This is a genomic window from Campylobacter sp. CFSAN093233, from assembly GCF_011068165.1.
GTDB classification, from domain to species: Bacteria; Campylobacterota; Campylobacteria; order Campylobacterales; family Campylobacteraceae; genus Campylobacter_D; species Campylobacter_D jejuni.
This window is the reverse complement of sequence record NZ_JAAMWY010000004.1, coordinates 57,672-115,342: the sequence shown is the minus strand read 5'-3', so window position 1 is coordinate 115,342 and position 57,671 is coordinate 57,672. Positions and strand designations below refer to the sequence as shown.

Genomic DNA, 57,671 nt, shown 5'->3' with positions numbered 1-57,671 from the left:
GCAGTAGAAAATATTGATGAGATTATTAAATCTAGCGATGGTATAATGGTTGCAAGAGGAGACTTAGGTATTGAGGTACCTTATTATAAAGTTCCTAATATCCAAAAAGAAATTATACAAAAAGCAAACAATGCCTCTAAGCCTGTTATTACTGCGACTCAGATGCTTTTTTCATTAGCCAAAAGCAAAACCGCCACAAGAGCTGAAATTTCAGATGTTGCAAATGCTGTTTTAGATGGAACAGATGCAGTAATGCTAAGTGAAGAAAGCGCCGTTGGTATAGATCCTGCAAACGCTGTTGATATAATGTGCCAAACTATAATAGAAACAGAAAAACGCTATCCATATAACAAATTTAATGATTTTAATGATTTAGACAATACAGATAAAATCATGCGTTCTTCAGCTCATCTTGCAACAGATCTTAACGCTGATGCTATTTTTTCTTTAACAAGTAGCGGAAAATCTGCTATTAAGATTGCAAGATATCGTCCAAATATAGAAATCATAGCAGTAGGGCATTCTGAAAAAACCTTAAACTCTTTAAGTATAGTTTGGGGAGTTAATCCTGCAATCTTGGTTAACAAAAGTAATGAACTTACAGAATTATTAAAAGACTCTGTAAGATCAAGTGTTGAAAAAGGTTTTATGGATGAAGACAAATGCTATCTTCTAACTGCAGGCTTTCCAACAGGAGTAGAAGGTACTAGCAATCTTATCCGCATTCTCAATAAAGAGCAAATTGCTTATTATCTACAATAAAACATTAAATTCCTTTGAAAATAAGGAATTTAATGTCCTTATAAATTTTTTAAGCCAAAAGTCGATATAAATTAAAGCCTCACACAAAGGAGCAAATATGCAAGTGAATACTTTTTCAAATATCGCTAGCATGGCACAAACACAAGTTAGCAATAAGAAGGCAGATGATGCTAAGGAAAACACAAAAGACAAAAATGTTCAAAGTGCTAATTCTAGCAAGGATGTAGATAAAAATACCCTTGAAAAATTAAATGCACTTGGTGGAAAAGGCATTACACAAATTTACCTAGTTCAGTTTCAACAGCAAACAATGAATGCTGTAATAGATTCGAGCAATGCCCAAACTGGACTAGATAGTCTTTTAAATGGTGCCAATTTAGATACTGCGAAATCTATACTTACAAATATTGATTTTGCATCCTTAGGCTACAGTGGCAAAAATCCACTTGATATGAATACAGATGAACTTCAACAACTTGTAAGTGAAGATGGTTTTTTTGGAGTGGAAAATACAGTCAATCGCATCGCGGATTTTGTTATTAAAGGCGGTGGCGATGATGTTGAAAAATTAAAAAAAGGTCTTGAAGGTATGAAAAAAGGATTTGAGCAAGCAGAAAAAATGTGGGGTGGAGAACTTCCTCAAATCAGTCAAGATACAATAGATGCGGCACTTAAAAAAGTTAGCGATCGCATCGATGAACTAGGCGGAAAAACTCTAGATCTTCAAGCTTAACTAAAAATGCTTAGAAATTTCTAAGCATTTTTAGTTGTTATTAATATCAAAAGTAAAAAATTCACTCTTAAAATTATTAGGTAAAGTTTTATACTGAGATATCGCAGCTTCATAGTTCTTTACTTCTTGATACAACATACCAAGAGCTGCTTTACTCTCTTTGTTATTTTTATCTGTAAGTTTAGAAAGCTGCAAAAGCGCTATAGCTGAATTTGGATTATTTGCACCTACGGCTGCTACGGCTGCTAAAAATAAAGTTTTAGTATCTTTAGCTCCATAATCATCAATCAAAGAATTATAAAGCGCATAAGCCTCCTCGTATTGCTGTGCAAAAATATCCAAATAAGCTAAAGTTTGTAAAATACCCTCATCTTTTGCTCCTGAAACATTAATCAACTCTTTAAATTTCTGTCTTTCTAAATTTAAAAGCCCTGCAATATGCATTAAATTAACATAAAATTCCCTAGCTATATTTGGCCCACCAAAAACACTACGATAATCAAGTTTTAAATTTTTAAAATGAATTTGAGCATTTTGAGCATATTCTTTAATATTTAAATTTGAATTTAAAGAATTAAAATACAAAATATTTGCCAAAATATCTTCAGGCAACTCTGAACGCAATTTAGCAATTTTCACATCTACTTGATTATTAAGGTTATTATTTTTAGCAACAATAGCTTCAAAAATCAAACTCAAAGGCGTATCTTTTTTTGTTTCATCTAAATAAGGAAGCATAGAAATATAATTATTATTAACTAAAAATAACATACTTTTTTGCATATTAGCTTTAAAATTAGAATCAGCAGCTATATTATCAAGAATTTCATTGTAAAGTTTAGTTATATCAATATCAATTAATTTTGCACAAAACATAGCAAAAGCACCTGCTAAGTAATTTTTAGGATTAAGATGATATGAACTTGAAAAATGCTTATAAGCAAGTTCATAATTTTGCATTTGGGCATAAGTTAAAGCCAAATTATAATGTAAAATACTATGTTCTGGATAATCCTTGATAAGTTTTTGAAATTCTTGGTTAGCAAGGCGTAACTTCTGATTTAATGCATAGTTAATAATATTGGCAATTTTTACATTGGTAGATGAAAGAGCTTTGCTTATATTAAGATAAATTCCCGCATCAGTACTATCATCTACGAAATCTGTAACATTAGCTTTTTTAATATATAAAGCAGCCTGCTTACTATCAAAAACCTGATAAGGTGCAAAATAAAAAAGCAAATCGAATTGATCTTTTTGTTTTTTTAACAAATCTTTTGAAAAAGAATTTTGAGCAACTGCTATATTAAAAAGATCCTTATTTAAACGAACTTGAATTTTATAAGTATCTAAAATCTTATATCTATCTTTATCGTTATCATAAGAATTTTGCAAGCGCACTAACATATCTTGATAATTTCCTGTTTTAATATCAACCAATGTTAAAGCCGCTAAACTCTGATTAAAATCTCTTTCAATTTTCATCGCTGTGCTTAAAGCGACTTTAGCTTTAGCATATTCTCCTATTCTAGCGTATAAAAGACCTAAAGATAAACTAGATTCAAAATTGCCTTGAGAATTTAATTGCTGTATAGCCTTGGAATCAAAGTCCATTTTTGCATAAATTTTAGCAGACAAATACTTTGCAACATCAGAATACGGCTCCACATCTGTTCTTTGCAACATTTGTAAGGCCTCAGGGTAATATCCTTTGTAATAATTAATCAAGCTTAAATAATAATCATATAATTTTGATTTTCCTTCTTTTGGAAGATACACTTGAGCTAAATCAATATAATATCTAAATTTTTCCTTATCATTAAGCTTTAAAGCACAAACAGCAGCATTGATAGCAGCTACACTTTGATTTTCTCCATTGGCTATAGCTTTCTTGAAGCTTTCAAAAGCTTCTTGGAATTTATTCTCATTCATTTGAGAAACGCCTAAATTATAATTAGATAAAGATTCGTTATATACGGCAACTTGCTCATAAACTTTTAAAGCCTGTTCAACCTCACCCTTTAAATATAAAGCATTTGCTTTTTGGATCATACCATCAATTCTTTGCATATCATTGTATTTATATGATTCATCAGGCATAACAACAGGTTGTTCTAAAGGCTTAGAAGCTATAATATCTGGTTTAATTTTTCCTTCACTAAAAGTTAAATAAAAAAGTGTAAAAACTAAAATGCAAATAATCCCCAAAGATAAACCCACAAGAGACATAAACTTACGATCTTTATACCAAGGCGTAGGCTCTTGACTTTCAACTTCTTCAAAAGTTGATACATCTTCAGGCGCACTTTCTCTTGTAAATTTAAAACCACTATCACTATTTTCTTGAGGTAATTCTTCTGGCAATGATGCAAATTCTTCATCTTCTGGAGCTTGCCCCTCTTGCCCCTTAAATCCCTCTAAACTCTCATCAAGTCTTGGTTGATTTAAGCCATCTTCGGGTTTTTCTAGTATTATATCTTCTTGTTCAGCCATCTATACTCTTTAAAAATATTTTTTCAAAGCATCAGGAATATGAATTTTTCCTTCTTTATCTTGATAATTTTCCATAATCGCTACCAAGGTTCTTCCTACTGCCAAAGATGAGCCATTAAGAGTGTGAACGAGTTCATTTTTTCCTTGTTCGTTTTTATAGCGAATTTTAGCGCGTCTTGCTTGAAAATCACGACAATTTGAAACCGAGCTGATCTCACGATATTTATTTTGTCCTGGAAGCCACACTTCAAGATCTACAGTTTTTGCCGCACTAAAACCCAAATCTCCGGTGCAAAGCATCAAATGTCTATGCGCTAAACCTAAAGAACTCAGCAAATCACTTGCACACTCAAGCATTTCATTAAACACGCTATCACTTTGCTCAGGTTTAGTGATACTTACAAGCTCTACTTTTTCAAACTGGTGTTGTCTTATAATACCTCTTGTATCACGCCCTGCACTGCCTGCTTCTTTTCTAAAACAAGCACTATAACAAGTCATTTTTATCGGTAAAGTTTCACTAGCTAAAATTTCTCCGCTGTAAAGATTGGTTACTGGAATTTCAGAAGTTGAGATCAAATACAAATCCTCATCATCTACCTTATACATATCTTCTTTAAATTTTGGCAACTGACCTGTCCCAAACATAGTAGCACCATTTACCAAAAAAGGTACATTAACAAATTCAAATCCACGACTTCTATTAAAATCTATCATATAATTTACCAAAGCACGACTTAATAAAGCTCCTTCGTTCTTAAGCACACAAAAACGGCTTTGTGAAATTTTTACCCCGCGCACAAAATCAAGCCAATTTAAACTCTCACCTAATTCAAAATGTTCTTTTGGAGTAAAATCAAAGCTAGGCGGATTTAATACTTTTTTAAGCTCTACATTTTCATCTTCATCTTCACCCACAGGCACACATTCATCAGGGATATTTGGGATGGCATGAGCGATTTCTTCAAGCTCATTTTCTAAAACATTTACTTTAGCGCTTTGCTCATTAATTTTGCTTTTATTTTCACTTAATTTTGCTTTTAAACTTTCTTTATCTTCGGCTGTAGCAAGCTCTTTACTGAATTTATTTTGAAAAGCTTGAAATTCTTCTAAAGTTGTTTTTTCTTTTTTTAAACTTGCAAAAAGTTCAGCAAGTTTTTTTAAGATATTTTCATCAACTTTTTTATTTTTTAACTTTTTAGCCACTTCATCAAAATTATTTTGCAAATTTTTTAAATCTAGCATTTTCTACTCCTTAAAGTCCGATTTTTTCATAAATTTTTTGCATTTTTTCTTGGGCGATTTTTCTTGCTTTTGTCGCACCAAAATCCAAAATTTCTTTCAAATGCGAAGGCTTTTCTAAAAGCTCATTATATTTTTCTCTTGCTTCTTTAAAATAAGCATTTACAAGCTCGTTTAAATACATTTTAAAATGTCCATAACCCTCACCACCTTTTTCATAGCGTATTTGTAATTCTTTTTGCCCTGATTCATCTAAAAAAAGCTTTGCGATTTTAAAAATATTGCAGTTTTCATGATCTTTTGGATCTTCTAAAGCGGTGCTATCTGTAACTATGGAAGAAATTTGTTTTTTTAAGGTTTTTTCACTGCTAAAAATATCTATAGTATTTTGATAAGATTTACTCATTTTTGCCCCATCAGTGCCTACAACTACAGCTACTTCTTCATTAACTTTAGCCTTTGGAAGGGTAAAAATTTCACCCCATTCATTATTAACTTTTAAAGCAATATCACGTGCGATTTCAACATGTTGGATTTGATCTTTTCCCACAGGAACAATTTGTGTATCAAAAAGTAAAATATCAGCTGCCATTAAAACAGGATAAGAAAAAAGCCCATGTGAAGCACTAAGCCCCTTAGCAACTTTATCCTTGTAACTATGCGCACGCTCTAATAAACCCATAGGAGTAAATTGCGATAAAATCCAATAAAGCTCCATAACTTCCTTAACATCACTTTGCAACCAAAAAACGCTTTTTTGAGGATCTATACCAAGGCTTAAAAAAGCCGCAGCAGCTTTTAAGGAATTTTGTTTAAGTTTTTCTCCATCTTGAGAAGAAGTCATGGCATGATAATTAGCAATAAACATAAACATTTGGCTTTTTTCTTGTGCATCTACCATTTGCTTAATCGCACCAAAATAATTACCTATATGCAAATCGCCACTTGGCTGAAGGCCTGTTAATACTCTCATTTTATCACCTTTTTAATCTCGCTTAAAAGCTCATCTATATTTTTATTTTCTATATTTAAAATAAAATTTGCCTTTTGTTCATACTTGCTTAAACGCTCATTATATAATTTTTTTGCTTTAATTTCATCATAAAATAAAGGTCTTTTAGAAATTTCATCTTTGTCTAAACGCTTTTTTAAATATTCAAAATCTGCTTTTAAATAAATACAAAAACCTGCTTTTTCTAAATTTGAAACATTAACAAAACCCCCGCCTGTAGCAATACAAGCTTTCTCACAAGAACTAAAAAAATCAGCCATTTTTTGCTCTTGTTCTCTAAAAAAATTTTCCCCTTTTTGTTCAAAAATTTCACTGACTTTTTGATTAAATTTTTGTTCTATTAAAAAATCACTATCTAAAAAAACAAGATCTAAATCCTTAGCTAAAGCTCTTGCTAAAGTGCTTTTTCCAGAACCCATAAATCCTATAAAAACGATATTTTTAGCTTTCATCATTTTCTTTACTGCCCTTTTTACGCGAAGCAATCACTAAAGGCACACCTTCAAAATTAAATTCTTTTCTGATTTGATTTTGTAAATAACGCTTATAGCTAAAATGCAAGGCCTTAGGACGATTCATAATAAGTGCAATTTTTGGCGGTGCTAAGTCATATTGTACTGCATAATAAATTTTAACCAATTTCCCATAATCATGCGGCAAAGGATGTGCTCTTGTGGCATTTTCTATCAAGGTATTAAGCTTAGAAGTTTGGATTTTTTGAGTGAAATTTTCAAAAATTTGCAAAATTTTATCGAGTAAAACATGCACCCTTTTTCCACTTAAAGCTGATACGCTAATCACGGGTGCGTAAGCTAGAAATTTAAAACGATCAAGACGCAATTCTTTTACAGTCTTATCAAAATCCATCTCACTTTTATCCCATTTATTTAAAACAATAATCACACCTAAATAATGCTTAGCCACAAGCCCAGCAATGCGTTCATCAAGCTCGTTAAAGCCCTCATGCGCATCTAAAACCAAAAGTGCTATTTGAGAATGAGATAAAATTTTTTCCGTGCGATTTAGGGCAAAGCGTTCGAGTCCTTGAATTTTACCCCTTTTTCTAATACCTGCAGTATCAACAAATTCTATCACTTTATCTTTATGAACTACACTTTCATTAACAGGATCTATAGTAGTTCCTGCAATAGAACTTACAACACTGCGTTCTTGTTTAACCAAAGCATTTAAAAGACTTGATTTTCCAACATTTACACGCCCTACAATACCCACTCTGATATGATTTTGATCGACTTCTTTAAATTGAAATTCTTTTCCTTCTTCATAATGCTCTAAAAAATCTTCTAAATTTTCTTCTTCATCGGGGATTAAAAACTCTTCATGTAAAAATTTTTCAAGCCATTCATAAAGTTCATCTAAGCCTACATTATGGGTTACTGAAAGATTAAAGATTTCCTTTACGCCAAAATTTGCAAACTCCCAAGCCCTTTCTTCATCTTTTTTATTATCTACTTTATTAATCACTAAGGCTATAGGTTTTCCAAGTTTTTTTAAAGAATAAAAAAACTGTCTATCCTCATCATCAGGCGCTAATTTCCCATCAACTAGATAAAGTATGATATCGCTTTCTTTAGCTACTTTTAAAGTGTTTTTTTTCACATTTTTAAAAAGTTCATCACTTTCATCAAGCCCCCCACTATCAATAAGCATGGCTTTTTTTGAATGAATATGAATTTGCGTTTTATTTGTATCTCTAGTTGTGCCTGAAATATCACTTGTAATAGCTATTCTTTGTCTTGCCATTCTATTAAAAAGGCTTGATTTTCCCACATTTGGCTTACCTATAAGTATAATGCTTTGCATTTTTTTCCTAGAAAATTATATTTTTAAAATTATATAAAATTTGGCTTAATATTAAGCAAAAAAAGACTAGAATTAACCCAGATTTTAGTCAAGGAAAAAAAATGCTAAAAGTAATCAAGCATAATTTAGGAATTTATTTCATGATTTTAGCATGTTTGGATTTTGCACTTATGGGAGCTTGTGCAAAAATTCTTAGCAAGGAAATGAGTTCTATAGAAATTATGTTTTTTAGAAATATCATAGGAATTTTTTTCATAGCCTATCTTTTAAAACGATCTAAGGCACATAAAGAAGGGGGATATTTTTGGCTCTTGGTATTTCGTGGAGTAGTAGGCACGCTTTCACTATATATGTTTTTCTATAATGTTTCAAATATTACACTAGGTGGAGCTTTTGCTTTTCAAAAAACTGCTCCTATTTTTATTACTTTAATAGCTTTTGTTGTTTTTAAAGAAAATATTGGCATCAAAGGCTGGATAGGAATTTTAATAGCATTTGATGGAGTGCTTTTAATCGCTCAGCCTTGGGCTCATAATTTAAATCATTCAGGCTTTGATTTAAAAAATTCAGTTATAGGTATCACGAGTGGATTTTTAGCCGCTTTAGCTCTTACAAGTGTAAGAGAACTTAGAAAATCTTACACTACAGAACAAATTGCCTTTTCTTTTATCCTTTTAGGAACCTTAATGCCTTTAATTTCTATGATCAGTGCTGAATTTTTTGAACCACAGCATCTTGATTCTTTACATTTAGATTTCATTCTAGCACCTTTTGTGATGCCAAGTCTTACAGCTTGGCTTATCATTGCCATTATGGGAACTTTAGGCACCATTTATCAAATTCATGTCACTAAAGCTTATGGTATCGCTAAACAAGCAGGAGTGGTTGCCGGAGTTAGTTATCTTGATGTAGTATTTAGTATGATAGTTGGGATAATTTTGGGAGATAATTTACCAAGTACTATGGTTTTTTTAGGTATAATAGGCATTATTTTTGGTGGATTAATTTTAGTTAAGAACAAAGGAAAAAAATGAAAAAAATGATACTCATTGCTGGTCCTTGCGTGATAGAAAGCAAAGATTTGATTTTTAAAGTTGCTGAACAGTTAAAAAATTTTAATGAAAATCCAAATATAGAATTTTATTTCAAATCAAGTTTTGATAAGGCCAATCGCACAAGTATTAATTCTTTTAGAGGTCCTGGTCTTGAAGAAGGATTAAAAATTTTACAAAGCGTAAAAGATGAATTTGGTATGAAAATCTTAACCGATATACACGAAAGCAATCAAGCAAACCCTGTAAGTGAAGTAGCTGATGTCTTGCAAATTCCTGCTTTTTTATGTCGTCAAACTGATTTACTTGTAGCCGCAGCAAAAACTAAGGCAAAAGTTAATATCAAAAAAGGACAATTTTTAAACCCAAGCGATATCAAATACAGCGTTAAAAAAGTTCTACAAACCCGTGGCATAGAAGATGAAGGCTATGAAGCTGCTCAAAAAAATGGTGTTTTTGTAGCTGAAAGAGGAGCTAGCTTTGGCTATGGAAATCTAGTAGTAGATATGCGTTCTTTAGTTATCATGTGTGAATTTGCTCCAGTTATTTTTGATGCTACCCATAGTGTACAAATGCCAGGGGCTGCAGGTGGAAGTAGCGGAGGGAAAAGCGAATTTGTAGAACCTTTAGCAAGAGCGGCAGCAGCCGTAGGCATAGATGGCTTTTTCTTTGAAACACATATTAATCCTTGCGAGGCTTTATGCGATGGATCTAATATGCTTAATCTTACACGCCTTAAAAATTGCGTTAATACATTACTAGAAATACAAAATATCATAAAGGAAAACAAATGAATATTATTGAAGGAAAATTAAATTTAGACTCAAATACAAAAATTGCTATCATTAATGCAAGATTTAATCATATCATCACAGATCGCCTTGTAGAAGGAGCAAAAGATGCTTTTTTAAGACACGGAGGCAAAGAGGAAAATCTAAGCCTTATACTTGTTCCTGGTGCTTTTGAACTTCCGTATGCGTTAAAAAAAGCTATAGAAAGCAAAAAATTTGATGCAATTTGTTGCGTAGGTGCAGTAATTCGTGGCTCAACTCCGCATTTTGACTATGTTTCAGCAGAAACCACCAAAGGCATAGCCAATGTGAGTTTAAATCATAATATCCCTGTAAGCTTTGGTGTTTTAACTACAGATACAATAGAACAAGCCATAGAAAGAGCTGGAAGCAAAGCAGGCAATAAAGGCTTTGAAGCTATGACAACTGTAATCGAGATGTTAAATTTAAGCAAGGAGCTTTAATGGCAACGCGTCATCAAGTTCGCCAAAGCGTCATCTCCTTGCTTTATGCTTTTGAGTTAAATTCTCAAAACAACGTTTTTGTAGATGAAATTTTAGATGAAAAAAAAATACGCAATGAACAAAAAAATTTTACTTTAAATTTATATAATGGAATTTTAGATAATTTAAACAATATTGATGAAACCTTAAATTCATTTCTAAATGATAATCAAATTACAGCTTTAGGACATGTAGAAAGAGCTATACTAAGACTTGGAGCTTATGAGTTACTTTTTACCGATACTCCTAGCGCCATTGTCATCAATGAGGCTATAGAACTTGCTAAAGAACTTGCTAATGACAATTCTCCAAAATTTATAAATGGAGTTTTAGATGCCTTAATAAAGGCTAAAAAATGAAGCTTTGTGTCGCACTTGATCTTTCTACAAAAGAAGAATGCTTACAACTTGCCAAAGAATTAAAAAATTTAGACATATGGTTAAAAGTAGGTTTAAGAGCATATTTAAGAGATGGTTTTAAATTCATAGAAGAACTTAAAAAAGTTGATGATTTTAAAATATTTCTTGATCTTAAAATTCATGATATTCCCAACACTATGGCAGATGCTTGCGAAGAAGTATCAAAACTTGGTGTTGATATGATCAATATCCACGCAAGTGCTGGAAAAATAGCCATACAAGAAGTTATGACACGGCTTAGCAAATTTTCAAAAAGACCTTTAGTTTTAGCAGTTTCTGCTCTTACGAGTTTTGATGAAGAAAATTTCTTTAGTATTTATAGACAAAAAATTGAAGAAGCTGTAATTAATTTTTCAAAAATATCCTATGAAAATGGACTTGATGGTATGGTATGCTCTGTTTTTGAAAGCAAAAAAATTAAAGAGCACACAAGTTCAAATTTCTTAACCCTTACTCCTGGAATTCGTGCTTTTGGAGAAACAAGTGATGATCAAAAACGTGTTGCTAATCTTGCAATGGCTAGAGAAAATTTGAGTGATTATATCGTTGTGGGAAGGCCTATATATAAAAATGAAAATCCTAGGGCTGTATGTGAAAAAATTTTAAACAAAATACACAGAAAAAATATAAGCGAAAACGATATAGAGCAAAATTATGAAGTAATTCAGCAAAAAGAATGGGATATGTGTAATCACTTTGAAGAATGGATTAAAACTCAGCCTGATAAAGAACATGCTTTAAAAGAATTTTATGCTAAGTGTGGGATAAAATATTGAATTATCAACAATTAGAATGCGATTACTTTAATCTTTACAATCAGTTTCTTAGCGTGGATTTTCAAATTTCATTATTTGAAAAAGATCATAAAGGTTTAATTAAAGATTTTATATTTTTTTATTATCAAATTTTAAAACAAAAAGACTTGAGCTACTTGCTTGAGGTAAGAAATAAAATTTCCCTGAAAGTTTATAATTATATGCAAGAGCACTCCACTTCTCCAAAAGATTTAAGTCTTATTTGTCTAAGAGAAAATAAACATATTAAATTTTTTCAAATATTTTACAAGGCTCTCGCTTATTTTGTAGCCTTTAGAAAAAAACTTGATGGAGAACAAAAAATTAAAAATTTGATTTCAAATATCAATGACTGTTTTGGCTATCATTTCTTGAATTCTGACTTTAACAATCTTCAAAATTTTCAAAAAAGCGATTTGTTCACCTTACCTGAAAAACATCTTAAATATTTTCACTTCGCCATGATTCATCTTTGTTTCATGGTTTTAAATCCTTTAAATTTTAAAGACTCTAATCGGCATCTTGATAAAGCGATTAATTATCTTGTCGATGGAACTTTTGAAATTTATGAGCTCATCTTTAAAGAATATTTTTTATTGTTTTCAAAAGATAAAGAGCTCAAGGATGAATTTAGAAAATTAAAAAAATTAGAATTTAAAATTCTAATGCAAGAAACTTCAAAAATTAAACTACTTAATCACTATAAAGAATTTTGCGAAGAAATATTCTACAATATAGAACTTGAAAAAATCACACAAAATTAATCCTGTATTAACATTGTTATAGTTTAATAATAAAAATTTTTAATAAGGAAAAATTATGCTTATAACACCTGAAAAACTTTATAAACAAAGGAGAAATTTTTTAAAACTTGGAGCGGGTGCTTTAATAAGTTCAAGCGTGCTTGCTTCTAAACTATCTGCTTTAAATTTCGCAAGCGATACTAATCCAAACAAACTTGAAATCAGCGATGAAGAACTGGCTACAAATTATGTCAATTTTTATGAATTTTCAACAGATAAAAGAAAGGCTGTATCATTGGCACAAAATTTCAATACTCAAAATTGGAAAATCGATATCAGTGGAGAAATAGAAAAACCTTTAACTTTAAGCATGGAAGATATTTTAAAATTTCCACTAGAAGAAAGAATTTATCGTTTTCGCTGTGTTGAAACTTGGTCTATGGTGGTACCTTGGGTAGGCTTTGAATTGCGTCGTTTGATTGAAATGGCAAAACCTACAAGCGAGGCAAAATTTGTTAAATTTACCACTCTTTTAGATAAGAGCCAATTTCCCGATCAAGACGCTTTATTTCCAACTATAGACTATCCTTATGTAGAAGGACTTCGCATGGATGAAGCTATGCATCCTCTTACCTTGCTTGCAGTAGGAATGTATAAAAAAGCCTTAAAGCCTCAAAATGGCGCTCCAATACGCCTTGTTGTTCCTTGGAAATATGGCTTTAAAAGTATTAAATCCATAGTTAAAATAGAATTTACCAAAGAACAGCCTAAATCCACTTGGGAAAGTTACGCTCCAAGTGAATATGGTTTTTATGCTAATGTCAATCCTAATGTTTCTCATCCTAGATGGTCTCAAGCTAACGAGAGGGCTTTAGGAGACTTCTTTACCAAACCTACTTTAATGTTTAATGGATATGAAAAAGAAGTGGCAAGTTTATATAAAAACATGGACTTGAAAGTGAATTTTTAATGCAGACAAAATACTTTAAATTTCTTGCTTATTTTAGCTTTATCATAAGTTTAATCTATGGCTTTTATCATATCATAAAAGCCTTTGATTTTGTAAAAGAAGCCTATATTTACACTGGAATATTTGCTTTAATCTTTTTAAATTTAAGTCTTTTATTTTCTTTACTTAAATTTAAAAAAACAAAAAATTATCCTAAAATTTTAGGTATTTTTGCAGCTTTTTGGGCGATTTTGCACTTTTTAAATTATTTTATTTTTGATAGAAATGCTCAAATTTTAAGGCTTTTCAATGATATTTCACATCGTTTATTAGAAGCAAGTGGATTTATCGCATTTTTAATCATATTTTTAATGCTTTTAAGTTCTTTTAAAATCTTTAAAAAACTTATTAAAATCAGAAAACTAGGATATTTATGCTTAGTTTTGGCAAGTTATCATTATTTTTTAACCCCAAAAATTCCTATGTTTTGGGAATGGAGTGCTTTAATTATAGCTTTGTTTTATTTTATAGTTCGCTATACAAAAACATTAAAAAAGTTAAAATCCAACAATCTTACTTTTATCAAAACTTGAATTTAATTCTTTTTGTATGCTTTCTATAAAATCTTGCATTTTAAAAACCCCATCTTTTGATACAGCTACTTTCAAAGCTGTATTCTTCACCACCATTAAAATTTGTGCTCCACTTAATTCATAATTTGATAAAATATTTATATCAAAATCTTTTTCAAATAATGCTTTTTTAGGTAGAAATTTTTCCCAAATTTTAAGCCTATCTTTAAAATCAGGTTTTTTAAATTCTATCTTATAATCAAATCTTCTTGAAAATGCACTATCTAAGCTTTCTAAAAAATTTGTCGTAGCGATAATCACACCACTAAAACGCTCAATTTGCTCTAAGAATATATTTTGCATTTGATTATGCATTTTATCACTACCACTACTTCCATCTACACGCGTACTTAAAAACTGATCAGCTTCATTGAGAAGTAAAATAGGACTTTGTTTACAAGTTTGCACGATATTTTTATAAGTATCAAAAATTTTTCTTACATTTTGCTCACTCTCTCCAACCCATTTGCTCAAAATTTTAGAACAGTCAAAACTAAGAACAGATTTTTTCATTGATTTAGCCATAGCTAAAGCTGACATAGTTTTTCCAGTACCAGCAGGACCATAAAAAATAATTTTAGCTTCTATATTTTTATTACTCTTTATACCCCAAGAATGAAGTCTTTCTAGGACTTTTTTATCTTGTTGTTTTAAAATATTTTCTAAAAGCTCTTTTGTATTTTCAGGCATAATAATATCATTGATGTCAGTGCTTGGTTCTATAAGCTCGAAAATATCTTGATCTTTTAAAACACTTTCAATTTTGATTTTTTTACTTTGTTTTGGTTCAAAATTTATAATTCTTTGTAAAATTTCATCGATAATAAAAAAACTTTTAGAAATATCTCCAAAAGCATTTAAATATTCATCATACTCGATTAAGTTTAAAAGAGGAGCATTTTCTTGTAATAGTTTTTTATTTTTATGCCTTTCTAAATCATTTTCACTGATTAAAGAAAGTAAAGAATTCATTTCTCTAGAAATCGAACTTTCATTACTTAAGGCGTATTCTTCTTTTAAAAGTGCTAGAAAAATAATTTGTTCTTTATGTTCAAGATTGTATTCTTTAAAAATATCAGCCAATACATTATAAAATTTACTTTTTTTTAGTCTTTCTTTGATATGTTTTTCATAAAGTTTAATTTGATTTTTTATTTCACTATTATAAGCACTTTTTTGTATAAAACTTAATCTTTCGTATAATTGAATACGCGCAAATTCATCTTTTAAATATTCTAAATAATCTGCATAAGCCTCTTGTTTCTCAAAATTTAAACGAGGTTTTGCTTCTAAAAATTCTAAAAAATATTCACTTAGACTAAGCTCACTTTGCAATAAGGCAAGAGTTAATGTTTGAGTTTTATTATTTTCTAAACTTTTAAAAAAACTCGAATTTTGATTTACAAAACCTCTTTCGATAAGTTTTTTTAAATCCTCCAAAGCATCAAGATAAAGATACTTATCATTTCCAAAAATTGTCGATAATAAAGTAAAGGCATTGATAGAAGAAATAGAAACGACATAATTTCTACAAAGTTCTCTAAGAATCAAAGCCTCATTTTTAGCACACTTAAGCTCTTTATAAATTTGAGTATCTTCTATATTTTTCAAACTTAAAAAATTTTTTAATTTTTCCATTATTTTTTAAATTCCTTAAGCTCATCTTCGTTAAATTCTACGCAAATATTTTCATCTAAAAAATGACCTTCAAAAGGTAGATAACAAATTTTTAGTTTTCCATTATTAAGCAAAAAATTATTATTAAATTGTAAATTTTGCAGATCTTCAAAACACTCATCACATGTATTTTTAAGCTTCTCATGTAAAAGATTTTGAAATTTTTGATTTTTAGTATTATACAAATCATTTAGTTTTACAAATGCGTGAGCATTAATATCATAAACAAAATTATTTAACTCTAAAATAGCACGGCTCATACCATCTTCATAAAAATAATACCATTCTTCAAAACTAATTTTTCCATCTTGTAAAAAAATAGGCTTTTGGCGAATTTGTTCAAAACTAAATACACTCTTATGAACAGGATGAAATTCTTTAAAATCATCATTAAAACCTATAAAATCAAGACTACGCTTTATACGAATGCCATCTTGCGTTTCAACAAGTTCTAAAGTAGTTGTTCCTAAATTTTCTCCTTGAAAATTTTTATTATCATATGTAAGCATTTTAGAAGAATTGATTTTATATTTTTTACGCTCATCCTGCCAAAAATCATTTGTCTTAACGAGCGGAATCTCTAAATTTCCATTTATATCATCAATAATTAAAAAACTAGAACTTGTTTGATTTTTATCCCTGTCAAAAAGTGGAGTCATAGGCGCATTATCATAAACTATGGCAAAAATTTCTTTATCCTGCAAATGATAAAAATACAATTCACCTTTATAAACTTGCGCTAAAGCTAGATTTACAAAGCAAAATACCAGTAAAAAAAATTTCAAACTCTATCCTTTAATTTTGAATATGCGTTAAGATAATTTTAGTATGTGAAATTTTATCAAAAAAACTTACTTTATTATCACAAACTTGATAAAAAATTTCATAATTTTTTGCTTTTAAATTTTGTTCAAAACCACAATCAGTTTTTTCTAAATTTTTACCCTGCCATAAAGCATTTGCCTTTAAAATATCACTTAAAATATCATCATAATATACATTTTTAAAAAATTTTTGATTAAACACTTTTTTATCATAACACACTGCATTGATACAAATTTTATCTTTGATTTTGAGTTCAAAAAAAGCTTGCCCTAGTTTATAAACTTCTAAATTTAAAGCATTATTTTCTTTTTTTAAAAAAGCTGCGTCATTGATTTTTATCATAGGAGAAGCAATCAAAACCATCAAGCTTTGACTCGAAAAATTTTGATTTTTCACACTACAAGCACAAAGAAAAAAAATAAAACACAGAGCTAAACAATGCTTCAAATTTGACCTTATTTAAGATTTTTAAAACTGATATTTAACTCTAAATCAAGCTCTTTTACAAGCTTCATCACAGCTTGTAAATCATCAATTTGTTTTGCTACAACACGAATTTCTTCACCACGAATCGAAGAATTAACTTTAAGTTTGCTATCTTTGATAGCTTTATTGATTTTTTTGGCATTTTCACTATCAATAGCATCGTTTGCTTTCAAATTTAAACGAAACATTGCTCCACTTTCACGAGAAAGCTCTTTAATAGCATTAGGATTAATTCCTCTTTTGATAAGTTTAGAAATCACTATATCTTTTAAAACATCAAGCTTTCCTTCACTAGAAGAACTGAGTTTAAAAATACTCTCTTTTTCGCTTAAATCAATCTCACACTTAATTCCTTTTAAGTCATAACGACTATCAAGTTCTTTTTTAGCTTGTTCAAAAGCATTTTTTAACTCTTGTTTATCTAAAGCTGCTGAAATATCAAAACTATGTTCACTTGCCATTTTCTATCCATTCTTTTAAATTATTATAAACTATATCCATTAAAGCATTTAAAGCCTCCTTGCTCGCCCACGCAACATGAGGAGTGATAATAAGATTTTCTTTATTTTTAATGCTTAAAAGTGGATGATTTTTCATCATAGGTTCAATTTCTAAAACATCAAGCCCTACACGAATATTTTTTTCATCTATGATTTTAGCTAAATCATTTTCATTGACAATCCCACCTCTTCCTACATTAATCAAAATCGCATTATCTTTTAAAAGCTTTAATTCTTCAAAGGCGAGTAAATTTTTGGTTTTTTCATTTAAAGGTGCGTGGATACTTATAATATCGCAAGTTTTTAATAAATCTTTTAATTCCAAATGTACAAAATCTGCGTTTTTATTAGCTCCACTCGTAGAATAATAATAAATTTCGGCTCCAAAAGCCTTTGAAATTTTTGCCACTTCTTTACCTATGGTTCCTAAACCTATAATACCATGTTTTTTGCCACTTAAGGTGTTTAAAATTCTACTATAATCTGTAAAAATAGGACTTTCACACCATTTACCCTCTTTGCTCCATTTGTCATAATAAAGCACTTGATTTAAAAAAGCAAACATAAACGCAAAAGTATGTTGCACCACACTCATAGTAGAATACCCAGCAGCATTTTTTACAATAATACCTTTTTCTTTAGCATACTCAATATCGATATTATTAACCCCTGTAGCAGTTTCCAAAATGAGTTTTAAATTTTTACAAGCATCAATCACATCTTTATCAATTACAACCTTGTTTGTCATGGCGACATTAGCATCTTTTAAACGCTCTATGGTTTGCTCTTTATTTGTTGTGGTATAAATTTGCAAAGAACCAAATTTTTCAAAAACACTTAAATCATAATCCCCTAAAGTTGCCGCATCTAAACAAACAATTTTCATTTCTAATCCTTTATAATATGTCCTACAAATTTAGAATAATTATCAAGCACAAGTCCTCCTTTTCTAAATCCTAAGCCACACCCTTCATAAGCAAAGAAAACACCTGCTTGATAGTATTCGTTTTCACATGAATTAAACTCTACATATTCTTGATAAATAGCCTTATTATTCCCATAAGGACCTACATTCTCATGCAAAGTTTTTCCATCTTTAATTATACTGATATTTGCACCTTCTCTACCAAAAACAGGTTTTTTAACATAGTTTTTACCTTCCAAAGGAGTATCTTTTGTTTCTAAAAGTAATGGATGATTTGGATAAAGTTCCCATAGAATTTTTAAAATTCCCTTAGATTGAAATAAAAGCGTATAAGCAGGATTTAAAATAATTGCTCTTTGATTACGCATGATTTGAGTTAAAAGCATAGCAAGTTCACCCTCTTCTATGGCTATATCTTCCCAAGGAATAAGCTTAAACCAATACTCATAATTTTCACCCTCTTTAAAAATTCCTTCTTCACTAAATTCTACCTCATCTACAAAGGAAAAATTAGTTTGAAAACCTGCTTCATTGGCTATATGTGCAAGCAATTTTGTAGTGATTTCCTCTTCTTTACTTCCTGCAACACTTGAAAAAAGAATTTTCCATCCTTGATAATGCTCTTCAAACCCTTCAACACTTTCATCAAGGGTAATAAGTCTTTTAAAATTATCCATCAAACTTTCATAAATGCTGTTAAATTGTGCGCTTTCATCCATTCCATTTTGTTTTAAAAGTGCCCATTGTAAAATCGCACTTTCAAAAAGAGCAGTAGGGGTATCAGCATTAAATTCTATAAGTTTTATAGGCTTGCCATCAAGTCCACCCGCTAAATCAAAACGCCCATATAAATGCCAATGAACCTCATTTTCCCAACTCATCTTAATCGCATCAATAAGATTAAAAGGAATTCCAAGCTCATCAAAACGATCATTATTAATCACTTCTTGCGCTGCAGCAATAAACATATCATAAAGCTCATTTACCGCTTCATAATAAGCATTAGCTTCACTTTCCTTAACACAAACTAACTTATTGCTAATATAATCACTTCCATCTTCATCTGTATGCCAAGAAAAACCTATATTTTCTAAATAATCTTTTTGAAGTTTGTCTACTTGTAATAATTGCATTATTTATCCTTAAGAGCCAAAAGAAGAACTAGAACTTGTGGCTTTAGAGCCTCCACCAAAAAAACCTGATTTTTTAGCACTTGAAGCAGAGCTTGTTGTGCCTGCTTTATTAAAACTATTAACACTCCTTTGATAAGCACTTTGATTTGAAAAAGCACCGCGTTGTTGGTTGGCAAAATTTTGATTATTGAAAAGTTTTGAACCTATCCAACTTCCTAAAATAGCACCTGCAGCACTTGCGAGTAAAGTTTCCCCTAAACTCAATCCCCCACTACTGATTTGTCCATTGTCTTTAGTTAAATTTGAAGTTCCATTATCAATTTTAGCTGCTTCTTCTTTAATCAAAGCATCCATTTCTTCTTTGGATAAAATTCTTTCTGTACCATTAAGATCTTTTAAAACTACCCTTGTTTCATCACTTGGATATTGATCTTTGATTTTATACTGCCCTGGAGCTGTTTCTTCGATAATTACAAAAGCTCCTTGAGCATTAGCTGCTTGATTTAAAGTATCTGCATTGTCATTATTACTTCCACAACCTGCTAAAGCACCTCCAGCAACAGCTGCTAAACCACCTATCATACCAATTTGAATGATTTTTTTGATTTTTTTCATAAGTTTATCCTAAAAACAGAAAATTTAAATTAGAAATTTTAACAAAAAATAATAAATACTTTTTAATTTAATACCAAATGAAGTTTGTAGATATAAAAAAGCCCTTTCGGGCTTTTGGGTTAGAGTCTTGACTCGTAGCGTCTAAGCATATAAAGTCTTTTAAGCATTTTTTTGCGTGCTGAAATTTTTTGTTTTTTGCGAATTTCAGTCATAGGCTCAAAAAATCTTCTTGCTCTTACTTCAGTCACAACTAGATTTCTATCTACTTGTTTTTTGAATTTACGATACGCTTCATCAAAAGACTCGTTAGGATGCACCTTGATTCCTGGCACAGTCCTCACCACCTTTCTGTGTAAATTTTTGTTGTGAAATATAATTATAAAACACTTCTTATTAATTCTAACTTAGAAAGCATTTAAAAATTGTTTTAGTTTTTATCGGTTATAATCCTTAATTACAAAGTGCTAAAAAATTATAATTAAGGTCTAAAAATGCAAGGACACATTACAAACTATACAAAAAAACGATATTTTGTATATTTAATTGCAAGTATTATCATATTTTCCCTACCTTTCATAAGAATTAATGAGAATCATTTTTTTCTTTTAAGTTTTGATCATTCTAAATTAAACCTATTTTTTATTTCTTTTTCAACACAAGAATTTTATCTCATGCCTTTTGTTCTTATATTTCTTTTTTTATTTATTTTTTTTATTACAACTTTAGGTGGAAGAATTTGGTGTGCTTGGAGTTGTCCACAAACGATTTTTAGAGTTATATATAGAGATATCATACAAACTAAATTTCTTAAAATTCGCAAAAATATCAATAACAAACAAAAAGAATATGAGAGGCAATATTTTAAAAAATTTCTTGGAGTGATAATTTTTTATTTTATATCTTTAGTTGCTGTTAGTAATTTACTTTGGTACTTTATTCCTCCTGAAGATTTTTTCAATTATATTCAAAATCCTGGCGAGCATCTACTTTTACTTGGAATTTTATTTTGTGCTAGCTTACTTTTTACTTTGGATATTACCTATTTACAAGAAAAATTTTGTGTTTATGTCTGTCCTTATGCAAGAATACAATCTGTAATGTTCGATCATGATACAATGCAAGTGATCTACGATGAAAAACGCGGGGGCTTGATCTATGATGGACACACCAAACTTCATAAAAAACCGCCTGAGGGAGAATGCATAGGTTGCGAAGCCTGTGTTAGTATCTGTCCAACTCATATTGACATACGCAAAGGAATGCAACTTGAATGTATTAATTGTCTTGAATGTGCCGATGCTTGCTCTAAGGTTCAAAGCAAATTTAATCGTCCAAGTTTGATCAATTGGACAAGTGCAAAAGCTATTGAAACGCGTTCTAAGGTTCATTATTTAAGATTTAGAACGATAGCATATTTTATAGTTCTTTTAATTGCTTTACTGGCTTTAATCATCATGGGAAGCAAAAAAGAAAGCATGCTTTTAAATATCAATCGTAGTAGTGAATTATATAATATTTCAAATGTTAAAGGTGAATTAGTCATTTCAAATGCTTATACCTTTTTGTTTCAAAATACAGATTCTAAACCTCATGAATATTATTTTACAGCAAATTTAGAAGGAATAAATGATGGAATTGAAATCATAAGACCAAACAAACCTTTTAAATTAAAAGCAGGAGAACAAGTCAAAAAAATAGTTGTTATCAGGGCTACAAAAAATTTAGCAAATAATGATAAAAAAGACGTAATCTTTCCTTTACATATAAAAGCTTACGCAAAGGATAATGAAAAAATTTCGGTTTTTAGAAAAAGTATATTTGTATACCCTAAAAGCACTCTTATAAAGGATAAAAATGAACTCAAATAGAACACCATCACAAAAAGTTTTAGCCAGACAAGAAAAAATCAAAGCAGTGGCCTTAGAGCTTTTTTTAACAAAAGGATACCAAGAAACAAGTTTGAGTGATATTATTAAATTATCTGGAGGATCTTATTCTAATATTTATGATGGTTTTAAAAGTAAAGAAGGGCTATTCTTTGAAATTTTAGATGACATATGTAAAAAACACTTTCATCTTATTTATTCCAAAACACAAGAAATTGAAAATGGCACTTTAAAAGAAATTTTAACTTCTTTTGGTTTAGCTTTTATAGAAATTTTCAATCAACCAGAAGCTGTAGCTTTTGGTAAAATTATCTATTCTCAAGTTTATGACAAAGATAGACATCTTGCCAATTGGATAGAAAATAATCAACAAAATTTTTCCTATAACATACTTATGGGTTTTTTCAAGCAACAAAATAATTCTTATATGAAAAAAAATGCAGAAAAACTTGCTGTTCTTTTTTGCACTATGTTAAAAGAACCTTATCATCATCTTAATGTTTTAATTAATGCTCGTTTAAAAAATAAAAAAGAACAAAAAGAACATGTTGAATTTGTTGTAAATGTTTTTCTAAATGGAATCAATAGCTCCAAAGCTTAAAAAATAATTTTATTAACCAAAATTAAGATATAATTAGCCAAAAATTTTTGTAATAAAAATTACAATTTTTAATTTAATTTTTCAAGGCAAAACCATGAAATTATTTCAAAAAAATACTATTTTAGCTTTAGGTGTTGTGCTTTTACTCACTGCTTGCAGCAAAGAAGAAGCACCAAAAATACAAATGCCGCCTCAACCTGTAACAACCATGAGTGCTAAATCTGAAGATTTACCACTTAGTTTTACTTACCCTGCTAAACTTGTCAGTGATTATGATGTCATTATAAAACCTCAAGTTAGTGGCGTAATAGAAAATAAACTTTTTAAAGCTGGAGATAAAGTAAAAAAAGGACAAACATTATTTATTATAGAACAAGACAAATTTAAAGCTAGTGTTGATTCGGCTTACGGACAAGCTTTGATGGCTAAGGCAACTTTCGAAAATGCAAGCAAGGATTTTAATCGTTCTAAAGCTCTTTTTAGTAAAAGTGCAATCTCTCAAAAGGAATACGACTCTTCTCTTGCTACATTTAACAATTCAAAAGCTAGTCTAGCAAGTGCTAGAGCACAGCTTGCAAATGCAAGAATTGATCTAGATCATACCGAAATAAAAGCTCCTTTTGATGGTACTATAGGAGATGCTTTAGTTAATATAGGAGATTATGTAAGTGCTTCAACAACTGAACTAGTTAGAGTTACAAATTTAAATCCTATTTACGCAGATTTCTTTATTTCAGATACAGATAAACTAAATTTAGTCCGTAATACTCAAAATGGAAAATGGGATTTAGACAGCATTCATGCAAATTTAAATCTTAATGGAGAAACCGTTCAAGGCAAACTTTATTTTATTGATTCTGTTATAGATGCTAATAGTGGAACAGTAAAAGCCAAAGCTATATTTGACAACAACAACTCAACACTTTTACCAGGTGCTTTTGCAACAATTACTTCAGAAGGTTTTATACAAAAAAATGGCTTTAAAGTGCCTCAAATAGCTGTTAAACAAAATCAAAATGATGTTTATGTTCTTCTTGTTAAAAATGGAAAAGTAGAAAAATCTTCTGTACATATAAGCTACCAAAACAATGAATATGCCATTATTGACAAAGGATTACAAAATGGCGATAAAATCATTTTAGATAACTTTAAAAAAATTCAAGTTGGTAGCGAAGTTAAAGAAATTGGAGCACAATAATGTTTTCTAAATTTTTTATCGAAAGACCTGTTTTTGCTTCAGTTGTTGCAATTATCATTTCTTTAGCTGGAGCTATAGGTCTTACAAATTTACCTATAGAACAATATCCTTCTTTAACCCCTCCTACAGTTAAAGTAAGTGCAACTTACACAGGAGCTGATGCACAAACCATTGCTTCAACAGTTGCAAGTCCTATCGAAGATGCAATCAATGGCGCAGATAATATGATTTACATGGATTCAACTTCAAGTTCTTCAGGAACTATGAGTTTGACTGTTTATTTTGATATCGGTACAGATCCTGATCAAGCCACCATAGATGTTAATAATAGAATTTCAGCCGCAACTGCAAAAATGCCAGATGCAGTTAAAAAACTTGGAGTAACAGTTAGAAAAACTTCCTCAACAACACTTGCTGCAATTTCTATGTATTCAAGTGATGGCTCAATGAGTGCAGTAGATGTATATAACTATATCACTTTAAATGTTTTAGATGAGTTAAAAAGGGTTCCAGGAGTTGGAGATGCAAACGCTATAGGAAATCGTAATTATTCTTTAAGAATTTGGCTCAAGCCTGATTTATTAAATAAATTTGGAATCACAGCTACTGATGTAATTTCTGCGGTTAATGACCAAAATGCCCAATACGCAACTGGTAAAATTGGCGAAGAACCTGTAACCCAAAAATCCCCTTATGTTTATTCAATCACTATGCAAGGAAGACTACAAAATCCTAGTGAATTTGAAAACATTATTTTAAGAACAAATAATGATGGATCATTTTTAAGACTTAAAGATGTAGCTGATGTGGAAATAGGATCACAACAATACAGCTCACAAGGACGATTAAATGGCAATGATGCAGTTCCAATTATGATCAATCTTCAATCAGGGGCAAACGCATTGCATACAGCAGAACTTGTTCAAGCTAAAATGCAAGAACTTTCAAAAAATTTTCCAAAAGGTTTAACATATAAAATTCCTTACGATACAACAAAATTTGTAATAGAATCAATCAAAGAAGTTGTTAAAACTTTTGTTGAAGCTCTAATTTTAGTTATCATTGTTATGTATATGTTCTTAAAGAATTTCCGTGCAACACTTATTCCTATGATAGCTGTACCTGTTTCATTGTTAGGAACTTTTGCTGGACTTTATGTTTTAGGTTTTAGTATTAACTTGCTTACGCTTTTTGCTTTAATTTTAGCCATAGGGATCGTTGTAGATGATGCGATTATAGTTGTAGAAAATATTGATAGGATTTTACATGAAAATGAGCAAATAAGCGTAAAAGATGCTGCTATCCAAGCGATGCAAGAAGTTAGCTCTCCGGTTATTTCAATTGTTCTTGTGCTTTGTGCTGTTTTTGTACCAGTTTCTTTTATATCAGGTTTTGTTGGAGAAATTCAAAGACAATTTGCTCTTACCTTAGCTATATCTGTAACCATATCAGGTTTTGTTGCTCTTACCTTAACACCTTCTTTATGTGCACTCTTTTTGCGACGCAATGAAGGAGAGCCATTTAAATTTGTAAAGAAATTTAATGATTTTTTTGATTGGAGTACCTCTGTATTTAGCGCAGGAGTAGCATATATCCTAAAAAGAACCATTCGTTTTGTTTTAATTTTTTGTATTATGCTTGGAGCAATTTTTTATCTCTATAAAGCAGTACCAAATTCTTTAGTTCCTGAAGAAGATCAAGGTTTGATGATTAGCATTATTAATCTTCCTTCAGCTTCAGCACTCCATAGAACAATTTCAGAGGTTGATCACATAAGCCAAGAAGTTTTAAAAACTAATGGAGTTAAAGATGCAATGGCTATGATAGGATTTGATCTTTTTACAAGTTCACTCAAAGAAAATGCCGCTGCAATGTTTATAGGTTTGCAAGATTGGAAAGATAGAAATATAAGCGCTGATCAAATTATAGCCGAACTTAATAAAAAATTTGCTTTTGATCGCAATGCTTCAAGTGTATTTATAGGCTTACCTCCTATACCTGGATTAAGTATCACAGGCGGTTTTGAAATGTATGTTCAAAACAAAAGCGGAAAAAGCTATGATGAAATACAAAAAGATGTAAATAAACTTGTTGCTGTGGCCAACCAAAGAAAAGAGCTATCAAGAGTAAGAACAACCCTTGATACAACTTTCCCTCAATACAAGCTTATAATTGATAGAGATAAATTAAAACACTACAATCTTAACATGCAAGATGTTTTTAACACGATGAATGCAACTATAGGCACTTATTATGTTAATGATTTTTCTATGCTAGGTAAAAACTTCCAAGTAAATATCCGCGCAAAAGGTGATTTTAGAAATACACAAGATGCATTAAAAAATATTTTTGTAAGATCAAATGATGGAAAAATGATACCACTTGATTCTTTCTTAACTTTACAAAGAAGTTCAGGGCCTGATGATGTAAAACGATTCAACCTTTTCCCAGCAGCACAAGTTCAAGGTCAACCCGCACCAGGTTATACTTCAGGCCAAGCTATAGAAGCGATTGCTCAAGTAGCAAAAGAAACTTTAGGGGATGATTATTCCATAGCTTGGAGTGGATCAGCTTATCAAGAAGTTTCTAGCAAAGGAACAGCAAGCTATGCTTTTGCTTTAGGCATGGTATTTGTCTTTTTAATCCTAGCTGCCCAATATGAAAGATGGCTTATACCTTTAGCAGTTGTAACAGCTGTGCCTTTTGCGGTATTTGGATCATTTTTATTGGTATATTTAAGAGGATTTAGCAATGATATATATTTTCAAACAGGACTTTTGCTCTTGATTGGACTTTCAGCTAAAAATGCTATCTTAATCGTAGAATTTGCAATGGAAGAGCGCTTTAAAAAAGGTAAAGGAGTTTTTGAAGCAGCTGTTGCAGCAGCAAAACTTCGTTTTCGTCCTATCATAATGACTTCTTTGGCATTTACTTTTGGGGTCTTGCCAATGATTTTCGCAACAGGAGCAGGAAGTGCTTCAAGACACTCTTTAGGAACAGGGCTTATTGGTGGAATGATCGCAGCATCAACTTTAGCGATATTCTTTGTGCCTTTATTTTTCTATCTTTTAGAAAATTTTAATGAATGGCTAGATAAAAAAAGAGGTAAGGTTCATGAATAAAATAATTTCAATTAGCGCTATAGCAAGTTTTACTCTTTTGATTTCAGCTTGCTCTTTAAGTCCAAATTTAAATATTCCCGAAGCAAACTATAGCATTGATAATAAGCTTGGAGCCTTATCCTGGGAAAAAGAAAACAATAGCTCTATCACAAAAAATTGGTGGAAAGACTTTGATGATGAAAATTTAAATAAAGTGGTTGATTTAGCACTTAAAAATAATAATGATTTAAAACTTGCTTTCATACACATGGAACAAGCTGCTGCTCAATTAGGTATAGATTTTAGCAGTTTGTTGCCAAAATTTGATGGTAGCGCAAGCGGAAGTCGTGCAAAAACAGCTATAAATGCTCCAAGCAATCGAACTGGGGAAGTAAGTTACGGTAATGATTTTAAAATGGGACTTAATTTAAGCTATGAAATCGATCTTTGGGGAAAATATCGCGATACATATCGCGCCTCAAAATCAGGCTTTAAAGCAAGTGAGTATGATTATGAAGCTGCAAGACTTTCTGTTATTTCAAATACAGTTCAAACTTATTTTAATCTTGTAAATGCTTATGAAAATGAAAATGCTCTTAAAGAAGCCTATGAATCTGCAAAAGAAATTTATAGGATTAATGATGAAAAATTTCAAGTTGGTGCTGTAGGTGAATATGAACTTGCTCAAGCAAGAGCCAACTTAGAAAGTATGGCTTTGCAATATAATGAAGCAAAGTTAAATAAAGAAAATTACCTTAAAGCTTTAAAAATTTTAACTTCAAATGATTTAAATGACATACTTTACAAAAATCAAAGCTATCAAGTTTTTAATCTTAAAGAATTTGACATTCCAACTGGAATTTCAAGCACCATCTTGCTTCAACGTCCAGATATTGGCTCTTCTTTAGAAAAATTAACTCAGCAAAATTATCTTGTTGGAGTAGCTCGCACGGCTTTCTTACCTAGCCTTTCTTTAACAGGATTATTGGGATTTGAAAGCGGGGATTTAGATACCTTGGTTAAAGGAGGTTCTAAGACTTGGAATATAGGTGGAAACTTTACTCTGCCTATTTTTCATTGGGGTGAAATTTACCAAAATGTAAATTTAGCCAAGCTTAATAAAGATGAAGCTTTTGTAAATTATCAAAATACTTTGATTACTGCTTTTGGAGAAATTCGCTATGCTTTAGTAGCTAGAAAAACTATACGCTTACAATACGATAATGCACAAGCAAGCGAACAATCTTACAAAAGAATCTATGAAATTGCTAAAGAACGCTATGATATAGGAGAAATGTCTTTGCAAGATTATTTAGAGGCACGTCAAAATTGGCTTAATGCTGCGGTTGCTTTTAATAATATTAAATATTCTTATGCCAATTCCATAGTAGATGTAATCAAAGCATTTGGTGGAGGAATTGAGCAAAATGAAGACACGAGTAAAAATATAAAAGAAGAATCAAAAAATTTAGATATATCTTTTAGAGAATAGTTCGTTCTATTCTCTAAATAAATTAAAAATCTTTATCTAAATCTGCATCTGTAATTTCATAAACCTTGTAAATAGCAGGCAATAATTTTCTTATAGCATAATCAAAATGATAAAATTGCTTATATACCTCTTCTGGATTTAAATTTTTAGCATTCTTAAAATCAAATACTTCAGTATCATTGATTTTGGCAATATTTTCATCAAAATAAGAGTAAAACTCTGCTCTTTGTTTAAACAAAGCATTTAAATTTTGAACAATTTTGGCTTTATTCATTTTATATCCTTTTTAAATAATTTAAAAACTTAATCCCATTTTTTATTTAAGAAATAAAAAATTTACTCCTATTTTAGCTAAAAATTGATAAAGTTATATCTTAAATATTTTAATATATAGGCCACTTATGAATTTATTTCAAAATTTAGCTTTAAAATACTCTCATACTATGATGGAAAAATCTCTTCAAAAAGGTTTCAATGTTGAACTTTTAAAACAACCCAAAGAAAAAATTCCAAAACAAGATAAAAGCTATATGCTTTATGCTCATGTACCTTTTTGCCATACTTTTTGTCCTTATTGTAGCTTTCATAAATATTATTATGATGAAAATTTAGCCAAAGTATATTTTCAAAATCTTAGAGAAGAAATTAAAATCATGAAAGATAAAGGTTTTGATTTTACCTCCATGTATGTGGGTGGTGGTACAACACTGATTAACGAAGAGGAACTATTAAAAACCTTAGAACTTTGTAAAAAATTATTTAATATAAAAGAAATTTCATGCGAAAGCGATCCAAATCATATTGATCCAAATAAGCTTTCTATGTTTAAAGGCATAATTGATCGTTTAAGTTGCGGGATTCAAAGTTTTGATGATGAAACTTTAAAAAAAGTGGCAAGATATAATAAATTTGGTTCATCTCAAGAACTTCAAGAAAAAATTTCAAAAGCTTTAGGAATTTTGCCTATTTTTAGTATAGATCTTATTTTCAATCTTCCAGGACAAAGCGAAAAACAACTTTTAAATGACTTAGAAATTGCCAAAAATTTAGCCCCGCAACAAATCACAACCTATCCTTTAATGAAATCAAATCTTACCAAAGACAATATCGCCAAAAGTTTAGGAGTGAGCATTGAAGACAATGAATTTGCTTATTATCAAATCATACGCGAATTTTTTAAAGACTATACCCAAAACAATGGTTGGAGTTTTTCTTTGGAAAAAAATAAACTCAATGATGAATATGTTAGCTCTCATCATGAATACCTAGGAGTAGGTAGTGGAGCATTTAGCTTCTTAGATGGAGAGCTTTTAATTAATGCATTTAATCTAAATGATTATGCCAAATTTATACAAGAAAAACAAAATGCTAATATAGCCAAAGCTTGTTTTGATAAAAAAGAAATTATCAAATATGTCTTTTTAACTGAAATTTTTTCAGGGAAAATAGAAATTGATAAATTTAACAAAACTCTAAATTGCAATCTCGAAAAAGAACTTTTCATAGAACTTTTAGGGCTTAAAACAAGCGGTGCCATCATAAAAGATCAAAATGCTTTAATCGCAACCAAATTTGGTCAATATCTTTTTGTGGTTTTAATGAAAGATTTTTACACAGGAATGGATCTTGTGCGCGCAGTATTTAGAGATGATAAGCGTCTTAAAAATAAAGATTATATCGATATCATGAAAGAAAATATTGATCCGCTTAACTCCACTAGCATGGAATTTAAAGCGGAGACAAACTAAAAGGGACGAACAACCATCATTAGAGCGATAATAATAAACATTATAGTTGGAAATTCATTATAAATTCTAAAATATTTTCCACTTTTAGTAGAAGTATCATTTGCTAAAGCTTTTAAACAATAATAATTATGTATATGGAAAATAATCAAAAGTGTAACACAGGTAAGTTTAACATGCATAAAACCCGCACCTACCATTAAAACTTCCTTATGAGCATGCAACATTAAACTTCCTGTGATTAAAGTCACAATCATTGCAGGAGTTTGTATATAATAATAAAGTTTTCTTTCTTGAATTTTTACAACCTCAACAAAACCTTTATTGTCTTTATGTTCAGCATGATACACAAAAAGACGAGGTAAATAAAAAAGTCCAGCCATCCAAGAAACAAATGCCAAATAATGCACCCATTTAATCCAAAAATAATAATCATTAATCCATTCTGTCATCTTTTTTCCTTTTTTTAAATATTTCTTGTATTAAAATCAAAGCCACACTTATATTTATCATGACATCTGCAACATTAAAAATAGCAAAATTAAACCATTTATGCCAAAAAAACATATCCACTACACCTCCATGTATAAAACGATCCAATAAATTTGAAACGCCGGCACCAAGCATCATTCCAAAAGCTATGCTATGAGTTTTTAAAAGTGTTCTTTGCCAAAAAAGATAAATAAAAAGCACGCCAATTAAAGCAAGATGTAAATATTTTAAATTATGTTCTAAAAAACTCAACATTGAAAAAGCTACGCCTGTATTTAGAGCATAAGTTAAATCTAAGTATTCACTCTGCCATCTAAATCCTGCTAAAGTTAAGGATTTTACCCATTGATCAAGGGCAAAAACCAAAACAAAGGCACCCCAAAAATAAAAAATAAATTTAAAAGTTTTAGCCATTTAAAGCTTTCTTAAAAAACTCCACAACATTTTTCATTTCTTTTTCTAAGAGCTTAATATCTCTGGCTTCTAGTAAAAGTCTTATCAAATTTTCTGTTCCAGAATAGCGAAATAAGGTATTAATATTTTTATTTTCTAAATCTTTTTTTAATTCTTTTAAACCTTTAATTTTATCTAAATCTTTTTTTTCTGCAATTTTAAGATTGGTTAAAAGCTGAGGATAAGGTTTAACTTGACCCAAAATAGAACTTGCAGATTTTTTCTTAGAAAGCATTAAAGCACTAAATTGCAAGGCGGCTATCAAACCATCTCCAGTTTTTGCATAATCGCTAAAAATAATATGCCCACTTTGTTCTCCACCAAAATTTCCACCATTGGCTTTTAGTTTTTCAAGCACATATTTATCGCCAACATTACAAGTATCAAGTTCTATACCATGTTTATTTAAAAACTCTTTTAAAGCACCATTACTCATTATAGTAGCCACAACACTTGATTGTAATTTACCTTGTTCTTTAAGATAAAGTGCCAATACGCCCAATAAACTATCCCCATTAGCCACTTCGCCTTTTTCATCTACAACCACCAAACGATCTGCATCACCATCAAAAGCAAAGCCCACATCTGCACGCAAACGCTTTACCTCAGCAGCTAAATTTGCAGGATGTAAAGCTCCACAATTTTCATTGATATTAAGTCCATTAGGTTTATCGCTCATTACTATAACTTCAGCACCTAATTCCTTAAAAACAGTAGGTGCTACCTTATAAGCTGCCCCATGAGCCACATCTAAAACCACACGCAAAGACTTTAAAGTAAGATCTTTTGGAAAAGAATTTTTAATAGAAACAATATACCTTCCTATAACATCATCAATTCTTTTCGCTTGACCAATTTTCTCCATATCTACCTTAGAGGCTTGTATAAGCTTATCATCAAAATAAATTTCTTCTATTTTTTTCTCTATATCTTCACTGAGTTTGTTTCCATGAGCATCAAAAAATTTAATACCATTATCATAATAAGGATTGTGAGAAGCTGAAATCATAATCCCTGCATCACAACGCATATCTTCAGTTAAGAATGCAATCGCAGGAGTTGGCATAGGACCAATTTGTATAACATTATATCCTATAGAAGTAAGCCCTGAAACAATAGCATTTTCTATCATATAGCCGCTTCTTCTTGTATCTTTTCCTACTAAGATATTATTAGTAATACTTTTATCTTTAAAATAAATACCCGCAGCCATTGCTAAACGCATAGCCAAAAAACTATCTAAAAATTCACCCGCTTTTCCACGAACTCCATCAGTTCCAAAAAGTTTCATTGCAAACCTTTCTAGCAAAATTTAAAGACAATTATAACAAAGCTAAGATAAAGAAATTTAAACAAGCTCTAAAATTAGAGCTTGTTTGGAACCTTATAGTTCAGGTTTAGGAGTTTTTTCAGTAGAAATAGGAAGTTGTGGATAAACAATTGCTGGTTTTGTTCCTGTTAAAGATTTTAAGAAAGTTTCAATACTTTTTGCTTCTTTATCAGAAATTTTAATGCCAAGTTGCACACTACCCATTTCCTTAATAGCATCTTTTAAATTCCAAATCGCACCATTATGAAAATATGGAGCAGTTTCAGCAACATTTCTTAAAGTTGGAGTTTTTACCATGCCATTTGCATCACCTTTAAAATCACCTAAATTTGCAAATTTATATTTACCAGCAACTTCAAACGCTTGCATATTGCCACCTAAATTCACACCATTATGACAAGCTACACAACCTTTATCTATAAAAAGCTTTAAGCCTTTTTGTTCTTCTTTTGTTAAAGCTTTTTCATCGCCTTCTAAAAATTTATCAAAACGAGATGGAGTGATCAAAGTTCTTTCAAAATTTGCAATTGCATCAGCAATATTGTCAAAATTTACACCGCTTTTACCATAGATTTTTTTAAACTCACTCACATATTCAGGCAAAGATGAAATTTTTTCTACTGCAAGTTTAGCAGGAGTTGCCATTTCAGGATCAGCTTGGATTGGACCTTTAGCTTGATCGGCTAATGTTCCTGCACGACCATCCCAAAATTGAGTATTATTTAAAACTGCATTATAAACTGTTGGTGAATTTAAATGATGAGGATTTGCTGTCCATTTATGACCTATTGCAGTACTGATTCCATCTGTTCCACCAAGTCCTACATTATGACAGGTATTACAAGAAATGATACCACTTTTTGAAAGACGTGGTTCAAAATAGAGCTTTTTGCCAAGCTCTGCTTTTTCAAGAGTAAATTCACTAGCCTTTACTCCATTTTGTTTTAAAATTTCATCAACGCCTTTTTGATCTTTTGGTAAGGCAACAAGACCTGAATTTTTAGCTTCATCTATAAGACTTGCAGCATTTAAGCTTGAAAAAGCAACTAAGGATGCGATTAGCAATGATTTTACTTTCATTTATAAACTCCTATTAAAGATAAATTAAAATAAAATAATAATCATTTAGAGCTTAAATAAAAATAAATATTATTAAAAAATATTTACAATTAATTAATACTAATTTTATCTTAAAAATTATTTTTTGTTTATTTATTTTCATAAGATATAATTTTTAGTTATAAATCTTAAAATTTTAAGATGATTTGAAAAGGATATTATGGAAAATTTAATAATTTACGCTTTTATATATCTTTTAGGTTCAATCCCTTTTGGGCTAATCCTAGCTAAATTTTTTGCTAAAACTGATATCAAAAAAGAAGGTTCAAAAAGTATAGGAGCAACCAATGTTTTAAGAGTAGTAAAAGAAAAAAATCCCAAACTAGCAAAAAAACTTGCCATTGCTACAATAATTTTAGATTTTGCAAAAGCAGCTATTCCTTTACTAATCTTGAAATTTCTTCATTATGATCAAGCTTTGCTTTGGAGCGTCGCAGTTTTGGCTATTTTTGGACACTGTTTTTCAATTTACTTGTTATTTGAAGGAGGGAAAGGCATAGCAACAGGAGCAGGCGCTATGATAGTTTTACTTCCATTGGAAGTGCTTACAGCATTTATTGTGTGGGTAGTTATTGGAAAAATTTTTAAAATATCTTCGCTAGCTTCTTTAGCAGCGTTACTTGCTTTTGTTATAAGTTCTTTTATATTTAATTATGACTTAGAAATTCATACACATGCACCCGTTTTCATTATCGCTTTTATTATAGTATATAAACATCTACCTAATATTAAAAGATTGATTTTTAAAGAAGAATGCAAAGTCATATAAAAATAAAATTTCACTTTAAGTGTATCATTGGTATATTAGATTTCGAAAGAAGAAAAAAACAAAAAATTATTATCAAGCTTAAAGCTAAAGCAAATGAATTTTTAAATTATGCAGAGGTAATTACCAAAATTAAAACATGGTATAAAAAAGAAGAATTTTACACCCTTGAAGAGTCTTTAGACTTTGTAAGCTTAAATTTAAAAAAAGATTTTCCTAATTTAACCAATCTTAACATAAAAATTTTCAAACCCCATATAATAAAAAATGCTACAGTTGGGGTTAAATTGAAAAAAAAATATTAATTTTTTTTTAAAGATATCTAAACATTTACTTAAGCTATGATATAATTCTTTAAATTTTTCTTAATAAGGATAGAACAAATGAGAATTTTAGTTATAGAAGATGAGATTAGCCTAAATAAAACAATTATAGACAATCTTAATGAATTTGGTTATCAAACTGATTCTTCTGAAAATTTTAAAGATGGAGAATACTTTATCGGCATTAGACATTATGATTTAGTTTTAGCAAACTGGACTTTACCTGATGGAGATGGAGCGGAACTTGTTAACACTATTAAGCATAAATCTCCAAGAACTTCGGTTATGATTATGTCTTCAAAAACAGACAAAGAAACAGAAATCAAAGCTTTGAAAGCTGGAGCTGATGATTTTGTTAAAAAACCTTTAGATTTTGATATTCTACTCGCAAGAATTGAAGCAAGACTAAGACTTGGCGGAACCAATGTTATTAAAATTGAAGACTTAGTTATTGATCCAGATGAGGAAAAAATTACTTATAAAGGTCAAGATATAGAACTTAAAGGAAAACCTTTTGAAGTTTTAACGCACTTAGCAAGACATTCGGATCAAATTGTATCCAAAGAACAACTTTTAGATGCCATCTGGGAAGAACCTGAGCTAGTAACTCCAAATGTTATCGAAGTAGCTATCAATCAAATTCGTCAAAAAATGGATAAACCATTAAATATATCTACCATAGAAACAGTTCGTCGTAGAGGATACCGTTTCTGCTTCCCTAAAAAATCTTAACAATTTTGCACCTTCGGTGCAAAAAATTTATCTTTATTTCTATTTTTATATTTTATTTAAGTTTGGTTATTGTATAAACTAAAATTATTTTTTAAATTTTTGAAAGGTTATGATGTCTCTTTTAATTACAAAAGACTGCGTATGTTGTGATGCTTGCAGAGAAGAATGTCCTGATGAAGCTATTTATGAAAATAGTCCAATTTATGTAATAGACCCTGATCTTTGTTCAGAGTGCGTTAATGATTTTTCAGAGCCTGCCTGTATTGTTGCTTGCCCATATGAATGTATCATTCCTGATCCTGATAATGTAGAAACTATAGAAGAATTAAAACTCAAACATAGAGATAGAGAATTTTAATGGCAAAAAAAACAGCCGTTGTTGATCTTGGCTCAAACTCCATTAGAATGGTGATTTTTGAAAAAACTTCTAGATATGGTTTTTATACAACTTGCGAATACAAACGCAAAGTAAGACTTGGAGAAAATGCTTATAATAATGGCAAAATTCTCCAAGAAGAAGCCATGCAAAGAGCCGAAGATGCCTTAGCTTTTTTCAAACAATGCGCTTTAAAGCATAAGTGCAAAAAAATATTTATAGTAGGCACATCAGCCTTAAGAGATGCCCCAAATTCAAAAAATTTCATTAAAAGAATCAAAGATAATCTGTCTTTAAATATACGCTGTATAGATGGAAAAAGCGAAAGTTACTTAGGTGGTCTTGCAGCTCTAAATTTATTAAGTCCTTTTAAAGATGGAACCACTTTAGACATAGGTGGTGGTTCTAGTGAATTGTGTTTAATAAAAAATAATAGAATTATTTCTTGCATATCTCTTGATATTGGCACTGTTAGGCTAAAAGAATTGTTCTATGATACTGGAAAAATGGATTCTTTAGAAGAATTTATAAAACCAATTTTAGAACAAATTCCTAAAGAATTTTGCAATCAAAACCTTATTGCAATAGGTGGAAGCTTAAGAGCAATATCTAATTCCATCATGCAAAAAAATTCCTATCCACTGAAAAATTTACATGATTTTCGCTATATGCTAGATGAAGAAAAAGGACATATTTTAAAAATTTTTAATTCAAACTTAGACTCTTTAATCAATTTTGGCATAAAAAAGGATCGTTTTGATACCATTAAAGAGGGTATATTTATTTTTTTAAAGATTGCGGAAAAAATAAAAGCCAAACAAGTTATCACGAGTGGGGTTGGAATCAGAGAAGGAGTTTATTTGCAAGATTTGCTTCGTCCTAAAATCACTTTTCCACCAAATTTTAATCCTAGCTTAAAATGTTTACAAGATAAATTTTTACAATCAAAACAAAAAAATAAAACTCCACATTTTGCTCTGCAAATTTTTACAACCCTTAAAAATCTTCATAAACTTAACGATAGCTATAAGCATACTTTACTAAATGCTGCCAAATTATGCCATATTGGAGAATATTTAAATTTCTATTTTGCTAATGAACACTCTGCTCATTTTGTACTAGGTGGATTAAATTATGGATTTTCACATAAAGAAAAAGCTTTAATTGCTAGCATTATTAAGCTTAATGGAAAAAAAGTTAACCCTTATAATCTTGAACCCTATAAGCAACTTTTACCCAATATTCATACCATTTCATGGCTTAATTTTATTTTGTGCCTAGCTAAAACTTTAAGCACAAATGAAGATAAGATTGATTTTGCTTTTGCAAACAATACTCTTTATATATATCAAGAAAACAAAATTCTTAATTTACCCAAAGATGAGCTCAAAAAAATTGCAAAACCAGCTACCATAGCATTAGCAATCAATCAAAAAATTTAAGATTTTTTACCTTTTTGACGCTGCTCTATAAGATTTTGAATTCTTTTTTTATTCTCTTCAAAAAAAGAATCAAAATTTTTCTCTGTTTTTTCTGTATGTTTTATTGTTTGTTCCTCTGGAATTTCAACACTTTCTAAAAGCACATTGGAATTACCTATTATCATTGTATAACGTTTATTAGCGTGATCAAAAATAACAAGTTGATTATTTTTATCTAAAAATCTTTGGAAAATCATAGTAAAATCTCTAGAAACATTGTTATTTTTATAAACCATAGTCTTTTTAAACCACCAAAGCACTATTAACAAAATAACTAAAATTAGCATTACTAAGATATAATTTGTATAATCATACCCTTCTAAACTTGTACTTTTTGGTTTAGGCATTAATTCTTGAGAATTATTCACAGTAGTTGTAGGTACAGATTCGATATTTGCTTTTCCTTGCTCTATAGCTCGTATCCTTACTCCAAATTTATCATTGATAGAGCTAAGTTCTAAATTAATATTTTGTTTGTTTTGTAGCATAATATAGGTATTATTATTTTTAGAACTAATACTAATTTTATCTACAAGTTGAGAGTTAAGTTCTTTTAATTCATCTTTAGAATACGTTAAATCACTAAAAGTTAAAAGAGTTAAATTTTTTTCTTTTTTTTGAGAAATCTTGCCATTATAGGCATTATCAAAAGAAAGCATTAAATCTACTCGATCATTTCTATCGTAGATATTAAAACTAATCAGCTCAACACTATATAAAGGTAAAATTAAAAAAAATAATACTAGCAATCTCATTTAAATTTCTTTTTTAAAGTATTGAAGCACAGTCTTAGAATCCAAAATTTCATTAATTCTTATAGCGAGATTTTTTTCATAAACCATAACCTCGCCTTTGCCAAAAATTCTTTTATTGATATAAAGCTCAACGCTTTCTCCAGCAGGCTTTTCAAGATCAATAACCGAACCTACTTCAAGTTTTAAAAGCTCCGCTACACTCATATTTGTAGTTCCAAGCTCGCTTACAAAATCTACTGTAATATCTAAGATATCTTCATAAGATTGTAAAAGCCCATGATGAATGTTAAACTCTATATCATCGCTCATTATTTGCAATATCCTATTCTAAAATAACAATTTTCAAATTTATAAGTTAAAGCTTCATCTAAAACTATTTCAGAAAAATCAACTTTTCCTAAATATTCCGGAATTCCGAGTTTATACTCGTCATCACCCTTGGCATCATTTAACAAATTTTTAGCATAACCTATAATCTGATTGGCACATTCTTTAGTTAAATCGCACCAGTCATCTTCTTTAAATTTTTCATCATTAATTAAAATTTCTGCAATTTTTTTTAAAAATTCTTTTGGAAAAAATAAATAAAAATTACATTCTCCTTCGCTTTTGCCCATGATAGGAATACTCGCTCCATAAAGTTCACCGCTTATATCTTGAGCTGCTTCAATGCGAAGTCTTAAGATATGCTCGCAAAAATGAGTGATGGAATACTCAAGAATCTTTAACATAACTACCACCTTTATAAAAAACTTAATTTAAAATTATAGTAAATATAAAATAAAAATATGTTTTAAAATTTTATTTTTTGAAAATTTCTTCAATATCTTTCATTATTATATCCAAATTTCCTTGTTTAAAACACTTTACTATGCTAGTTCCCACAATCACTCCGTCAGCAACTTTTCTCATTCTTTTTACATCTTGATTATTTTGAATGCCAAAGCCTACAAAAATAGGCAAATTTGTAAAAGATCTGATTTCTTTTACTTTATCTTGTAAGATTGCTTCTTCGACACTTTTCGTACCTGTAATACCTATGCTTGCTAATAAATAAATAAAACCTTTAGCATGTTTTACTAACTTTTTAACCCTTTCTTTAGGGGTTGTAACACTTACAAGTGTAATTAAAGCTATATTATATCTTTCACACTCTTTAATTAAATCATCACTTTCTTCAAAACTCAATTCAGGCACAATCAAAGCACAAATCCCTAAAGATTTTGCTTTTTTCACAAATTTTTCCAAGCCATAAGAAAAAATTAAATTATAATAAACCATAAAAACCAAAGCTTTTTTAGTTTTTATCCTAGCTAAAAGCTTAAAAACACTATGAATATCCATGCCTTGATCAAGAGCTATTTTTGCCGCATCTGCAATAATCTCACCATCGGCAATAGGATCACTATAAGCAACACCAAGTTCTAAAATATCAATAGGGCTTTGATCCAATCTTTGCAAAAAAGTTTCACTTGTTTGAAGATTTGGATAACCTAAAACCGTATAAGCCACATTTGCATTTTCTTTATAAAATTTTCTAAAATCAACCATAAATCACCCCTTTTTTATAATCTCTAATCATTTGCATATCTTTATCTCCCCTGCCTGAAAGATTTACTACTATCACGCTTTTCTTTTTTAAAGTTGGACAAAGTTTTTCTAAAAATGCCAAAGCATGCGAACTTTCAATCGCTGCAATAATACCTTCTTCTTTACAAAGTAATTTTAAAGCCTGCATACATTCTTCATCACTTATAGCATGATATTGCGCTCTTTTGCTTTCAAATAAAAAAGCATGCAAAGGACCAATTCCTGGATAATCAAGCCCTGCAGAAACACTATGTACAGGCAAGATATTGCCTAAATCATCTTGTAAAACCTTGGTTTTCATACCGTGAATAATGCCTGTTTTTCCCTTATTTAAAGTCGCTGCATGATAAGGCGTATCAATGCCAAGCCCCCCTGCTTCAATACCTATAAGTTTAACATTTTCATCTTTGATAAAATCATAAAAAATCCCAGCTGCATTGCTTCCACCCCCAACAGCTGCGATAATATAATCTACTTTTTTATTGAGTTTTTGAAGTTGCATTTTGCATTCTTTTCCTATAATACTTTGAAAATGCATTACCATTTTAGGATAAGGATAAGGACCTACCGCACTTCCAACCACATAAAAAATATTTTTAATATCTCCAACCCAAGCTTGAATAGCCGCAGTAGTAGCTTCTTTTAGAGTTTTAAGCCCACTTTGTACTGCATGAATTTTAGCACCCAAAAGCTCCATTTTATAAACATTTAAAGCCTGTCTTTGCACATCGGTTGCCCCCATATAAATTTCACATTCAAGTCCTAAAAGTGCTGCTGCAGTGGCTGTTGCAAGCCCGTGTTGACCTGCTCCTGTTTCTGCTATGATTTTTTTCTTTCCCATTTTTTTTGCTAAAAGGGCTTGAGCGATGGCATTATTGATTTTATGTGCTCCGGTATGATTTAAATCCTCGCGTTTTAAATAAATTTCATGCTGATATTTTTTGCTTAAATTTCTAGCAAAATAAAGTGGAGTAGGACGCCCTACATAAGTTTTTAAAAGCTCGTTTAATTCTTTTTTAAAGAGTTTATCTTTAGAAAATTTCAAAAAAGCACCTTCTAGCTCATTTAAAGCAAACATTGCACTTTCAGGCAAAAACTGCCCACCAAAATCCCCATAATACGCTTTTTTCATTTTTTCAACTCCTTTAAAATTTGTTTTATTTTGTTGATATCTTTTAAGCCTTTTTCATCTTCAAGTTTTGAATTAAGATCTAAAATTTTAGCTCCCGTTTGTACAGCCTTATGAATATTATCCAAACCTATGCCTCCAGCTAATGCAAAATCTTTAGTATAAGAACCTAATAAAGTCCAATCAAAACTTATTCCATTACCGCCCTTTAAAATTCCCTTAGCATCAAAAAGTACTAAATTAGCAAAAATTTCACTTTTTAAATCTAAACTATTTTCCACACTAATCACCTGCCAAACAAAAACATTTTGCACCTTTAAAATTTCAAATTCTTCTTTGGTAATAGTGCGATAAATTTGTATCCCATCAAGCTTAGCTTCTTTAATACATCTTAAAATTTGTTCCAAATTTTCATCTACAAAAACACCGACAACTTTTTTATCTTTTTCATGAAAAATTGCACTTAAATTTCTTGCTTGTTCTAAACTCACTCTTCTTGGACTTTTAGCAAAAATAAGTCCAAAAAAATCAATATTTAAAAAAGCTAAATCTTTGGCATTTTTTTCATCTTTAATACCACAAATTTTAAGCTTTAGCATAAGCTTGATACTCCTTAAAATATTCTATAACCTTACCTGAATAAATGGCTTCTAAAATCATATCTTTAGCCACTAAAGGCGAACTTGCTTTATTGGCTGTATAAAGTGCAAACATAGCATTTAAAACTACCAAATCAAATTTTGCCCCTTGCATTCTACCGCTTAAAATATCTTTTAAATCTTTAGCGTTGTCATATGCACTAGATCCTATGATTTCACTATGAAAAGCTCTTTTAAAACCAAATTGTTCAGGACAGATAGAATACTCTAAAATTTCTCCTTCACAAAGCTCATAAATTTTACTTTCATCGCAAATACTAAGCTCATCCATACCATCATTTCCTCTTACCACTAAAGCTTTTTTGCGTCCTAAATTTTTTAAAACCTCTATCAAAAGCCTATGCACAGGTGCGTGATAATTTCCCATAAGTTGATATTTTAACTTTAAATTAGGGTGCAATAAAGGACCTAAAACATTAAAAACCGTTCTTACTCCAAGTCTTGATCTGACCTCTTTAAGTTCTCCTACCAAAGGATGAAAAAATGGAGCATGTAAAAAACTAAGCCCTTGATTATTTAGTTGTTTTAAAACTGATTCTAAAGTGTTTGGAGTAGTTATATTTAAAGCTTCTAACACATCTGTACTTCCGCTAGAACTTGAAATGGCACGATTTCCGTGTTTGGCTACTTTTACTCCTAAAGCTGCTAAAATAAAAGCACTAGTCGTAGAAACATTGATACTTTTAAAACCATCTCCACCTGTTCCACAAATATCAATCATCTCACTCTCATCACTAAAAGTTTGAGAATATCTTAAAATTTGTCTTACAAAAGCACTTAAAGATTTTTCGTTTAAAGACTTTTCAGTGATTAAAATCAACAAAGCCGCTAATTGTAAAATTTCATAATCTTTAGACATAATAATCTTACAAATTTGCTCAAAATCATCGCTTTGTAAAAAATGATTTTCACTCATTTTTTGCAAATAAAAACTTAAAGGATTTTCTTGTTTTTGTGGTTTTTTTATATCTTGTTTTAAAAAATTAGAAAAAAGTTGTAAGCCATATTCACTAAAATAGCTTTCAGGATGAAATTGCACACCATAATAAGGTAAATTTTTATGTCCCAAAGCCATAATCACACCCTTTTCATCAAGGGCTAAAATTTCAAGCTCATCACTAAGCTGTTTAACCTCTAAAGAATGATAACGCATTACACTAAAATTTGAAGGCAAATTAGAAAATAATTCATTTTCCCTGCACTGTTTTATCAAAGAATTTTTTGCATGCATAGGCTCTTGCATCTTAACCACTAAAGAATCAAAAGCTAAAGCTAAAGCTTGATGCCCTAAGCAAATGCCCAAAACAGGGATATTAAGCCTTGCTTTAAAAATTTCAAGACAAATCCCACTTTGACTTGGATGCTTTGGACCAGGACTTAAAATAATATGAGTAGGATTTAAATTTTTAATTTCACTCAGAGAAATTGCATCATTTCTTCTTACTAAAATTTCATCATTGCTGAGTTGCTCTAACATGCTTTTAACATTAAAAACAAAAGAATCATAATTATCAATTAAAAGTATCATTGATTTTCCTTTTTTAAATTTTCAAAAGCTACCAAAAGCGCCTTGCGTTTAGCACAAATTTCTGCATATTCTTTTTGACTCTCACTTTGCAAAACAATACCCGCCCCACTTGCCAAATAAGCCTTATCTTGAGTAAAAAAAGCGCAACGGATTAAAATCGCTAAAGTTATGTCTTCGTTAAAATTTAAAAATCCTACCGCACCACCATAAATTCCACGATCGCAATCTTCAAGCTCGCTAGTGATCTCTAAAGCTCTTATTTTAGGAGCTCCGCTTAAAGTTCCCGCTGGAAAAACTGCTTCAATCACATCAAAAATACTCGCATCTTCTTTCATATTGGCATACACTTCACTCACTATGTGCATTACAAATTTATTTTTAATAATAGAAAAAAGATTTTCCACTCTTGTTTGAGTGCCAAATTTAGAAGCATCATTTCTTGCTAAATCTACAAGCATCTTATGTTCACTAAGTTCTTTTTCATCACTTAAAAGATCTTTTTCTAAAGCTAAAAGATCACAGTTATTTTCCAAATTTCTAGTTCCAGCAATAGGGGCTAAATAAATCTCTCTTTTTTTAATTTTCAATAAAAACTCTGGAGAAGAACCCAAAACAACACCATATTTACTTGGAAAATAAAACATATAAGCGCTTGGATTTAAAGCACTTAAACTCTCATAATAATCAAAAGCATTTACTTGATGTTTGATACAAAGTTGCTTACTTAAGACCACTTGAAAAATATCTCCACTTAAAAGATATTCTTTGGCTTTTTCGCACATTTTTAAAAAATCATTTTTTTCATCTTCTAAAGAATTTAAAATTTCAAAATCATTTTTTTGTTTCTTTTTCATTGGTTCAATATCATCTTTTAAATATTCAAAATATTTTGAAGCACCAAATTTAAAAAACATCTTGCTATTTTTCTCATAAATCAAATAAGCCTTAGCATTGGCAAATAAAAATAAAGGAAAATCATAATTTTTCTTAGAAGAAAGTGGAATTTTTTCAAACAAAGATACAAAATTTGCACTAAAAACTCCAAAAAATCCAGCAAAGTCGCAAATTTTATTCTTGCTTAAAGCTTCATAATATTTTGCCTTAAACTCGCTAAAGGATAATTCATTAGCATCTAAATAATCACAATCAATCCCTATAATTACCTTAGTCAAATCCTCTGCAAAATAAGAATTTTCAAATTTTTCAAGGATTTGTCTATAATAAAAATTTACATTTTTAACAAACATAATAAACCTTTTTTTAAAAAAATAAATTAAAATAATATTAAAGAAAAAATTTAGATAAAAAGAAGTTTAGAAACGCCAAGAGCGAAGAGTGTGTGTAAGTTTTAAAATCAAAGAATTACTAAAAAAATCATTTTCACTCATCTTTTACCTTTCTTATAAAATATTTCAAAAATTAAGACTTTTATGAAAATTTTTAAAGTCTTAATTAATTTTAATCAATAAATATAAATTTTGCTTTAAATTTAAAATAAATATTATAAAATCTTTATATTTTATAATATTTTGAAACATTTTTACGATGCTTAAAGTTACCAAAAAATATTCTATTGTTATAAAAAACTAAGATAATACTTAGCTTAATAAGATAAAATTATTCCGTATTTGAAATATTTAATATTTTTTAGGAAAAGCTATGGAAATCACAGATTTACCTTATCTAATCATAGGAATCATTTCAGGTATTGCTTCTGGACTTTTTGGCATTGGTGGAGGTATGATTATCGTTCCTTCTATGTTCGCACTTGGAGCAAGTGCTCACCATGCTATCGGAATTTCAGTATTGCAAATGATTTTTGCAGCAGTTTTTGGCTCTTATATTAATTATAAGAAAAAAAATCTAAATCTTAAAGATGGTATTATGATAGGTTTTGGAGGGCTCATAGGGGCAAGCTTTAGCGGAATGCTTTTAAAAGCTTTAAGTGATGTAGCTCTTACTAGCGTATTTTTGGCGGTAAGTTGTATATTTTTTATCAAATATGCTTTTGGAATTAAAGAAAACATTGTGCAAAATCAAAGAAGCGTTTGGGTAAAGAATGTCATTTTATTTATTGCTGGAGCTTTTACTGGTATTTTTGCTATTTCTTTGGGAATTGGTGGCGGACTTTTAATTGCTCCGATTTTAGCTTATTTTTTAGGCTATGATAGTAAAAAAGTTGTTTCCTTATCCTTGTTTTTTGTTATTTTTGCTTCAGTCTCTGGTATTATATCTTTTTCAAATTCTGGAGTTATAGACTCTGAAGTTATTCATAAAGGAATACTAGTAGGTATAGCTTCTATGGTTGGAGTTTTTATAGGAATTAAAATCATAGAAAAAATGCATATTTCAGCTCATAGAAAAATTTTACTTTGCGTATATGCCTTGTCAATACTTGGAACCACCCACTCTTTGCTTAATAAGCTAAATTTTATAAATTTTTAACTTGGATTTATCCAAGTTCTTTTAATATTATTATGCTAAAATCTTAAATTTATTTAATGTTTAGGAAAGACTATGAACGATACCATAAAAATCATTGGCGCAAGAGAAAATAACCTAAAAAATATCCACCTTGAAATTCCCAAAAACAAACTCATTGTTTTTACAGGACTGAGCGGAAGTGGAAAATCAACCCTTGCTTTTGGAACTCTTTATGCTGAAGGACAACGCCGTTATATAGAAAGTTTAAGTGCTTACGCCAGACAATTTTTAGATAAGGTAGGCAAACCTGATGTCGATAAAATCGAAGGTTTAACTCCAGCCATTGCCATAGATCAAAAAACTACTTCTAAAAATCCACGCTCTACTGTAGGAACCATCACTGAAATTTATGATTATCTAAGACTTTTATACGCAAGAGTTGGCATTCAACATTGTCATCAATGTGGACAAAAAATTTCATCTATGAGTGTAAGTGATATAGTCAGTGAAATTTTAAAATTTCCAAAAGGTGCAAAAATCATCATCTACGCCCCACTCATACGAGAAAAAAAAGGAACTTATGCAGATTTGCTTGAAAATTTACGCAACAAAGGCTATGTAAGAGCTCAAATTGATGGAGTTTTGGTAAGACTTGATGAAGAAATTGAACTAGCCAAAACCAAAAAACACACCATTAAACTTGTCATAGATAGACTTGAAATTCAAGAAGATTTACTTTCTCGTCTTGCAAGCGATATAGAAAAAGGTTTACAGGAAAGCTTTGGAGAAATAGAAATAGAAGTTTTAAATCATGAGGAAATAAACCTTAATAAACACTATCATTTTAGCGAGCATTCAGCTTGTTTTGATTGTAAAATTTCCTTTGTTCCACTTGAACCTTTAAGCTTTTCTTTTAATTCTCCAAAAGGAGCATGTGAAGCTTGCGATGGACTTGGAATTCGTTATACTTTAGATATGAAAAAAATCATCGATGAAAATTTAAGTCTCGAAAACGGTGCTGTTAAAATCATGTATGGTTTTAATAAAAGTTATTATTATAAATTCCTAATCGCCTTTTGCGAACAAAATGAAATTCCTATCAAAATACCTTTTATGCAATTAAACGAAGAACAAAAACGTCTTGTATTGTATGGTAATGCCAAAACTATAGAATTTCTTTGGAAAAGAAATCGCCTAAAACGCACTTTTGAAGGCGTGGTTAAAATGGCTTATGAAATGCTAAAAGATGAAAAAGATTTAGCCGAATATATGAGTGAAAAAATTTGTAAAGACTGCGGTGGGCATCGTTTAAAACCCGAAAGTTTAGCCGTGAAAGTAGCCAAAAAAAGCTTGGGTGAAATTTTAGATATGAGCATAGAAGATAGTACGGCCTTTTTTGCAGATGAGAAAAATTTTTCTTATTTAAGCGAGCAACAAAAACTTATTTCTAAACCTATCCTAAAAGAAATCAACGAAAGATTGTTTTTCTTGTATGATGTGGGGCTAGGTTATCTTTCTTTAGGGCGCGATGCAAGAACGATTAGTGGGGGTGAAGCACAAAGAATCCGCATAGCTTCACAAATTGGCAGTGGTTTAAGCGGAGTGATGTATGTCTTAGATGAGCCTAGCATAGGACTTCATGAAAGAGATACTGCAAAACTGATTAAAACTTTAAGAAATTTACAACAAAAGGGCAATACCCTAATTGTCGTAGAGCATGATAAAATGACCATAGAAGAAGCAGATTTTATTGTAGATATTGGTCCAAAAGCAGGAAAATTTGGGGGTGAGGTTGTATTTAGTGGAACTTATAAAGAACTTTTAAAAAGCAAAAGCGAAACTGCACTTTATATGAATGGTAAAAAACAAATTTCACAACTTCAAAACAGAACACAGAAAGAATGGCTTGAGCTTAAAAATGTAAATATTAACAATATCCAAGATTTAAGCGTAAAATTTCCTTTGCAAAATTTAGTCGCTATAACAGGAGTTTCAGGTTCTGGAAAAAGCTCTTTGATACTTCAAACCCTACTTCCTTTTGCACAAGAGGAATTAAACCGTGCGAAAAAAGTTAAAAAACTTGGCGGAGTACAAATAGAAGGACTTGAAAAACTTGATAAAGTCATTTATCTTGATCAAAGCCCAATTGGGCGCACACCACGTTCAAATCCTGCCACCTATACAGGTGCTATGGATGAAATCAGAAATCTTTTTGCCGCCACTAAAGAAGCCAAAATGCGTGGTTATAAAGCTGGACGCTTTTCTTTTAATGTCAAGGGTGGAAGATGTGAGAAATGTAGCGGAGATGGAGAAATCAAAATAGAAATGCATTTTTTACCTGATGTTATGGTAGTTTGTGATACTTGCGAGGGCAAACGCTACAATGATGCCACGCTAGAAATCAAATATAAAGGCAAAAATATCAGTGAAATTTTAAATATGAGTGTTTTAGAAGCGAGTGAATTTTTTACAGCCGTTCCTAAAATCAAACAAAAATTAGATACTCTAGTAAAAGTGGGTTTAGATTATCTAACTCTAGGACAAAATGCCACCACCTTAAGTGGAGGTGAAGCACAAAGAATCAAACTTGCTAAAGAACTAAGCCGTAGCGATACAGGAAAAACGCTTTATATACTTGATGAACCTACAACAGGACTGCATTTTGAAGATGTCAATAAACTCATCTTAGTTTTACAACATTTAGTTGATCTTAAAAATTCTGTTTTTGTGATAGAACATAATTTAGATGTGATTAAAAATGCTGATTATATCATCGATATGGGGCCTGAAGGCGGAGTTAAAGGTGGAAAAGTTATAAGCACAGGAAGCGTGGAAAAAGTCGCTAAAGAACACAAAAAAACCCGTTCTTACACAGGATATTATCTAGACTTAGAGCTTAAAAATACACAAAAATCATAATTTTATGTTTGATTTTTTATATAATGATATTAGCTATTTGGGGCTTTTCATGGTGTGTTTTCTTTCAAGCACACTATTACCCTTAGCAAGTGAAGCCTTTGTTTTAGGCTTTATAAAACTTGATTTTAATCCGAATTTGGTACTTATCGTAGCCACTTTGGGTAATACCTTAGGAAGTTTAAGTACTTATGCTTTAGCGTATTTTGGAAAAGAAAAAATTTTAGAAAAATACTTTAGCAAATCCTTAAAAAAATTAGAAAATTTCAATGCTAATTTTGCTAAATTTGGAAGTATATTTGCTTTTTTTACTTTTTTACCTTTAGTAGGAGATCTTTTTGCCTTGGGACTTGGTTTTGCGAAATATTCTTTTTTAAAAACTATATTTTTTATCTTACTTGGAAAATTAAGTCGTTATGCTTTCATAATTTTCATAGCAAACTCCTTTTAAAAACCTCTCTTTTATAAGTTTTAAAAGCTTTGCATTGTCTACATTTTTTAGAATTTTAACACAATTTTTAGTGCTTAAATCCACCCCCATACTCATTTTTGGTTCTTTAAAACAACGCCAACTCATACCTCTTGCCAAAGAACTATCGCAAATAACATCAGCATAACACTCATCAAAATCTGCAATACTAGAATCTAATGCGTAAGCTATCGTTAAAGCATCATGTATCCAAGTTCCCTTTGTACCACGTGTTTTATAGGCATAATCAATCCAAACACCTAAAGTTTCAACAATAAAATCACATAAAATATTCTTACCTTGCAACTCTTTTAAATCCTCGTGTGTTAATAAAGTCTGCATGGTTGCATTATAAGGTATGAGTGTAATTTTAGCTCTTGAATTTAGCACTATACTAGCCGCCTCAGGATCAAAACCAAAATTTGTATCTTTAGTGTAATAAGGCATATCAAAACTGCCGCCCATAATAAAAAGCTCTTTAAGATTTATATCAAAATCTTTAAAAATTTTCATAGTCATAGCGATATTTGTCAAAGGTCCTATCGCACAAATAGAAATTTCTTTAGGATTTTTACTCACCAACTCACCCATTTTAAAAATCGCATCAGGATTTATATTTTCTAAAATTTCAGGACTTTTTATATTTTCCCAAAGATATTCAAGTTTAAAATTTTTAACACTTTCATCAAGTCTTTGACGCCAAGCTTTACTTGGTTCTTTTAGGGCTTCATTCGCTCCCAAATAAACTGGGATATTTAAATTTAAACGTTTAAATAAATCCTTAGCCACACTATAGGCAACAAGGCTTGGAACATTACCGCAAACTGTGCTTAGCATTTCAAGTTTGATTTCTTTAGATGACAAAATCAAAGCAAGTGCTAAACCATCATCAGTATTTGCTCCTGCAATAGCATTGCCTATGTCCGTGTCTAAGATAAGTCTCATATCGCATCTTCTATTTTATTTAAATCTCTACCTCTAGTTTCTGGCGCAAAAAATGTAGTCACAAAACCTATACCTGCAGTTAATACAAAATATGTCGCGATAGGCCACCAAGTGCCATAATATGCAAGCAAAGCAGAAGCCACCATAGGCGCTGTTCCTCCTGAAAGAATAGAACCTAGCTCCTTAGCAAAAGCCATTTTTGTATAACGGTTTTTTACCCCAAAAAGCTCCACACCCCAAGCCGCTTGCACACCAAAAATCCCTAAAGATGCTAAAGACATACCTACAATAATAGTTAAAATCACAATAATTTCATTTTTACTATCTAAAAGCATAAAAGCAGGAAAAGCATAAATCATTAAAAGCAAACAAAACATTCTATAAGTAATACATCTTCCAAATTTATCACTTAAATAACCTGCCAAAGGAATAACTAAAAATCCTACCAATGAAGCTATCATCACTGCTGTAGTAGCTACTGATTTGTCTAAAAGTAAAATTTTAGTCACATAACCTACAATAAAACCTTGCGCAAGATAAGAAGGTCCATTTTCGCCTATTCTTAAGCCCACCATAGTCCAAAAAGCACGACTTCTTTGCCAAAAACTTCTTTCATCTTTTTTCATATGCTTTTCGTTATTAAGACGCAATTTCATCATTTCATTTTTTTGCTTTTCAAAAACAGGGGTTTCTTTGACATGAAAACGAATATATACAGCAAAAAGAGCGATTAAAATACTTCCCATATAAAGGAACTCTCCAGCCCCATTCTTTAAAACTTGCTTCATCCATTTGTACCATCAAAAGCCATACAAAAGACGCAAGCAAAGTTCCACTATTTGATCCTAAAGCAATCACAGAAGAAACAAGCCCTCTTCTCTTGCTAGGAGCATATTCTCCTAGCATAACTGTTCCACCTGAAAGTTCAGCTCCTGCGCCAAAACCCTGCATAAAACGTAATGCAACCAAACAAATAGGCGCCCAAACACCAATCACTGCATAACTTGGGATAAAACCTATCAGAGTAGTTGAAATTCCCATTAAAGCTATTGTAGCCATCATAACATTTTTTCTTCCGTGTTTATCACCTAAATGACCAAAAAACAAAGCCCCAATAGGTCTTGCAATAAAACCTATGCCATAAGTTACAAAACTAAGCAAAAGTGCAATTACTGGAGTTTGCTCAGGAAAAAATACTTCTGAAAAAATTGTTGCAGCTGCTAAACCATAAAGTGCAAAATCTGCATATTCCATAGCAGTTCCCAACCAGCAAGAAAAAACTGCCTTTTTAAAAACTTTTCTACCTTCAGGTGTGTTAAAATTCTTATCTGCAATTCCATCAATTTGCTGATTTGTCATTACATTTTCCTTACATTATTCATATAAAATTTTTACTCTACTCGATATTATGACTAAAAATTGAAGTATTTTCGCTTAAATATCTTTAAATTTCGAGACATTTTAAGCAAAATTTTGAAATAATATAACCAAAAAATATATTTTATCAAAAGAAGAAATTATTATGAAAACTTTAACTATTATTGATACTTTTGGATTTTTTTTCAGACTTTACTACGCATTAAAAGGTTTTAAAAATTCACAAGGACAAGCTAGTGGAATGATTAGCGGTTTTGCAAATTTTATTTATAGCTTAAAAAATGAATATAAAAGTGATTATATTGTTTTTGCATTAGATTCCAAAGGAAAAACTTTTCGTAGTGAAATTGATCCAAACTATAAACAAAATCGCACTCCACCACCGCCTGAACTTCTAGAACAAATTCCAATTTGCATAAAGATGATAGAAAAAATGGGTTTTATAAGCGTTTCTCAAGAAGGTTATGAAGCCGATGATATCATCGCTTCTTTTGTAAAAACTTGTGAAGATAGGGATATTTTTGTACGCATTATCACTCAAGATAAAGATCTTTATCAACTCATAAAAGATGGCAAAACAAGCATTTACAGTCCTATTTCTAAAAACGACTATGATGAAGCAGCGTGTTTAGAAAAATACGGAGTAAAACCTAATCAAATCAGAGATTTTTTAGCTCTTTGTGGGGATAGTTCTGATAATATTCCAGGCGTTAAAGGTATAGGTGCAAAAGGAGCTAAAACCTTGCTTGATGAGTTTGGTAGCATAGAGGGAATTTATGAAAATTTAACCCTAGTACGTAACGAAAGAAGTCGTAACTTGCTTTTAGAGGGTAAGGAAAATGCATTTTTAAGCAAAAAATTAGCTTCTTTGTATGACAATTTAGAAGTACAAAATCTCATAGAAAAAGCCACTTATCCTGATGAAGAACCTCTTTTAAAAATACTTGAAATTTTAGAACATTACGAACTTAATACTTTGCTTAAAAAACTGCGTCAAAATCCTGATAATAAAGATAAAAATTTAGGTTTTAAAGCCACTTTAGTACAAGATGAAAACAAACTTTTTGAAATTTTAAATACCCTTGATAAAGAAAGTATTATTGCTTTTGATACCGAAACCACAGGACTTGATACTAAAGAAGCAAAAATTGTTGGTTTTAGTTTTTGCATGAATGAAAATGAAGCCTTTTACGTGCCTTTAACTCATAATTATCTTGGAGTAGGTGAGCAAATCTCATTGCAAAGTGCCAAAAAAGCTATAGAAGTAATCTTTAATCATTTTGTTATAGGGCACAATCTCAAATATGATTTTAAAATCATTCAAAACAATTTTGACTTAAATTTACCTCAAAAATACGCAGATACAATGATTTTGGCATGGCTTAAAAATCCTTCTTTAAGAGTAAATATGGATGATTTAGCCTTAAGACTTTTTAATTACGAAACCTTGCATTTTGAAAGCCTTGTTAAAAAAGGAGAAAATTTTGCAAGTGTAGAACTTGAAAAAGCTTGTAAATACGCTGCAGAAGATGCTTATATCACTTTAAGATTTTATCTTTATTTTTTAAAAAATCTTGAAACTCCTTTATTAGAACTTGCTAAAAACTGCGAATTTGATTTCATTAAAATCATTATGATGATGGAAGAAAATGGCATAAAGCTTGATACAAATGCACTTGAAATCCTTATGAAAAAATTTGAAAATGAAATCAAAAATTTAAGTGAAGAAATTTATACTCTTTGCGAGGATAGATTTAATCTAAATTCACCTAAACAAATGGGTGATATACTTTTTGAAAAACTCAAACTCCCAAGCGGAAAAAAAGGAAAAACAGGATATTCTACCGATGAAAAAGTTTTAAATATACTTTTAGATAAACATCCTGTAATTGCTAAAATTTTAGATTATAGAGAACTTGCCAAACTTTATTCAACTTATTGCGAACCTTTGTTAAAACTAGCGTTAAAAGATAAAAATTCACGCATTTATTCAAGTTTTTTACAAACTGGAACCGCTACAGGACGTCTTTCATCTAAGGATCCAAATTTGCAAAACATCCCTGCACACGGACAATATGCAAAAGATTATAAATCTTGCTTTGTAGCTAAAGATGGATTTAGTTTTATCTCTCTTGATTATTCTCAAATCGAACTTAGAATACTTGCACATTTTAGCGAAGATGAAAAACTTTTAAATGCTTTTGCCAATGATGAAGATATACACGCAAGAACAGCAATAATGATTTTTGGTGAAAGCAATTATGAAACCAGAAGTGTTGCAAAAAGTATAAATTTTGGACTTATTTATGGTATGGGTTATAAAACCTTAAGTCAAAATTTAAAAATAGAAGCTCATTTAGCCAAATCTTACATAGAAAAATATTTTGAAAATTTTACTAGCATTAAGAAATATTTTGAAAAAGTTAAAAACGAAGCTAAACAAAATGGTTTTATCACTACTTTAAGCGGTCGCAAGCGTTATTTTGATTTTGAAAACGCAAAACCTATGCAAATTGCCATGTATGAAAGAGAAAGCATTAATTCAATCTTACAAGGCTCAGCGGCTGATGTAATCAAACTTGCAATGCTAGAAATCAATAAAGAATTAAATGAAGACAAAAAGCTTATTTTACAAATTCATGATGAATTAATTTTTGAAGTAAAAGACGATTTGTGTGAAAATTTTGTAAAAAAAACTAGAGATATTATGGAAAATATAGTAAAATTAAAAGTAAAATTAAAAACAAGTTCAAGTATCGCCAAAAATTGGGGCGATTTAAAATAATCAAGGAGATAATTAATGGATCTTTCAACCATATTAGGAATGGTGCTTGCAGTTACTAGTATTTCGGTAGGAGATATACTAGAGGGAGGCAATCCTTTGCATGTTGTGCATCTTTCTTCCTTTCTCATAGTTATGCCAACAGCTGCATTTTGCGCAATGACTTCTACGCATAAAAAAATTGTAAAAGCAGCCTACAAAGAACTCAAAGTTGTTTTTAAAGGTTCTGGAGTAAATTTACCCGAAAGGATAGCCCAGCTAGTCGAATTTGCTATTATTGCAAGACGAGATGGTCTTTTAGCGTTAGAATCAAGAACCAGTGAGATTGAAAATGAATTTTTAAAAAATGCTATGATGATGCTTGTAGATGGTAAAAGCTTTGAAGAAATTCATGAAAGCATGGAAATACAAACTGAACAACTTGAAGAGCATTATAAAGAATGTGCAGAATATTGGATAGTATTTGGAGAGACTTGTCCTACCATGGGGCTTGTTGGAGCGGTTTTTGGACTTATTTTAGCTCTTAAATTACTAGACAATCCTCAAGCAATGGCAGCAGGTATTTCAGGTGCTTTCACGGCTACAGTTACGGGAATTTTTGGCGCTTATGCACTTTTTGCTCCTTGGGGGAAAAAATTAAAAGCTAATGGAATGGATCTTGTAAAAGAGCAAATTGTCATTACTGAAGCTATAAAAGGAATTGCAGAAGGTGCTAATCCTAGAGATTTAGAAGCTAAACTTTTTAACTTCTTAAGTCACGATGATCCAAGAATTTCACAATTTGACAAAGGTTAAAAATGGCTAAAAAACATAAATGCCCAGAATGTCCAGCAGGCGAAAAATGGGCTGTACCTTATGCGGACTTTCTAAGTTTGCTTTTGGCACTTTTTATTGCTCTTTGGGCAATTTCTAAAACAAATCCTGCTAAAGTAGAGGCTTTAAAAACTGAATTTGTTAAAATCTTTGATTACACCTCTACTCAAACAGTCAAAGAAGAGAGTAAAACCCAAGAAAAATATAAAGGCGCAGCAAAAGAAGAAAGCGATGAACTCAAATCGTTAAAACAAATGACTATGACACAGCAAGAAACTATCAAACGTCTTCAAGCAGCTCTAGATCAAAGCGATAATCAGGTTGCTCTTAACCTTCCATCTAAAGTTGAATTTGAAAGAGGTAGTGCTCAAATCGTTTCAGCTGATATACAAGATTATTTAAAACGTATGGCTGAGCTAACAACATATTTGCCACCTCAAGCAAAAATAGAAATTAGAGGCTATACAGACAATAGCGACTCTATTATAAGAAGTTATGAACTCGCCTACCAAAGAGCGGAAAATGTATTAAAATATTTTATAGAAGGTGGAGCAAATTTGAAAAATATTAGCATTAAAAGCTACGGGCTTAATAATCCTATCAATGGAAATCCACAAGCTCTAGAAAATAATAGAGTAGAAATATATTTTAAAGTCGATACAGCAGATACAAGCACTCAAAAATCAGTTCTTGAACTTATCAATAAAATAGGAACTAAAGCACCTTAAAAGTTTTAGTTTCCTTTTTTTACTTGACCAGCTAAACGACTCTTATTATTTGTATTATAAACAAATCCTAGCACCTCAGCTACAGCTTTAAACATTTCCCTAGGAATAAGATCATTAACATCACAAGCTTTATAAAGCTCTCTTGCTAAAGGAGGATTTTCATAAACTACAACATTATTTTCATAGGCTACTTGTTTTATGCGAAGAGCGAGAAAATCCACTCCTTTGGCAACAACCCTAGGGGCTTGTTCTTTACTTGTATCATAACGAATAGCTACGGCATAATGCGTTGGGTTTGTGATCACCACATCCGCACCTGCAACATCTTGAACCATACGACGACGCGCAGCTTCCATTTGAAGTCTACGAATTCTACCTTTAACCTGAGGATCTCCTTCCATTTGTTTATACTCATCTTTTATTTCTTGTTTGCTCATACGCAAACCTTTAAAATACTGAAAACGCACCAAAAAAACATCTAAAACAGCAATAATTAAAAAAGCAACTATAACAATAGCTGCTAAAACAATAGCTCTGTCTCTTAGCCAAGTAAGCTGTGCAACCATAGTATAAAGCTCAACTCTTGGAAGCTCTTGCATAAATTTAAGTAAAACTATAAAAGCTATAGTAAAAACAATACCCACTTTTAAAATAATTTTTATACTTTCAACAATTTTTTTCAATGAAAAAAGGTTTTTTAAACCTTTTAGAGGATTGATTTTTCCTAAATTTGGCATAATAGGTTTAGTTGTAAAAATAAAACCAAATTGCATAATATTTCCCAAAACCCCAGCAATCATAATACTTAAAACAATAGGTGCAAGAATAATTAAAACCTCAAAAATGCTTTTAATCATAATGGCTTGAATAATACGCAAATCAAATTCAACACCAATAAAACTTTGATAGTATCTATATAAATTTACAATTCTCTCGCCCATAAAACTCATCATAAATAAAGTTATAGTTACTCCAATTATCAAAGTTACAATAGCTGCCGCATCTTGAGACTTTGGAACATTACCTTCTTTACGCGCATCTTCTATCTTTTTGGACGTGGGTTCTTCTGTTTTTTCTTGATCTTCGCCTGCCATATTTTAGCCTAAATAAAAATTTTAATATGTGTGTAAAATTATAGTAGAAAATTTATGAATTTCAATTAAAGAATAAAAATGAAGAAAAAGCCTCGTAAAGAGGCTTTATACTAAGAAATTAAAGTTTAGCTTCGTTTTTGCCAAGATATTCAGCCACGCCTTTAGGGTTAGCTTTCATACCTTCATCGCCCTTATTCCATCCTGCAGGACAAACTTCACCATGCTCATTTGTAAAAAGCATAGTATCAACCATTCTTAACATTTCATCTATATTTCTACCTAGTGGTAAATCATTAACCACAGCATGGCGAACTGTTCCATCAGCATCAAGCAAGAACGAACCACGAAGGGCAACTGCTTCTGCATAAAGTACATCAAAATTTCTAGCAATCTGCTTAGTTAAGTCAGCAACAAGCGGAAATTTAACCTGACCAATACCACCTTGATTTACTGGAGTATTTTTCCAAGCAAAATGTGAAAATTCATTATCTCCTGAAATTCCAATTACTTCAATGCCACGATTTTTAAATTCTTGATATCTTTTGTCAAAAGCTATAATTTCTGAAGGACAAACAAAAGTAAAATCTTTTGGATAAAAGAATACTACCGCTCCTTTTGGACCTATGTTTTTATAAAGATTAAAATCTTGAACAATTTCATTGTTTCCCAATACTGCTGGAGCAGTAAAATCTAAAGCTTTTTTAGTAACTATCATATTTTCTCCTAAATAATAAATTTTATTGATAACGAAATTATATCGTTTAAATCTTTATTTTTTTTTAAATATCTAAAATAATATTAAAAATTTAAGAAAGTTATAATTATTATCAAATAATGTAAATTTTTGATTATCAAAATTTACATTATTTAAGAATTTTATGCTAAAATCTTTTAAATCTTAATATTAAATAAGGAGAAAAAATGGCTGTAAAAATTACAGATATATGTATTGCTTGTGGTTCTTGTATTGATGAGTGTCCAGTGAGTGCTATCGTTGATGATGCTAACAATCCAGAAGGTGAAGATAGATATTATGTTTATGCAAACAAATGCGTTGAATGCGTAGGACATAATGATCAACCAGCTTGTGCCAGTGCTTGCCCAACAGATGGATGTATAGTTTGGAGTGCTGTAGAATTAGGACAACCAAGTCGTGATAATATTGGCGCTGATATGAGAAGTGGGGACACTCCAGTTTTTGCATAATTTTAAAAAATTAAAAAGCTAGAGATTCCTAGCTTTTTCTTTTAATTTAAC

The 57,671-nt window shown here is 30.5% G+C and carries 58 protein-coding genes and 1 pseudogene (1 of these 59 only partly in view); 28 read left to right on the top strand and 31 right to left on the bottom strand.

The window, feature by feature from the left end:
- Window positions 1-762, top strand: the 3' portion of a protein-coding gene (gene pyk / locus FBF15_RS02665; protein WP_002872547.1) for a pyruvate kinase. 681 nt of this gene lie to the left of the window's left edge; the window shows 762 of its 1,443 coding nt (coding positions 682-1,443); its start codon lies beyond the left edge, outside the window; it ends in the stop codon at window positions 760-762.
- A gap of 97 nt (window positions 763-859) precedes the next feature.
- Entirely contained in the window at window positions 860-1,495 is a 636-nt protein-coding gene (locus tag FBF15_RS02660) for a hypothetical protein (protein WP_038816914.1), read from the top strand.
- A 30-nt stretch (window positions 1,496-1,525) separates the two neighbouring features.
- Here the strand turns inward: FBF15_RS02660 and pflB are convergent, their stop codons facing one another.
- Genes pflB through der form a run of 5 tightly spaced genes read right to left on the bottom strand, consistent with a single transcriptional unit; the run spans window position 1,526 to window position 8,066 of the window.
- Entirely contained in the window at window positions 1,526-3,988 is a 2,463-nt protein-coding gene (gene pflB, locus FBF15_RS02655) for a motility protein PflB (RefSeq protein WP_038816915.1), read from the bottom strand.
- 9 nt (window positions 3,989-3,997) lie between these two features.
- Entirely contained in the window at window positions 3,998-5,233 is a 1,236-nt protein-coding gene (serS, locus tag FBF15_RS02650) for a serine--tRNA ligase (RefSeq protein WP_165434549.1), read from the bottom strand.
- Window positions 5,234-5,243: 10 nt separating this feature from the next.
- Window positions 5,244-6,203: a tryptophan--tRNA ligase gene (gene trpS, locus FBF15_RS02645; RefSeq protein ID WP_002920165.1), complete on the bottom strand. Its 960-nt coding sequence runs from the start codon at window positions 6,201-6,203 to the stop codon at window positions 5,244-5,246.
- The gene (locus FBF15_RS02640) at window positions 6,200-6,697 is read right to left on the bottom strand and encodes a shikimate kinase (protein WP_002860280.1); all 498 of its coding nucleotides are present in this window, start codon (window positions 6,695-6,697) and stop codon (window positions 6,200-6,202) included. Before FBF15_RS02640 ends, trpS begins: the two co-directional genes overlap by 4 nt.
- The gene (gene der, locus FBF15_RS02635) at window positions 6,684-8,066 is read right to left on the bottom strand and encodes a ribosome biogenesis GTPase Der (RefSeq protein WP_038816916.1); all 1,383 of its coding nucleotides are present in this window, start codon (window positions 8,064-8,066) and stop codon (window positions 6,684-6,686) included. The genes FBF15_RS02640 and der overlap by 14 nt, the downstream gene beginning before the upstream one ends.
- Before the next feature lie 101 nt (window positions 8,067-8,167).
- Between der and FBF15_RS02630 the strand changes: the two genes are divergently transcribed.
- From FBF15_RS02630 to FBF15_RS02595, 8 genes are read left to right on the top strand one after another with little or no spacing between them, the layout of a single operon-like run.
- Window positions 8,168-9,100, top strand: coding sequence for a DMT family transporter (locus FBF15_RS02630; RefSeq protein WP_038816917.1), 933 nt, complete (start codon window positions 8,168-8,170; stop codon window positions 9,098-9,100).
- Complete coding sequence (kdsA, locus tag FBF15_RS02625; RefSeq protein WP_038816918.1) at window positions 9,097-9,912, top strand: 3-deoxy-8-phosphooctulonate synthase; 816 nt, start codon at window positions 9,097-9,099, stop codon at window positions 9,910-9,912. Before FBF15_RS02630 ends, kdsA begins: the two co-directional genes overlap by 4 nt.
- Window positions 9,909-10,373 (top strand): 6,7-dimethyl-8-ribityllumazine synthase, encoded by a 465-nt coding sequence (gene ribE / locus FBF15_RS02620; protein ID WP_002854278.1) that lies wholly within the window; start codon window positions 9,909-9,911, stop codon window positions 10,371-10,373. Before kdsA ends, ribE begins: the two co-directional genes overlap by 4 nt.
- Window positions 10,373-10,771: a transcription antitermination factor NusB gene (nusB, locus tag FBF15_RS02615; protein ID WP_002824771.1), complete on the top strand. Its 399-nt coding sequence runs from the start codon at window positions 10,373-10,375 to the stop codon at window positions 10,769-10,771. The genes ribE and nusB overlap by 1 nt, the downstream gene beginning before the upstream one ends.
- Window positions 10,768-11,607 (top strand): orotidine-5'-phosphate decarboxylase, encoded by an 840-nt coding sequence (gene pyrF, locus FBF15_RS02610; protein ID WP_165434548.1) that lies wholly within the window; start codon window positions 10,768-10,770, stop codon window positions 11,605-11,607. The genes nusB and pyrF overlap by 4 nt, the downstream gene beginning before the upstream one ends.
- Window positions 11,604-12,389, top strand: coding sequence for a hypothetical protein (locus tag FBF15_RS02605; RefSeq protein WP_038816919.1), 786 nt, complete (start codon window positions 11,604-11,606; stop codon window positions 12,387-12,389). Before pyrF ends, FBF15_RS02605 begins: the two co-directional genes overlap by 4 nt.
- Before the next feature lie 55 nt (window positions 12,390-12,444).
- Window positions 12,445-13,338, top strand: coding sequence for a protein-methionine-sulfoxide reductase catalytic subunit MsrP (gene msrP, locus FBF15_RS02600; RefSeq protein ID WP_165434547.1), 894 nt, complete (start codon window positions 12,445-12,447; stop codon window positions 13,336-13,338).
- Complete coding sequence (locus tag FBF15_RS02595) at window positions 13,338-13,910, top strand: sulfite oxidase heme-binding subunit YedZ (RefSeq protein WP_038816920.1); 573 nt, start codon at window positions 13,338-13,340, stop codon at window positions 13,908-13,910. The genes msrP and FBF15_RS02595 overlap by 1 nt, the downstream gene beginning before the upstream one ends.
- Here FBF15_RS02595 and FBF15_RS02590 read toward each other — a convergent pair.
- From FBF15_RS02590 to rpsU, 8 genes are all read right to left on the bottom strand, one after another.
- Window positions 13,875-15,587, bottom strand: a complete 1,713-nt coding sequence (locus tag FBF15_RS02590) for an ATP-binding protein (RefSeq protein ID WP_002854291.1) — start codon at window positions 15,585-15,587, stop codon at window positions 13,875-13,877. The two genes, FBF15_RS02595 and FBF15_RS02590, sit on opposite strands and share 36 nt — an antisense overlap.
- On the bottom strand, window positions 15,587-16,411 hold the full coding sequence (locus FBF15_RS02585; protein ID WP_002868686.1) for a hypothetical protein: 825 nt from the start codon (window positions 16,409-16,411) through the stop codon (window positions 15,587-15,589). Before FBF15_RS02585 ends, FBF15_RS02590 begins: the two co-directional genes overlap by 1 nt.
- A gap of 10 nt (window positions 16,412-16,421) precedes the next feature.
- Complete coding sequence (locus FBF15_RS02580; protein ID WP_002854442.1) at window positions 16,422-16,898, bottom strand: hypothetical protein; 477 nt, start codon at window positions 16,896-16,898, stop codon at window positions 16,422-16,424.
- A gap of 8 nt (window positions 16,899-16,906) precedes the next feature.
- Window positions 16,907-17,398, bottom strand: coding sequence for a YajQ family cyclic di-GMP-binding protein (locus tag FBF15_RS02575; protein ID WP_002854188.1), 492 nt, complete (start codon window positions 17,396-17,398; stop codon window positions 16,907-16,909).
- Window positions 17,388-18,323, bottom strand: coding sequence for a D-2-hydroxyacid dehydrogenase (locus tag FBF15_RS02570; RefSeq protein WP_002854730.1), 936 nt, complete (start codon window positions 18,321-18,323; stop codon window positions 17,388-17,390). Before FBF15_RS02570 ends, FBF15_RS02575 begins: the two co-directional genes overlap by 11 nt.
- Before the next feature lie 2 nt (window positions 18,324-18,325).
- Entirely contained in the window at window positions 18,326-19,495 is a 1,170-nt protein-coding gene (locus FBF15_RS02565) for a glutathionylspermidine synthase family protein (protein WP_002858689.1), read from the bottom strand.
- A 9-nt stretch (window positions 19,496-19,504) separates the two neighbouring features.
- A complete protein-coding gene (locus tag FBF15_RS02560) occupies window positions 19,505-20,110 on the bottom strand; it encodes a UPF0323 family lipoprotein (protein WP_002854351.1) in 606 nt (201 codons plus the stop codon).
- Window positions 20,111-20,229: 119 nt separating this feature from the next.
- Window positions 20,230-20,442 (bottom strand): 30S ribosomal protein S21, encoded by a 213-nt coding sequence (rpsU, locus tag FBF15_RS02555; protein WP_002780697.1) that lies wholly within the window; start codon window positions 20,440-20,442, stop codon window positions 20,230-20,232.
- 159 nt (window positions 20,443-20,601) lie between these two features.
- Here rpsU and ccoG point away from each other — a divergent pair, with 159 nt between their 5' ends.
- From ccoG to cmeC, 5 genes are all read left to right on the top strand, one after another.
- Window positions 20,602-21,978 (top strand): cytochrome c oxidase accessory protein CcoG, encoded by a 1,377-nt coding sequence (gene ccoG / locus FBF15_RS02550; RefSeq protein WP_002858753.1) that lies wholly within the window; start codon window positions 20,602-20,604, stop codon window positions 21,976-21,978.
- Window positions 21,965-22,597, top strand: a complete 633-nt coding sequence (cmeR, locus tag FBF15_RS02545) for a multidrug efflux system transcriptional regulator CmeR (protein ID WP_038816887.1) — start codon at window positions 21,965-21,967, stop codon at window positions 22,595-22,597. The genes ccoG and cmeR overlap by 14 nt, the downstream gene beginning before the upstream one ends.
- Window positions 22,598-22,691: 94 nt before the next feature.
- Window positions 22,692-23,795: a multidrug efflux RND transporter periplasmic adaptor subunit CmeA gene (gene cmeA / locus FBF15_RS02540; RefSeq protein ID WP_002858646.1), complete on the top strand. Its 1,104-nt coding sequence runs from the start codon at window positions 22,692-22,694 to the stop codon at window positions 23,793-23,795.
- Window positions 23,795-26,917, top strand: coding sequence for a multidrug efflux RND transporter permease subunit CmeB (cmeB, locus tag FBF15_RS02535; RefSeq protein ID WP_165434546.1), 3,123 nt, complete (start codon window positions 23,795-23,797; stop codon window positions 26,915-26,917). The genes cmeA and cmeB overlap by 1 nt, the downstream gene beginning before the upstream one ends.
- Window positions 26,910-28,388 carry a multidrug efflux transporter outer membrane subunit CmeC gene (gene cmeC, locus FBF15_RS02530; RefSeq protein WP_038816885.1) on the top strand — a complete coding sequence of 493 codons (1,479 nt, stop codon included), beginning with the start codon at window positions 26,910-26,912 and terminating at the stop codon, window positions 28,386-28,388. The genes cmeB and cmeC overlap by 8 nt, the downstream gene beginning before the upstream one ends.
- 22 nt (window positions 28,389-28,410) lie before the next feature.
- On the opposite strand, the gene cmeU is transcribed toward cmeC, so the two are convergent.
- Window positions 28,411-28,662: a CmeU family protein gene (gene cmeU, locus FBF15_RS02525; RefSeq protein ID WP_052773701.1), complete on the bottom strand. Its 252-nt coding sequence runs from the start codon at window positions 28,660-28,662 to the stop codon at window positions 28,411-28,413.
- Window positions 28,663-28,789: 127 nt separating this feature from the next.
- Here cmeU and FBF15_RS02520 point away from each other — a divergent pair, with 127 nt between their 5' ends.
- A complete protein-coding gene (locus tag FBF15_RS02520; protein ID WP_002875811.1) occupies window positions 28,790-30,136 on the top strand; it encodes a coproporphyrinogen III oxidase family protein in 1,347 nt (448 codons plus the stop codon).
- On the opposite strand, the gene hemJ is transcribed toward FBF15_RS02520, so the two are convergent.
- From hemJ to FBF15_RS02500, 4 genes are all read right to left on the bottom strand, one after another.
- A complete protein-coding gene (gene hemJ, locus FBF15_RS02515) occupies window positions 30,133-30,585 on the bottom strand; it encodes a protoporphyrinogen oxidase HemJ (RefSeq protein ID WP_002854237.1) in 453 nt (150 codons plus the stop codon). The genes FBF15_RS02520 and hemJ overlap by 4 nt on opposite strands.
- Window positions 30,569-31,039, bottom strand: coding sequence for a signal peptidase II (gene lspA / locus FBF15_RS02510; RefSeq protein WP_002858678.1), 471 nt, complete (start codon window positions 31,037-31,039; stop codon window positions 30,569-30,571). Before lspA ends, hemJ begins: the two co-directional genes overlap by 17 nt.
- Window positions 31,032-32,369: a phosphoglucosamine mutase gene (gene glmM, locus FBF15_RS02505; RefSeq protein ID WP_002860288.1), complete on the bottom strand. Its 1,338-nt coding sequence runs from the start codon at window positions 32,367-32,369 to the stop codon at window positions 31,032-31,034. The genes lspA and glmM overlap by 8 nt, the downstream gene beginning before the upstream one ends.
- 93 nt (window positions 32,370-32,462) lie before the next feature.
- On the bottom strand, window positions 32,463-33,488 hold the full coding sequence (locus FBF15_RS02500; RefSeq protein ID WP_002857587.1) for a cytochrome-c peroxidase: 1,026 nt from the start codon (window positions 33,486-33,488) through the stop codon (window positions 32,463-32,465).
- Between the two features lie 199 nt (window positions 33,489-33,687).
- Here FBF15_RS02500 and plsY point away from each other — a divergent pair, with 199 nt between their 5' ends.
- The 5 genes from plsY to FBF15_RS02475 all read left to right on the top strand — a co-directional run bounded on the left by plsY (window position 33,688) and on the right by FBF15_RS02475 (window position 37,166).
- Window positions 33,688-34,296: a glycerol-3-phosphate 1-O-acyltransferase PlsY gene (gene plsY, locus FBF15_RS02495; RefSeq protein WP_002860289.1), complete on the top strand. Its 609-nt coding sequence runs from the start codon at window positions 33,688-33,690 to the stop codon at window positions 34,294-34,296.
- On the top strand, window positions 34,281-34,598 hold the full coding sequence (locus tag FBF15_RS02490) for a dihydroneopterin aldolase (RefSeq protein WP_002854273.1): 318 nt from the start codon (window positions 34,281-34,283) through the stop codon (window positions 34,596-34,598). The genes plsY and FBF15_RS02490 overlap by 16 nt, the downstream gene beginning before the upstream one ends.
- Before the next feature lie 78 nt (window positions 34,599-34,676).
- On the top strand, window positions 34,677-35,348 hold the full coding sequence (gene hsrA / locus FBF15_RS02485) for a homeostatic response regulator transcription factor HsrA (RefSeq protein WP_002857553.1): 672 nt from the start codon (window positions 34,677-34,679) through the stop codon (window positions 35,346-35,348).
- Window positions 35,349-35,460: 112 nt separating this feature from the next.
- Window positions 35,461-35,706 carry a YfhL family 4Fe-4S dicluster ferredoxin gene (locus FBF15_RS02480; RefSeq protein WP_002854647.1) on the top strand — a complete coding sequence of 82 codons (246 nt, stop codon included), beginning with the start codon at window positions 35,461-35,463 and terminating at the stop codon, window positions 35,704-35,706.
- Window positions 35,706-37,166 carry a Ppx/GppA phosphatase family protein gene (locus FBF15_RS02475; RefSeq protein ID WP_002888126.1) on the top strand — a complete coding sequence of 487 codons (1,461 nt, stop codon included), beginning with the start codon at window positions 35,706-35,708 and terminating at the stop codon, window positions 37,164-37,166. The genes FBF15_RS02480 and FBF15_RS02475 overlap by 1 nt, the downstream gene beginning before the upstream one ends.
- On the opposite strand, the gene FBF15_RS02470 is transcribed toward FBF15_RS02475, so the two are convergent.
- The 9 genes from FBF15_RS02470 to FBF15_RS02430 all read right to left on the bottom strand — a co-directional run bounded on the left by FBF15_RS02470 (window position 37,163) and on the right by FBF15_RS02430 (window position 44,404).
- Window positions 37,163-37,960 (bottom strand): hypothetical protein, encoded by a 798-nt coding sequence (locus tag FBF15_RS02470; RefSeq protein ID WP_002858691.1) that lies wholly within the window; start codon window positions 37,958-37,960, stop codon window positions 37,163-37,165. The genes FBF15_RS02475 and FBF15_RS02470 overlap by 4 nt on opposite strands.
- The gene (gene fliN, locus FBF15_RS02465; protein ID WP_002824739.1) at window positions 37,961-38,269 is read right to left on the bottom strand and encodes a flagellar motor switch protein FliN; all 309 of its coding nucleotides are present in this window, start codon (window positions 38,267-38,269) and stop codon (window positions 37,961-37,963) included.
- Window positions 38,269-38,691, bottom strand: coding sequence for a chemotaxis protein CheX (locus FBF15_RS02460; RefSeq protein ID WP_002854524.1), 423 nt, complete (start codon window positions 38,689-38,691; stop codon window positions 38,269-38,271). Before FBF15_RS02460 ends, fliN begins: the two co-directional genes overlap by 1 nt.
- Before the next feature lie 70 nt (window positions 38,692-38,761).
- Window positions 38,762-39,511: a tryptophan synthase subunit alpha gene (trpA, locus tag FBF15_RS02455; protein ID WP_052803982.1), complete on the bottom strand. Its 750-nt coding sequence runs from the start codon at window positions 39,509-39,511 to the stop codon at window positions 38,762-38,764.
- On the bottom strand, window positions 39,504-40,682 hold the full coding sequence (gene trpB, locus FBF15_RS02450) for a tryptophan synthase subunit beta (protein ID WP_002854204.1): 1,179 nt from the start codon (window positions 40,680-40,682) through the stop codon (window positions 39,504-39,506). Before trpB ends, trpA begins: the two co-directional genes overlap by 8 nt.
- Window positions 40,679-41,278, bottom strand: coding sequence for an N-(5'-phosphoribosyl)anthranilate isomerase (locus tag FBF15_RS02445; protein ID WP_002868917.1), 600 nt, complete (start codon window positions 41,276-41,278; stop codon window positions 40,679-40,681). The genes trpB and FBF15_RS02445 overlap by 4 nt, the downstream gene beginning before the upstream one ends.
- Entirely contained in the window at window positions 41,265-42,866 is a 1,602-nt protein-coding gene (trpD, locus tag FBF15_RS02440; protein WP_032582636.1) for an anthranilate phosphoribosyltransferase, read from the bottom strand. The genes FBF15_RS02445 and trpD overlap by 14 nt, the downstream gene beginning before the upstream one ends.
- Window positions 42,863-44,113 carry an anthranilate synthase component I family protein gene (locus FBF15_RS02435; protein ID WP_002858746.1) on the bottom strand — a complete coding sequence of 417 codons (1,251 nt, stop codon included), beginning with the start codon at window positions 44,111-44,113 and terminating at the stop codon, window positions 42,863-42,865. The genes trpD and FBF15_RS02435 overlap by 4 nt, the downstream gene beginning before the upstream one ends.
- Window positions 44,114-44,314: 201 nt before the next feature.
- Window positions 44,315-44,404, bottom strand: coding sequence for a hypothetical protein (locus tag FBF15_RS02430; RefSeq protein ID WP_042635777.1), 90 nt, complete (start codon window positions 44,402-44,404; stop codon window positions 44,315-44,317).
- A 121-nt stretch (window positions 44,405-44,525) separates the two neighbouring features.
- Here FBF15_RS02430 and FBF15_RS02425 point away from each other — a divergent pair, with 121 nt between their 5' ends.
- The 3 genes from FBF15_RS02425 to FBF15_RS02415 all read left to right on the top strand — a co-directional run bounded on the left by FBF15_RS02425 (window position 44,526) and on the right by FBF15_RS02415 (window position 48,657).
- The gene (locus FBF15_RS02425) at window positions 44,526-45,311 is read left to right on the top strand and encodes a TSUP family transporter (protein WP_002858695.1); all 786 of its coding nucleotides are present in this window, start codon (window positions 44,526-44,528) and stop codon (window positions 45,309-45,311) included.
- Between the two features lie 72 nt (window positions 45,312-45,383).
- Window positions 45,384-48,209 (top strand): excinuclease ABC subunit UvrA, encoded by a 2,826-nt coding sequence (gene uvrA, locus FBF15_RS02420; protein ID WP_002875282.1) that lies wholly within the window; start codon window positions 45,384-45,386, stop codon window positions 48,207-48,209.
- Window positions 48,210-48,213: 4 nt separating this feature from the next.
- Window positions 48,214-48,657: a YqaA family protein gene (locus FBF15_RS02415; RefSeq protein WP_002859441.1), complete on the top strand. Its 444-nt coding sequence runs from the start codon at window positions 48,214-48,216 to the stop codon at window positions 48,655-48,657.
- Here the strand turns inward: FBF15_RS02415 and FBF15_RS02410 are convergent.
- Window positions 48,613-49,620 carry a nucleoside hydrolase gene (locus FBF15_RS02410; RefSeq protein WP_002859440.1) on the bottom strand — a complete coding sequence of 336 codons (1,008 nt, stop codon included), beginning with the start codon at window positions 49,618-49,620 and terminating at the stop codon, window positions 48,613-48,615. The genes FBF15_RS02415 and FBF15_RS02410 overlap by 45 nt on opposite strands.
- A pseudogene (locus tag FBF15_RS02405) lies at window positions 49,617-50,979 on the bottom strand (MFS transporter). The gene FBF15_RS02410 and the pseudogene FBF15_RS02405 overlap by 4 nt, the downstream one beginning before the upstream one ends.
- A 163-nt stretch (window positions 50,980-51,142) precedes the next feature.
- On the opposite strand from FBF15_RS02405, the gene polA reads away from it, so the two are divergent.
- The 3 genes from polA to motB are packed head-to-tail and all read left to right on the top strand — an operon-like array spanning window position 51,143 to window position 55,320.
- A complete protein-coding gene (gene polA / locus FBF15_RS02400) occupies window positions 51,143-53,782 on the top strand; it encodes a DNA polymerase I (protein ID WP_052803981.1) in 2,640 nt (879 codons plus the stop codon).
- 15 nt (window positions 53,783-53,797) lie between these two features.
- On the top strand, window positions 53,798-54,574 hold the full coding sequence (gene motA, locus FBF15_RS02395) for a flagellar motor stator protein MotA (RefSeq protein WP_002869732.1): 777 nt from the start codon (window positions 53,798-53,800) through the stop codon (window positions 54,572-54,574).
- A 2-nt stretch (window positions 54,575-54,576) separates the two neighbouring features.
- Complete coding sequence (gene motB, locus FBF15_RS02390; protein WP_002854333.1) at window positions 54,577-55,320, top strand: flagellar motor protein MotB; 744 nt, start codon at window positions 54,577-54,579, stop codon at window positions 55,318-55,320.
- 5 nt (window positions 55,321-55,325) lie between these two features.
- Here the strand turns inward: motB and flhB are convergent, their stop codons facing one another.
- Complete coding sequence (flhB, locus tag FBF15_RS02385; protein WP_002857279.1) at window positions 55,326-56,414, bottom strand: flagellar biosynthesis protein FlhB; 1,089 nt, start codon at window positions 56,412-56,414, stop codon at window positions 55,326-55,328.
- A gap of 118 nt (window positions 56,415-56,532) precedes the next feature.
- A complete protein-coding gene (locus tag FBF15_RS02380; RefSeq protein ID WP_002854219.1) occupies window positions 56,533-57,129 on the bottom strand; it encodes a peroxiredoxin in 597 nt (198 codons plus the stop codon).
- A gap of 206 nt (window positions 57,130-57,335) precedes the next feature.
- Between FBF15_RS02380 and FBF15_RS02375 the strand changes: the two genes are divergently transcribed.
- Entirely contained in the window at window positions 57,336-57,620 is a 285-nt protein-coding gene (locus FBF15_RS02375; protein WP_052803980.1) for a 4Fe-4S dicluster domain-containing protein, read from the top strand.
- Window positions 57,621-57,671: the final 51 nt, after the last annotated feature.

Excerpts from the sequence above, each read along its gene's own strand:
- FBF15_RS02660 (WP_038816914.1), top strand. The coding sequence starts at position 860 with ATGCAAGTGAATACTTTTTCAAATATCGCTAGCATGGCACAAACACAA.
- pflB (WP_038816915.1), bottom strand. The coding sequence starts at position 3,988 with ATGGCTGAACAAGAAGATATAATACTAGAAAAACCCGAAGATGGCTTA.
- serS (WP_165434549.1), bottom strand. The coding sequence starts at position 5,233 with ATGCTAGATTTAAAAAATTTGCAAAATAATTTTGATGAAGTGGCTAAA.
- trpS (WP_002920165.1), bottom strand. The coding sequence starts at position 6,203 with ATGAGAGTATTAACAGGCCTTCAGCCAAGTGGCGATTTGCATATAGGT.
- FBF15_RS02640 (WP_002860280.1), bottom strand. The coding sequence starts at position 6,697 with ATGATGAAAGCTAAAAATATCGTTTTTATAGGATTTATGGGTTCTGGA.
- der (WP_038816916.1), bottom strand. The coding sequence starts at position 8,066 with ATGCAAAGCATTATACTTATAGGTAAGCCAAATGTGGGAAAATCAAGC.
- FBF15_RS02630 (WP_038816917.1), top strand. The coding sequence starts at position 8,168 with ATGCTAAAAGTAATCAAGCATAATTTAGGAATTTATTTCATGATTTTA.
- kdsA (WP_038816918.1), top strand. The coding sequence starts at position 9,097 with ATGAAAAAAATGATACTCATTGCTGGTCCTTGCGTGATAGAAAGCAAA.
- ribE (WP_002854278.1), top strand. The coding sequence starts at position 9,909 with ATGAATATTATTGAAGGAAAATTAAATTTAGACTCAAATACAAAAATT.
- nusB (WP_002824771.1), top strand. The coding sequence starts at position 10,373 with ATGGCAACGCGTCATCAAGTTCGCCAAAGCGTCATCTCCTTGCTTTAT.
- pyrF (WP_165434548.1), top strand. The coding sequence starts at position 10,768 with ATGAAGCTTTGTGTCGCACTTGATCTTTCTACAAAAGAAGAATGCTTA.
- msrP (WP_165434547.1), top strand. The coding sequence starts at position 12,445 with ATGCTTATAACACCTGAAAAACTTTATAAACAAAGGAGAAATTTTTTA.
- FBF15_RS02595 (WP_038816920.1), top strand. The coding sequence starts at position 13,338 with ATGCAGACAAAATACTTTAAATTTCTTGCTTATTTTAGCTTTATCATA.
- FBF15_RS02590 (WP_002854291.1), bottom strand. The coding sequence starts at position 15,587 with ATGGAAAAATTAAAAAATTTTTTAAGTTTGAAAAATATAGAAGATACT.
- FBF15_RS02575 (WP_002854188.1), bottom strand. The coding sequence starts at position 17,398 with ATGGCAAGTGAACATAGTTTTGATATTTCAGCAGCTTTAGATAAACAA.
- FBF15_RS02570 (WP_002854730.1), bottom strand. The coding sequence starts at position 18,323 with ATGAAAATTGTTTGTTTAGATGCGGCAACTTTAGGGGATTATGATTTA.
- FBF15_RS02565 (WP_002858689.1), bottom strand. The coding sequence starts at position 19,495 with ATGCAATTATTACAAGTAGACAAACTTCAAAAAGATTATTTAGAAAAT.
- FBF15_RS02560 (WP_002854351.1), bottom strand. The coding sequence starts at position 20,110 with ATGAAAAAAATCAAAAAAATCATTCAAATTGGTATGATAGGTGGTTTA.
- ccoG (WP_002858753.1), top strand. The coding sequence starts at position 20,602 with ATGCAAGGACACATTACAAACTATACAAAAAAACGATATTTTGTATAT.
- cmeR (WP_038816887.1), top strand. The coding sequence starts at position 21,965 with ATGAACTCAAATAGAACACCATCACAAAAAGTTTTAGCCAGACAAGAA.
- cmeA (WP_002858646.1), top strand. The coding sequence starts at position 22,692 with ATGAAATTATTTCAAAAAAATACTATTTTAGCTTTAGGTGTTGTGCTT.
- cmeB (WP_165434546.1), top strand. The coding sequence starts at position 23,795 with ATGTTTTCTAAATTTTTTATCGAAAGACCTGTTTTTGCTTCAGTTGTT.
- cmeC (WP_038816885.1), top strand. The coding sequence starts at position 26,910 with ATGAATAAAATAATTTCAATTAGCGCTATAGCAAGTTTTACTCTTTTG.
- cmeU (WP_052773701.1), bottom strand. The coding sequence starts at position 28,662 with ATGAATAAAGCCAAAATTGTTCAAAATTTAAATGCTTTGTTTAAACAA.
- FBF15_RS02520 (WP_002875811.1), top strand. The coding sequence starts at position 28,790 with ATGAATTTATTTCAAAATTTAGCTTTAAAATACTCTCATACTATGATG.
- hemJ (WP_002854237.1), bottom strand. The coding sequence starts at position 30,585 with ATGACAGAATGGATTAATGATTATTATTTTTGGATTAAATGGGTGCAT.
- lspA (WP_002858678.1), bottom strand. The coding sequence starts at position 31,039 with ATGGCTAAAACTTTTAAATTTATTTTTTATTTTTGGGGTGCCTTTGTT.
- glmM (WP_002860288.1), bottom strand. The coding sequence starts at position 32,369 with ATGAAACTTTTTGGAACTGATGGAGTTCGTGGAAAAGCGGGTGAATTT.
- FBF15_RS02500 (WP_002857587.1), bottom strand. The coding sequence starts at position 33,488 with ATGAAAGTAAAATCATTGCTAATCGCATCCTTAGTTGCTTTTTCAAGC.
- plsY (WP_002860289.1), top strand. The coding sequence starts at position 33,688 with ATGGAAAATTTAATAATTTACGCTTTTATATATCTTTTAGGTTCAATC.
- FBF15_RS02490 (WP_002854273.1), top strand. The coding sequence starts at position 34,281 with ATGCAAAGTCATATAAAAATAAAATTTCACTTTAAGTGTATCATTGGT.
- hsrA (WP_002857553.1), top strand. The coding sequence starts at position 34,677 with ATGAGAATTTTAGTTATAGAAGATGAGATTAGCCTAAATAAAACAATT.
- FBF15_RS02480 (WP_002854647.1), top strand. The coding sequence starts at position 35,461 with ATGTCTCTTTTAATTACAAAAGACTGCGTATGTTGTGATGCTTGCAGA.
- FBF15_RS02475 (WP_002888126.1), top strand. The coding sequence starts at position 35,706 with ATGGCAAAAAAAACAGCCGTTGTTGATCTTGGCTCAAACTCCATTAGA.
- FBF15_RS02470 (WP_002858691.1), bottom strand. The coding sequence starts at position 37,960 with ATGAGATTGCTAGTATTATTTTTTTTAATTTTACCTTTATATAGTGTT.
- fliN (WP_002824739.1), bottom strand. The coding sequence starts at position 38,269 with ATGAGCGATGATATAGAGTTTAACATTCATCATGGGCTTTTACAATCT.
- FBF15_RS02460 (WP_002854524.1), bottom strand. The coding sequence starts at position 38,691 with ATGTTAAAGATTCTTGAGTATTCCATCACTCATTTTTGCGAGCATATC.
- trpA (WP_052803982.1), bottom strand. The coding sequence starts at position 39,511 with ATGGTTGATTTTAGAAAATTTTATAAAGAAAATGCAAATGTGGCTTAT.
- trpB (WP_002854204.1), bottom strand. The coding sequence starts at position 40,682 with ATGAAAAAAGCGTATTATGGGGATTTTGGTGGGCAGTTTTTGCCTGAA.
- FBF15_RS02445 (WP_002868917.1), bottom strand. The coding sequence starts at position 41,278 with ATGCTAAAGCTTAAAATTTGTGGTATTAAAGATGAAAAAAATGCCAAA.
- trpD (WP_032582636.1), bottom strand. The coding sequence starts at position 42,866 with ATGATACTTTTAATTGATAATTATGATTCTTTTGTTTTTAATGTTAAA.
- FBF15_RS02435 (WP_002858746.1), bottom strand. The coding sequence starts at position 44,113 with ATGTTTGTTAAAAATGTAAATTTTTATTATAGACAAATCCTTGAAAAA.
- FBF15_RS02430 (WP_042635777.1), bottom strand. The coding sequence starts at position 44,404 with ATGTTTCAAAATATTATAAAATATAAAGATTTTATAATATTTATTTTA.
- FBF15_RS02425 (WP_002858695.1), top strand. The coding sequence starts at position 44,526 with ATGGAAATCACAGATTTACCTTATCTAATCATAGGAATCATTTCAGGT.
- uvrA (WP_002875282.1), top strand. The coding sequence starts at position 45,384 with ATGAACGATACCATAAAAATCATTGGCGCAAGAGAAAATAACCTAAAA.
- FBF15_RS02415 (WP_002859441.1), top strand. The coding sequence starts at position 48,214 with ATGTTTGATTTTTTATATAATGATATTAGCTATTTGGGGCTTTTCATG.
- FBF15_RS02410 (WP_002859440.1), bottom strand. The coding sequence starts at position 49,620 with ATGAGACTTATCTTAGACACGGACATAGGCAATGCTATTGCAGGAGCA.
- polA (WP_052803981.1), top strand. The coding sequence starts at position 51,143 with ATGAAAACTTTAACTATTATTGATACTTTTGGATTTTTTTTCAGACTT.
- motA (WP_002869732.1), top strand. The coding sequence starts at position 53,798 with ATGGATCTTTCAACCATATTAGGAATGGTGCTTGCAGTTACTAGTATT.
- motB (WP_002854333.1), top strand. The coding sequence starts at position 54,577 with ATGGCTAAAAAACATAAATGCCCAGAATGTCCAGCAGGCGAAAAATGG.
- flhB (WP_002857279.1), bottom strand. The coding sequence starts at position 56,414 with ATGGCAGGCGAAGATCAAGAAAAAACAGAAGAACCCACGTCCAAAAAG.
- FBF15_RS02380 (WP_002854219.1), bottom strand. The coding sequence starts at position 57,129 with ATGATAGTTACTAAAAAAGCTTTAGATTTTACTGCTCCAGCAGTATTG.
- FBF15_RS02375 (WP_052803980.1), top strand. The coding sequence starts at position 57,336 with ATGGCTGTAAAAATTACAGATATATGTATTGCTTGTGGTTCTTGTATT.